Genomic DNA, 57,671 nt, shown 5'->3' on the forward strand with positions numbered 1-57,671 from the left:
AAGGGTCATGGGCAGGGAAGGGTCCCGCCCGGATCAGGCCCAAAACGGGGAGAGCGTATGGACCGTTTCGAGCAGACCGCCGCCACCGCTGCCTTCTGGGACAATATGTCGTTCTGGGACAAAGTATTGGAAACCGCGTCCAGCCTGCATTGGGTGGTGGCCATCTTTATCGGGTTTTTGGTGATTTTCCATGTGATTCTGGTGGGGCTGTTGCCGCTTAATACACGCCAGTGGAAACTGGTGGAATATGTCTGGGTGTCGCTGGCCTTCATTTCCTCGTTGGGTTTTGTGGACGAGGCCCGGCGATATCGGGCGGAACTGCATCTGAATGAGGTGCGCGGGCAACTGGAGACCAGCCGTCGTGACGTCACTGACTGGTTTGACAGTTACCAGATCTATGCCTGTGAAGAGGCGGGCGGGGATCTGGACCGGGAAGTGCTTGAGGCGGCCTGCGGCTGGTTCACCGATCGCCAGAAGGACCTCACCCTGTTGCAGATGGAAAACCGTATCGCGCCGGATCTGCGTCCGACCCTGCTGGCGGGGGCCGATCGGCTGACCCCGTTGCTCAGTCCGGAGAATGTGGCCATCATCACTGACCGTCTTGCCACCTATCAGGCCCATCGACAGCGGTATCTGGAACTGGTCGAGGCCAGCCGGCGGGGCACCTTGCAGAAAATCCTGATTATGCTGGCGCCCATTCTGTTCTCCGCGGCCCTGGCACTGAAAATGACCAAGGTGACCGGGGAATACCGGCGGATGCGATGAACAAGACAAGATGGCGTTTTCCGGTGGTGTTGAACTGTCGCCGCTCCGGTCTGTGGGCGGGGGTGTTGGGGGTGCTGCTGCTATGGGCCGCTCCAGCTTGGCCGGCGCCCCCTGATTTTCTGGAGGCGCTGGAAAAGGCGGAGCGTCGGCGGGTGAGCCATGTCATTGACGGTGACACACTGGTTTTGCAAGACGGACGGGAAGTGCGTCTGGTGGGGCTTCAGGCCCCGAAACTGCCGTTGGGACGCAAGGGGTTCCGGGAATGGCCCTTCGCTCGGGAAGCCAGGGAAACCCTGGAGATGTTGACCCGCGGAGCGTTTGTCACGCTGTATTACGGCGGGCGAAAGGTGGACCGTTACGGTCGGATCTTGGCGCACCTTGTGCGGGATGACGGTCTGTGGGTGCAGGGGGACATGCTCAGTCGCGGCATGGCCCGGGTCTACAGCTTCCCGGATAATCGTGCTCTGGTAGCGGAGATGCTGACCCGCGAACGTGCCGCGCGGGCGGCGCGCCGGGGGATCTGGCGGCTGACCTATTATGCCGTCAAGGACCATCTGGAAGCGGGACGGTTTCTCAACAGTTTTCAGATTGTTGAAGGCCGGGTGCGCGAGGTCGCTCGTCGGCGCAGCATCACTTATCTGAATTTTGGCGCGGACTGGCGGCAAGATTTCACGGTGGTGATCCGCGGCCGGGCCCGACGGCTTTTTGAAAAGACGGGCCTTGACCTGGACAATCTGAAAAATAAAAAAATCCGTATTCGCGGCTGGTTAAAATATTATAATGGCCCGATGATCGAGGCGACCCACCCGGAACAGATCGAAATTCTGTCCCGGTGAGGGGGCGGAAACTACAGACACAGGGGAATGTCATGTCACACGTATCCTTTTCTTTCCTGGCACAACCTCTCAGATCGGGGAAAAGGCTTCTGTTTGCCGGGGTGCTGGCGCTGGCCCTGCCGGCCTGTACCACCCTTAATCCGGCTACGGGCAAGTCCGAATTCACGCCCTTTATGAGCCCGGCCCAGGAAAAAAAGATCGGTGCGGAAAACCATCCGGCGGTGCTGGCGGAACATGGCGGCGTATATGATGATCCTGAGCTTGGCGGTTATGTGGCGAGTGTGGGCGGACGGTTAGTGGCGGCATCGGAAATGCCGGACGAACCGTTTACCTTTACCGTGCTGAACTCGCCGCTGGTGAACGCCTTTGCCTTGCCGGGCGGCTATATCTATGTGACCCGCGGCATTTTGGCGCTGTTTAATGACGAAGCGGAAATGGCGTCAGTGCTGGGCCATGAAATCGGCCATGTTACTGCCCGCCACACCGCCAAACGCTACAATCAGCAGATGTTTGCCGGCCTGCTCGGCGCCGGCATCGGCATTTTTGCCAAAAATGAGCAGGTGGGGCAATTGTTCAATTATGGCTCGCAGCTCTATTTGCTGAGTTATTCCCGGGACCAGGAATATCAGTCCGACGAATTGGGCGTGCGTTATACCAGCCGGGCCGGCATGAACCCGTATGGCGCGCCGGATATGCTGCGGGCGTTACAGGCGGAAACCGAATTGCAGGATCTGATTTCCAACCGCACGGGAGAAAGCCGGCCGCCGGAATTTTTCTCCACCCACCCTAATACCCAGGAGCGGGCCCAGCGGGCGCGGGCCGCCGCCCGGGCGACGGGCCTGGCTCCGCAATCCCGGCCTCGCCATCGGGACCGGTATTTGGCGGCTATTGACGGCATGATCTATGGTGATGACCCCAAACAGGGACTGATCCGGGGTCGGACCTTCTGGCATGGGGAACTGCGGTTCACGTTCGAGGCGCCGGAACATTACCGTCTGATCAACAGCTCCGAAGCAGTGCTGATTCAGGGCACCGGTCCGGCCCAGGGCAGTGTGGCCCTGTTTGCCGGCGGGCCGCTGAAAAACCGCTCTCTCAGCAGCTATCTGGCCGCGCTGTGGAAGGATCTGGGTGCTGATCAGCCACTGCAGGGATTGCAGGAAACCCGAGTGGGCGGGATGCCGGCGCTTACCGGCTGGGCCCGGGGCAGCATGCAAAATACGCCGGTCATTGTGCGCCTGATGGCCATTCGCTATTCCACCGAACAGGCCTATCATTTCCTGATGATCATTCCGGAAAACCTGTATGAGGCGCAGGAACAGGGACTACGGCGCATGACCTACAGTTTCCGCAAACTCAGTGCTACGGAGGCCGGAAAATACAAACCCCGGCGCATCAAGATCGTCACCGTACAGCAAGGCGACACGGCGCACAGCCTGTCCCGGCGCATGGCGTTTGAGGACTATCGGCTGGAACGATTCCTGGTGCTCAACGGGTTGGACAGGACTACGAAACTCAGGGCGGGTCAGAAGGTCAAACTGATTGTGGAGGAGTAACGTTTTTCCGGATTTCTGATCTTGTGTGAGTCCGATTGCTTCTTCCCGGCTTTTCTTGGCTTCCTTGCGGCGTGAAGTGTCCTGATTTCGGGAGAACTTCATGCCGGCAGGGAAAAAATCGTGAAAAATTGCACTTCATTATTTTCAAACAGGTCATTTTAGCGTATAGCTCCTGTTAAGAATGATTATGAAAACTATTTGTAAGCCGTTATGAAAAAATACCTGAGCGAACTTTCCATAGGGGATATGGCAAAAATCAGCGGCTTTGATGCCGATCGTTGCAGCGACCGGGATTTTGCCCGTGACCTGGAAGACCGTCTTCTGGAAATCGGTTTTGAGGAAGGTCTGAAGGTGGAAGTGTTGCATGAGGGTCCTGTCGGCCGGGATCCCATGGCCGTGCGGGTTGGGAACATGACTGTGGGTCTTAGGCGTATCGAAGCCGATGCCGTGTGTATTCACGAAGAGGACCAGCAGGAAAGTCACGGGAATGAAGCCGCCGCGGCGGAATGAGAGTTTTTGATGAGTGATCTGCATATCGCGTTGGTGGGGACCCCCAATTGTGGGAAAAGTTCGCTGTTCAACATGCTGACTGGCAGTCGCCAGAAAGTGGCCAATTACCCTGGTGTGACGGTGGAACGCCGCAGCGGACACTATCAGACCAGCACCGGTCGGCAGGTGCATCTGGTCGATTTGCCAGGGATATACAGCCTCAAGGATCGCACCCTTGATGAACGGATCACCCGTCAGGTCGTCACTGGGGCACATCCCCATGAACCACGCCCGGACATTCTGTTGTGTGTGGCGGATTCAACCAATCTGCGGGTTCATCTCAGGCTTGTCCTGGAACTCAGGGCGCTGGGGCTGCCGCTTATTCTGGCGCTTAATATGGCGGATCTTGCGGAACGGGACGGGATTCGTATCGACCTGGACAGGCTTTCCCGGGAGCTGGGCGTGCCGGTCATTTCCACCGTAGCCGTTCGCCAATCCGGTATGACCGGTCTGAAGAAATTGCTGGATCGGGATCTTCACGACCTGACACGAAAGCAGGCACCTGCGGGAGAAGGTATCCGCAAGGAACAGCATCTATCCACCCGCGACCTTCAAAAAATGGCCCGCAAACTGGCCAACAGGATTCTGATCGCCGAAGGGCATCAGCACCGAATCACCCGGCAGCTTGACCAGGTTATTCTGCATCCCGTGGTCGGCCCGTTTGTACTGTTTGGTTTGTTGTTTGTCATGTTCCAGGCTGTTTTCAGTTGGGCCGAGGCGCCGATGGCGTGGATTGACGGTTCCATCGTCTGGTTGCAGGACCGCCTGGTGGCATTCCTCCCGGAAAGCTGGTTTCTCAGCCTGCTTAATGACGGTATTCTCGCCGGAGTGGGCAGCGTCATTGTGTTTCTGCCGCAGATTCTGATTCTGTTTACCTTCATTTTGATTATGGAGGCAACGGGGTATATGGCCCGGGCCGCTTTTCTCATGGACCGCCTAATGGCCAAGGTCGGCCTTAACGGGCGCGCTTTCATCCCGCTGATCAGCAGTTTTGCCTGCGCCATCCCGGGGGTCATGGCGACCCGCACCATTGAAAACGCCCGGGACCGGATGACCACCATCATGATTGCCCCGTTGATGACCTGTTCCGCCCGGTTGCCGGTCTATACCCTGATCATTGCCGCTTTCATTCCCAATAAAACGGTCTGGGGGGGTATGGGCTTGCAAGGGCTTGTAATGTTCGGGCTTTATCTTTCCGGGGTGGTGAGCGCGCTAATTGTTGCCGCCGTTATGAAAATGACTCTCACCAAAGGCGTGGCTCAGCCATTTCTGATGGAATTGCCGAAATATCAGTTGCCCAGGCTGAAAAATTTGTTGATCGACCTGATGGAACGGGCCCGGATTTTTCTGCGCCGGGCCGGCACTATTATTTTGAGCACCACCATTATTCTCTGGGGTCTGGCAAGCTATCCCAAAGCTCCCAAAGACGCTACTGATCCGGAAATCTATTACAGTTTTGCCGGCATGCTGGGCAAAATATTGCAGCATATTTTTGCCCCGTTGGGATTTAACTGGGAAATCACCGTTGCGCTGATCCCGGGCATGGCCGCGCGGGAAGTGGCGGTGGCGGCGCTGGGCACCGTTTATTCCCTCAGCGGGGATGAAGACAAGGTGGCCGATAGTTTGGTGAATGTGTTGCAGGGTAGCTGGCCGTTGCCTACGGCGCTGGCGTTTCTGGCCTGGTATGTTTTTGCGCCGCAATGCTTGTCTACCATCGCTGTGGTGCGTCGGGAAACCAACAGCTGGCGCTGGACTGGTTTTATGGTCGCTTATCTGTTTGCTCTGGCTTACCTTGCCGCCTGGGCCGTCAACAGCATTGCCCGTGCGGTTATAGGCTGATGGCCCGGAAGCTGTGGTGAAGCCCCAGCGCCACCAGAAAAGTGCCGCCGCCCAGGACCAGGAAAATTTCGGGGATGGAAAGGCCCCAATGCAGCAGGGTCATGACCAACAGGGCGGACAGCACCATCAGAAATGCATTCATAATGTTGTTTGCAGCCACCATGCGGGCGCGCCGGGCCGGATCGCTTCTTTCCTGCAATAAGGCATAAAGCGGCACGATATAAAGGCCGCCGAAAATGGCGATCAGGCTGCAATCCAGCAAGATGCGCCAGTTCCGGCCTTCCCGCACAAATGTTTCAAGTGATTGGGGAATGGCGCCTGCGGCGGCGGGGCCTGGGGGGCTGGCCAGATACAAATCGGCGCAGAAGACCGCCATGCCCATAGCGGCGGCGGCCACATAACGGGGGGAAATATTCCCTTTCAGCAGCTTGTTGCATAACAGCGATCCCAGCGCAATGCCGATGGAAAAGGCGCACAGCAGCAGGGTGACCGCCTGTTCGTCACCATTCAAGATGTTTTTGGTATAGGCCGGAAACTGGGACAGGAATGTCGCGCCCAGAAACCAGAACCAGGAAATGCCCAGAATTGACAGAAAAACCGGTCGATTATAGCTGGCGCTGCGGACAATCGCATAACTTTCTGAAAAGATATTCGGATTGATCCGCAAGTGCGGTGCTGCTGCCCGGGCCCGGGGCATGGCCAGGCTGCTAAGGAAGCCGCCGGCGGCCACCGCAATACTCATTACGGAGACAAGGGGTCGGCCGCTTTCCCCAAGAATTAAAAGCCCCCCGGCGATGGTTCCCAGAAGAATGGCCAGAAAAGTACTGCCTTCCACCAGGCCGTTCCCGGCAATCAGTTCATCCTCTGCCAGATGATCGGGCAGGATGCCGTATTTCAAGGGACCGAAAAAGGCGGACTGGCTGCCCATCAGAAAAAGAGTGGCCATCAGCAGATAAAAACTTTCCAGCCAGAAGCCCAGCCCCGCCAGGATCATCAGCAGGATTTCCACAAACTTGATACGCCGGATCAGTCCGGTTTTTTCATATTTGTCGGCCAGTTGCCCAGCAAAGGCGGAAAACAGGAAAAATGGCAGGATGAACACGCCCGCCGCCGCTGTGACCACCAGGCGCACATCACTGCCCACCTTGTCCGCCAAATCATAGGTGAGCAGAATGACAAGGGCGTTCTTGAAGACATTATCGTTAAACGCCCCCATGAACTGGGTCAGAAACAGGGGAAGAAAACGGCGGCGTTTGAGCAAATAAAACTGATCTTCCGACATGCCGTTCCCTTTTTCCCTGTTTTTACCGTATTTCGGTCTGATGTTTTCTTTAAGGATGAAGTGTTATGAGAGGGAGGCGAAGCAGTCTGGCCCGCGTTCCCGGCTATATATGGCTTTGCATTATATGCATGATCCAGCCGGTAGCGTAAAATAAATAAAAAGAATCACCCTGCCGGGATATGCCGGCAGACCTCTGAATAGCCGAGAATGGCTTATGTCGGGACGGTTTTGCGCCGAGAAAGGCATTGTCGTTTTTTTTCTTTACCTGATACGGCGTTAGGGCTATAAGCAGGCAAATAATTTTATATATTAAATAATTTCCATTCAAACAGTCGTTTGAATTTGGCGTAGGGATCATATATAAAGGCTCAGTTTCGATTGACAGCTCTGATGATCGCAGGTTACCTTCCAGTAACTTTTGCCTGTTTTTGCATTGCAAAAGATTTTTCGGATCACACATTGCGCAGATCAGAAGATCATAGTAGTTTCATTTTTGGAATGATTGAGGGAGAGCAAATTCGATGAAGATCCTTGTCCCCGTAAAAAGGGTAATTGATTACAATGTGAAGGTTCGCGTAAAGGCGGACGAAAGCGGCGTCGAACTGGCGAATGTGAAAATGTCCATGAACCCGTTTGACGAGATCGCGGTGGAAGAAGCCATTCGTCTGAAAGAAGCGGGCAAAGCGGAAGAGATTGTGGCCGTATCCATCGGCCCCGCTCAGGCCCAGGAAACGCTGCGCACAGCGCTTGCCATGGGGGCGGATCGAGCTATTCTGGTTAAAACCGATGAGGTGGTGGAGCCGCTGGCCGTGGCAAAAATCCTTAAAGGCGTTGTGGCCGAAGAAAACCCGGATCTGGTCATTATGGGCAAACAGGCCATTGACGATGACTGTAACCAGACCGGCCAGATGCTGGCGGCGCTGCTGGGCTGGCCGCAGGGCACCTTCGCCTCCAAGGTGGATCTGGGCGAAGGCACCGTAGACGTGACCCGGGAAATTGACGGCGGTCTTGAAACCGTCAAACTCAACATGCCGGCCGTGATTACCACCGATCTGCGCCTCAATGAACCCCGTTATGCCTCCCTGCCCAATATCATGAAGGCGAAACGCAAACCTCTTGATGAAAAAAGCCCCGCGGATTACGGGGTGGAGACCGCCCCGCGTCTGGTCACGCTGAAGGTTGCGGAGCCGCCCAAGCGTCAGGCCGGAATCAAGGTGGAAAGCGTCGAGGAACTGGTCGACAAACTGCGTAATGAAGCGGGAGTACTCTGAACATGACAGCCTTAGTAATAGCCGATCACGATAACACCGTACTTAAGGACAGCACGCTGAATACAATCACCGCCGCTGCCAAACTGGGCGGTGATGTTCATGTCCTTGTCGCCGGATCCAACTGTGCTGCCGTGGCCGAGGCTGCTGCCAAGGTTGAGGGCGTGACCAAGGTGCTGGTGGCGGATGCTCCCGATTATGAACATCCGCTGGCCGAGGTTTTGGCGCCGCTGGTGGTCAGGTTGGCGGACGGTTATGACGCCATTCTGGCGGCGGCCACCACCACCGGCAAGAACTTCATGCCGCGGGTGGCTGCGCTGCTGGATGTGGCTCAGATTTCTGACATTATCGCGGTGGAAAGCCCGGACACGTTCCAGCGGCCCATCTATGCCGGTAACGCCATTGCCACGGTGCAGAGCAAGGACGCCAAGAAGGTGATCACCGTTCGGACCACCGCCTTTCCGGCAGCTCCCGCCGAAGGCGGTTCCGCCTCCATTGAAAATGTGGAACCGGCTGAGAATCCGGGACTGTCCAGCTTTGTCGGGCAGGAACTGAGCAAATCCGAGCGGCCCGAACTGACCAGCGCCAAAATCATTATTTCCGGTGGGCGCGGCATGGGCAGCGGGGAGAACTTCGCCCTGATTGAAGCCGTGGCAGACAAGTTGGGTGCGGCCATTGGCGCGTCACGTGCGGCTGTGGATGCGGGGTTTGTACCCAATGATTACCAGGTGGGCCAGACCGGCAAGATTGTGGCGCCGGAACTGTATATCGCCGTGGGAATTTCCGGGGCCATTCAGCATTTGGCTGGCATGAAAGACTCGAAAGTGATTGTGGCCATCAACAAGGATGAGGAAGCGCCGATTTTCCAGGTAGCTGATTATGGCTTGGTCGCAGATCTGTTCCAGGCTCTGCCGGAACTGGAAAAAGCCCTTTCTTAGAGCTTTTTTTAAGGCTCCCCTCTTTACAGGGGGGGAGGGGAGTCTTAAACATAAAATATTAGCTATAGCTATTGCCTTCTTAAAATAAGGGATAGCCAGTAACAGTAACTAACCGCCACAAAATAAGTGAGAAACCGGAAATGGTTCAAAAAGTAGGTATCATCGGCGCAGGACAGATGGGGAATGGCATCGCGCATGTTTTTGCGCTGGCCGGATATGATGTGGTGATGAGCGACATCAGTCAGGAAAATCTGGACCAGGCAATGGAAACGATCCGGACCAATATCGCCCGTCAGACCGCCAAGGGGCGCGTCTCAGAAGAAGACGCCGCGGCGGCGCTTGCCCGGATCAAGCCGGTGATCGGACTTGACGGATTTTCGGAAGTGGATCTGGCTATTGAGGCGGCGACGGAAAATGAGGAAATCAAGAAAAAGATTTTTCAGGACCTGTGCCCCAAGCTGAAACCCGAAGCGCTTCTTGCCACCAATACCTCCTCCATCTCCATTACCCGGCTGGCGTCAACTACGGATCGGCCGGAAAAATTCATTGGCCTGCATTTTATGAATCCGGTGCCGGTGATGAAGCTGGTGGAGCTGATCCGGGGCATCGCCACCAGTGATGAAACCTATAAAACCGCCAAGGAAGTGGTCAAGAGCCTGGGCAAAACCACGGCCAGTTCTGAGGACTTCCCGGCCTTTATCGTTAACCGCATTCTGCTGCCCATGATTAACGAGGCGATTTATACGCTGTATGAAGGGGTGGGATCAGTGGAAGCCATTGACAAGGCCATGCGGCTTGGCGCCAATCATCCCATGGGGCCGCTGCAACTGGCGGACTTTATCGGGTTGGATACCTGCCTGTCCATTATGCAGGTGCTGTATGAAGGGCTTGCCGATAGCAAATACCGGCCCTGTCCGTTGTTGGTGAAATATGTGGAGGCCGGTTGGGTCGGCCAGAAAGTTGGGCGCGGCTTTTATGACTATCGTGGGGAAAAACCCGTTCCCACGCGATAGTTCTTTTGCGCGATAGTTTTCTTTATTAAATGAAAATCAAATTATCCTGCCGGCAGACATGGCCCCTGCGCCAGCAGAAGAGTTCCCTCCTGTTGCGTATCATTCCCCGGATAAGGTCTAGGCGCGGGCATTGACGCGCATCAATGCGGAACCGGCTCCTGCGGGGTAAGTTCGGCTGAAGGCGCCGTCATGTCATGCTGGCGCTGTTTCCCAATTTGAATATGAGTCCATAGGAGATTGTCATGCGACGCGCTGCTTTTGGTTTTGTGATCGCCGCCTTTTCGTGCCTTTTGGCCCCGATGGCCGGTCAGGCCGAGCCGACCGAGATCACCGTAAGAGTGATCAGCAAGGACGCCAAGTTTATCGGCAGCAGTATGGGCGGCATGCGGGTGACACTTCGTGATGGGCACACCGGGGAGGTTCTCGCTACCGGAATCACCAGCGGCGGGACCGGCAATACCGGGCTTGTCATGCACAAGGAGGGCGGGCGTCGAGCGCGGCTGGCCGATGAGACCGCCGCAGGTTTTAAGACGGTTCTTGATCTTGAAGAACCGCGACTGATTGAGGTCGAAGCCTACGGCCCACTGGCCCAGCCGCAGGCGGCGCATCGGGTCAGTTCCAGCCAATGGGTGGTGCCGGGCCGGCATCTTTCTGCTGGGGATGGCTGGGTGCTGGAACTGCCTGGTTTTGTGGTTGATGTGCTGACCCCGCCGGCCGCGATCAAGCTTTCTGCCGCCACCCGCCAGCTTGAACTGCGGGCCAATGTGATCATGATGTGTGGCTGCCCCATAAAACCGGAAGGGCTGTGGGATGCCAACGGGTATGAAGTGAAGGCGATCGTGCGCCGCAATGGCGAACTGGTCCGCCGTCTTGATCTCTCTTATGCGGGCGAGACCAGCCAGTTTGCCGGCAGCCTGCCCATTGAGGCGCCAGGCACGTATGATGTTGTTGTTTATGCTTATGATCCGGCGAATGGCAATACCGGCCTGGACCGCACCACTTTCACCGTGACAAAATAAAACCGACGCCCCCGTCCTATGACGATCAGGGCGGGGGCAGAAGTTTGGATCAGGCGAGCCTCAGACCGTGCTGAACGATGAGGACGGCCAGGGCCATAAAGCAGACAATCTGGGTCAAAAAGAAAATAAAACGTACAAGCGCCACGCGGTTTGTTTGCGTAAAACAGATATGGGTGACGGATTGGGCAACACGGGCTACAAGAACAATGACGGACAGGATGTCTGCAAGTGGGGTGGAGATGCCGCTGACATAGAGGGCAAAAACGATCACGGCAAAGACCGGCAGATTTTCCACACAATTGGCATGAGCCCGCATGGACCGCAGATAGAAGTCCTGGCCTTCAACCTGGTCGGCCCGGAACTCCTTGATTTCTACCCGTCCCGTCAGAATCCGGCTCCAGCGGTAAATCCCGACACTGAGAAACAGCACGAGAACGGTCCAGACCGCAAAACCCAGCAGCATCCATAGGGGTAATGTCATTTCATCTCTCCTGTTCAGGCAGTTTGTCGTAAAATGTTATGAAAGAGGGGCTGTCTCGCTTGTTGCCCGAGGGGAGATCCCGCCGAACAGATAGGACAGCGGTCTGCTGCCCGTGGACGTTGCTCTGTCAGACGGTGGTCTCATCCCTGAGGGACATGTGGACGGCCCGCACGCCTACAGGGCATTTAAGGGGATTTTCAGGTAGGAGATGCCGTTGTCCTCTTGCGGCGGAAATTCACCGGCCCGGATATTGACCTGCACGGAAGGCAGGATCAAGGTTGGCATGTCAAGGGTGGCGTCCCGCGCCGTGCGCATGGCGACAAAGTCCTCTTCCGTAATGCCGTCATGGACATGGACATTGTGGCGGCGCTCCGCTTCGACCGTGCTTTCCCAGACATACTCGTCCCGCCCCGGAGCCTTGTAATCATGGCACATGAACAGCCGCGTTTCAGGCGGCAAAGAAAATATTTTCTGGATGGAATGGTACAGGGTCCGGGCATTGCCGCCCGGGAAATCGGCCCGTGCCGTGCCGTAATCCGGCATGAACAGCGTATCCCCGACAAAGGCGGCATCCCCAATCACATAAGTGAGGCAGGCCGGCGTATGGCCTGGCGTATGCATCACCCGCCCTTCGAGCGTGCCGATCCGGAAGGTTTCGCCATCCCGGAACAGGTGATCGAACTGGGAACCGTCTATGGCAAAGCCGGCCTCCAGATTAAAGACACCCTTGAAAATCTTTTGAACCTCACGAATATGTTCGCCAATGGCAATGCGCCCACCAAGTTTTTCTTTCAGATAAGGGGCGGCGCTCAGATGGTCGGCATGGGCATGGGTTTCCAGAATCCATTCCACTTCCAGGCCGTATTCCGAAATATGGGCAATGATGGCATCGGCGGAATGGGTATCGGTGCGCCCCGATTTAGGGTCATAATCGAGAACGGAGTCGATGATGGCGCATTTGCGGCTGTTGGGGTCTGTGACCACATAGGAAACCGTGTTGGTGGTTTCGTCAAAAAATGAGTTTACAGTCGGGCTCATCGGTTGCACCTCGGATGTGTTGGGTTTGTCCTGTGCAGAAAGGATCTGCTTCACAATTTACTTGACAATATATGCATAGTTATGAATATATGCAAGTATGAAGATTGAAAAGATTCAGAACTCGGCAGAAAAAGCCGCCGATCTGATGCGTTCCCTCTCCCATGAGAAACGCCTGATGCTTCTGTGTCAGCTGGTGGAGGGGGAAAAGAGCGTCGGTGCCCTTGCGACGGCTCTGGGCATTACCCAGGCCAATGCCTCGCAGCAGCTGGCGCTGTTGCGCAAGGATGGTCTGGTGCAGACCCGGCGCGAGGGGCAGACCATCTATTATTCCCTGGCCGGCCATGAGGCCCGGCGGGTGATCGAAGTTCTGTATGAACTTTACTGTGAACCGGTGTCACCTGAAAAACAGACAGCAGGTACAGGAGAAGATGATGAATAACGACATCAGGAACGAAACCGCCGCAGGATTGCAGGAGATTCAGCCCGACGAACTGAAACGGCGGATGGAGGCGCGGGACGTGCTGCTGATTGATGTGCGCGAACCTGGAGAATTTGAGGCCGAGCGTATTCCCGGTGCCGTGTTATACCCCCTGTCCGAATTTGACCCGCGCTGCCTGCCGGCCGAAGTCTTTCCTTCGGTGGTGTTGATGTGCGGGTCAGGGAAACGTTCAGCGACGGCGGCCTGCAGGGTTCTGGACAGTGGCGTTGGGCGGACAACACATCTGGCGGGCGGTATCATGGCCTGGAAAAAGGCGAACCTGCCGACCATCAGCTTTGATCCGGCGACCGGTGGTTGGCGTCGGGGTCCGGCTGCTTGATCCCGTGTCTAATTTCGTGCCAGATCCTGTGTCTGATCCCGTGCCAGATTCCATAACCGACAACAATCCGGACGTGAAACAGGCTCGTCCCCGCCCTGTGTGGGAAAAACTTATCCCGGCCAGCCAGTGGCTGAAGGGATATGGGCGCAAGGACGTGGCGGCTGATCTGCTGGCGGCTGTGATTGTCACTATTATGCTAATCCCCCAGAGCCTGGCCTATGCCCTGCTGGCGGGATTACCGCCGGAAGTCGGCCTTTATGCCAGTATGAGTCCGCTGTTGCTTTATGCCTTGTTCGGGTCAAGCCGCACTCTGGCGGTGGGGCCTGTGGCGGTAGTCTCCCTCATGACGGCGTCCGCCGTGGGGAATGTGGCGGTCCCCGGCACCACCGAATATGTCGGGGCGGCGCTGGTTCTGGCTTTTCTCTCTGGTCTGTTTCTGGTGCTGATGGGAATCCTGCGATTGGGGTTCCTTGCTAATCTGCTCAGTCATCCTGTCATTTCCGGATTCATTACCGCCTCGGGCATTTTGATTGCCGCCAGCCAGATCAAACATGTGTTGGGTGTGGATGCAGGTGGTGCGACGCTGGGGGAGATTGCCCTTTCCCTGATGACCCGCTTCGGCCAGATCAATATGCCGACAGCGGCGATTGGGGGGAGCGCTATTCTGTTTTTGTTTTGGGTCCGCAATAACCTGAAACCCTTCCTCCTGCGCATGGGAATAAGCGACTATGCCGCCGCCATGATTGCCCGGGCCGGCCCGGTGGCAGCGGTCCTCGCTTCGATCCTTCTAGTGCCGGCCCTGGGGCTTGCGGACAGAGGAGTAAGCATTGTCGGCGCCATCCCCGGGGGATTGCCGTCCTTGACATTGCCCCCTTTCGAAATGGCCCTGTGGCAGGAATTGCTGCCGGCGGCGGTTCTGATCAGTATTATCGGTTTTGTGGAATCTGTTTCCGTCGCCCATACCCTGGCGGCCAAACGCCGTCAACGGATTGACCCCAATCAGGAGCTGATCGGGCTTGGCGCCGCCAATCTGGCCGCCGGGGTCAGCGGGGGATATCCGGTCACCGGCGGTTTTGCCCGTTCGGTAATCAATTTCGATGCCGGGGCGGTGACCCCCATGGCGGGAGTTTTTACAGCAGCAGGTATTGCCCTGACGGCGTTGTTTTTGACATCTTTCTTTTATTATTTGCCCAAGGCGGTGCTGGCGGCCACCATCATTGTTGCCGTTTTGGCGCTGGTGGACCTGAAGACCATCAGGCGGACCTGGATTTATTCCAAAATTGATTTTTCCGCCATGCTGGCCACGATTCTTGTGACCCTGCTGGCGGGAGTGGAGCCCGGCATTCTTGCGGGGGTCGTCCTGTCACTGGCGCTGCATATTTGGCGCACAGGCCGCCCTCATCTGGCGGTGGTCGGCCGCATTCCCGGTACCGAACATTTCCGCAATGTGTTGCGGCACAAGGTGCGCACCAACCCGCAGATCCTAATGATCCGGATTGATGAAAGCCTGTATTTTGCCAATGCTGCCTTTCTGGAGGATACCCTGCTGAACGCGGTGGCCGAACAGCCGCGCCTGAAACATATTGTCCTGCTTTGCGGGGCCGTGAATGTGATTGACGCCAGTGCGCTCGAAACACTGGAGCGTTGTGTGGAAAGTCTGCACGACAGCGGGGTTCATCTTCATCTGGCAGAAGTCAAGGGGCCGGTCATGGACCGACTTGAGCGAACGAGTTTCCTGTCGGCGCTGGCGCCCGGGCGCGTTTTCTTGAGCGCCCATGAAGCCATGAGCCGGCTGGAACAGGAACTGGAGGCGCCGCAGCATTACGGCGCCGGAATTTAGATCTGATAGAATTTAGGGGCGCATCTTGTCGGATGATGGGTCAACCTATTTACAATTCGCTCTAGACATTATCCACTGGACACTTACGCAGATATAGATGGGGAACCCGTAACCCGGGGGTTAAGGCTGAGCGTGCAGCCTGATGGTGGCCACATATTTAAAATCGTCCCGCGACGAGGCCTTGCCAGTAACGGTTTTTATATAAAGGTCGATCTTGTCCTGGTCGATCCGCACCCGGGCCACGGGTTTAAGGTTGTCCAGGATCTGTTTTTTATACTGCCCCTTCATATATTTCTTGTATTTCTCATAATCCGGGTGGTTTTCTGGTTGCAGGCCGATGACATCGGTGATGGTAAAGCGATAATGCCCATAAAGGTAATACATCCCGTTAAACTGCTGATCGAGCTTTTCCGCCTGCTCAGCCGGCATGGAAATCCAGTGGGTTTTGGCAGGGCCCATATTGCTGATCTTGTGGCTCACGGGGCCCCGGCCATAGGCGTATATCCAGGGTAGGCGGATTTTGTCTCCTGCGGGAAGATAAATGGGCCAGGCCGCGCGGTCGAAATCATACCGCCCCACTTTGACCGAAAGATTATTATCAATATTCTTGTCTACCGCCGACAGGGACGAGCGGTTGTCCAGCCACGGCGCCACCTCGAAGGAGGCCGGGGCGTTTGCGCTCTCGGCAAGAATCCTGTTCTTGAAATCGCTCTTGTGTTTGCGCCATGTAAATTCGTTGGCCAGGGTTTTGTTTTCATCGGGATAGAACACGCGCACCAGTTCTTTCAGTTGATGGTCGGGCCGGCTTTCCCATATTTCCGGCGCCAAGTTGAGAATTGCTCGGGCGACTTTGCGGCCCGAGGTGGGCAGGGTGTCCGGGACAGCGGTTTTATCCGGCTTGGCGGGGGAGGCCGGAGAGGAAGGGGAAGAGGCACCGGAAGGGATTCCCTGAGGTTTTTCCTTGGTTTTGGTGAATTGTTCGCTGGCCGTCTTTTCGATCTCATCGGCCTTTTTCTTCAGTTTGTCAAAAAAACTCTGCGCCGCCGATGAGGAGGCCATGGGCAGGCAAAGCCCAGGCAGGATCATGCCGTAAATAATAAGAGACCGTTTCATGTTATTCTCCTTTAGAGTAATTCACTTTAATCCAGTCTGTTGGTACCTGATCCGGCGCCGCCTGGATGCAATATGGCGACCGGTTGCGGACTGAAGAAAAGGGTAAGGGATTCGGGGCTTTGGCACATCTAACGGAAACCGTCGTTATCCGCCGTTATCGCCACTTAACATGTTTTTTTTGACCGGCTTGCACTGGAACGCCACAATCGGTAAGCTTCCAAAAGGGGGATTGTTGCGCAGAATCTCTGTACAAAATTATTATACAAAAACTGTTGTGCAGGCTGGGAGAGGGGTGATGATATGGAAGAGGGTGAAAGGGAGCGTCAAAACAGCCGCGTAAGAAACAGGGGTATACGGGCCTCACGTGTGCTTCTGGAAAAAGCCCTTTCCCAAAGCGACCTTGAAAAGAAAACCCAGATCGCACTGGCCAACCGCATCGCCGACCTGGAGGGGCTTGAGGCCGCCCCCAAGGATTTGGTGAACAAGGTTTTTCGCGAGCGTCCCGTGGACCCCCAGACCCTGGAGCGCATAGCACGCGCTTTGGGTGTGGAGGCCCGCGATCTTTATCTTGAAAAAGACGTTCCGGTATTCTCACCCGCTTTCAGGCCCGCAGAAAGAAGAGAGCACCCCGCCCCGAAACAGCCTGCTGCACGACGTCAGAGAACAGGGTGGCCCTTCATCTTTGTCGCTGTGGCGCTGCTGTTGGGAACGGCTGTTGTCTGGGGTCTCTCAGGCAACCGGGACGTGGCGTGCCGGATCAACGAATTTTTTCATCCTCTGAAGACGCCGGACGGGCGATTGGGGATTATTATTGCCCGGTTTGCGGGGGATCCCGGAAATGTGGCGCAGGCCAGTCTGGTGTCTGGGTTTTTGAATGACCCGAAACTTGGCCCCTATGTCAGTGTGCTCAGGTCCTGTGACAGGCCCTCTCTGGCCGGTCCCGGCGACATTAGCTCGCGGCTGGAAATGATTAGGAAAGAGGGGCGCGAAAGGTTACATCGCGCTGGCGCTCATATCCTGTTATGGGGGCATTTTGACGGGGAAAGAATACGGGTTCGTTTCATTTCTGGGACGACAGATCTCAGTCCGGTGTCGCTGGATGTGGGGGGGAGGCCTGCCCAGCTTTCGGAAACCCGGCTGGAAGTCCCGGTTTCCTTCAGCGATCCGGGAGCCGCTTTTGCGGATATCAAAAAACTGACCCTTGATTTGATGAAGCTTGAAACCCCGGAACTGCGGCACCGCCGGCAGGAAGCCGTACGGTCCTACCGAACCTCCATGGACTGGCTTCGGGCATCCATTCTGGGAGACCGTAATGTCCGGCGCCAGATAGATGCGAAGAAGGACCCACAACTCTGGGCGCTGATCAATGGTCAGCTGTGTTATAAACAGCGCCTTCTGGGAGATTATGACGCGGACATCACGCAATATCTGGAAGCGCAGGAAAGCTGCCGCAATGCTCTGGCGGTGCGTGACCGCGCGCAATATCCCCGGGACTGGGCAACGCTCAAAATCAATCTGGCCAGTGTGCTGATCCGGTTGCATCTATATGCGGACAGCCCGGCCAAAAGCCTTGAAGCCCTGCGCCAGGCCGAGGCTCTTATGGCCGAAGCCGGTCAAGTTCTGGACAGAGCGGCCATGCCGCAACTCTGGGCTCTGCAAAGACGCAATATGGGGGTGGTTTTCATGCGGTTGGGAGAACTTTCCACCGGGGCGCAGGCAGAAAGTTACTTTGAGCGCGGCCTGGAACTGATGGAGGCTTCCTTAACGGTGTTGGATCCCGAGTTTCAGCCGGTGGACTGGGCCATGACCCAGCAGAACATGTGTGCCTCCCTCTATCGCAAAGGCTATAACCAGGGGGCTGGAGGGGTGCCTCTGGTCGTGTTGGCGGAAGAACATTGCCGAGAGGCCCTACGCTGGCTTGATCCGGAAAACACGGCGCTTACCTGGGCCATGGTGCAAAACAATCTTGCGGTCAGTCAGGCTATTCTTGCGCAACTGGAACAGGACCCGGATCGTCTGGCCCAGGCTATCGACGAGTTTCGCAAGGCGCAGCGTGTTTACACCCGGGATGCATTTCCGTCCAACTGGGCGGAAGTGGAAATCAATCTGGGCGAATTGCACTGTAATCTGGCGGTGCTGCGTGGGGATCCGTCTTATCTTGAGACGGCGATTGCCCATTCCGAGCAGGCATTGGAAATATTGATGTATAAAAAAATGGCCCGCTATCAGCGTTATCTGCAGGGACTGCTTACGACCTACAGAAACTGTCAGCGGGACGATATTTCCCGCTGTGTTTGTGCCCCTGGGTAAATGGGCACCAGCCTGGGATCTTTTCTGCGCCGGGCAGCTTTGTTTTATTCCCCATTGCACTGATTGAAAATACATCTTACATATAGGATGAGCGGGTACTGCCTTGTGCGAGGTTTTTTTTATTCCCTGGGGCTATAAAATTCTCTGAGGGAGCTGTCCCTGTGAAGATCGTGGTCTTCATATAACGGCGCCCACCTGTTTCTGCAGGCACCGGAGGATTAAACAGAAATCACGGCAAGGTGGTCCCGCCATTGTTTAATCCGCCCGTTGATTATACCGGTTAATCTGCAAGGGCGGAAAACGTATGATCAGAGATTCATGAACAGCAAGAGCGAGCTACGCAAAAAACTGCTTGAGGAGCGGCGGTATTTGTCACAGACCCAGGGCGTTGCGGCGGCACGGGATGTGGCGGCACGGCTGCTGTTGCTGCCGGAAATGAAAAATGTCGAGTTTGTGGCCGGATACGCCCCGCTGAACAGCGAACTGGATTGTCTGGTAGCGCTCAAAGTGTTGCATGCGGCCTATTATCGGGTGGCTTTGCCGGTTGTGGTGCGAAAGGACAGCCCACTCATGTTCCGGGAATGGGACTTTGAGCGGCCACTCATCAACGGCCCTTATCAGACCCGCCACCCCGACGAAAACTACCATGAAGTCATCCCCGATATGATGCTGGTGCCGTTGCTGGCGTTTGACAAGGTGGGGCATCGGTTGGGCTATGGTGGCGGATATTATGACCGCACGCTGGCGGCCTATCGGGCCCAGCGGCCGGCGTTTCTGGCTGTGGGGTTGGCTTTTGAGGGGCAACGCCATGACGAACTGTTCCGGGATGCCCATGACGAGCCCCTGGATATGGTGATTACCGAAAAAAATGTATACAGGTTTACTCAGTGAGATTTCTTTATTTAGGTGATATCGTGGGCCGGTCCGGTCGGAAACTGGCCCTCGAACAGGTTCCGCTGTTGCGGGACCAGCTCAGGCTGGATTTTGTGGTAGCCAACGGGGAAAATGCCGCGGCCGGCTTTGGGATTACGGAAAAAATCGCGCAGGAGCTTTTCGCCGCGGGGGTGGATGTGATTACCACCGGCAATCATGTCTGGGACCAGAAGGAAACCCTGGGATATATAAATTCTGAAAAACGTCTGATCCGGCCGATCAACTTTCCCAAAGGAACGCCCGGCATGGGCGCGGGGGTGTTTGAGCTCAGCCGCGGCAGAAAGGCGCTCATCATCAATGCCATGGGACGCATTTTCATGGATCCGCTGGACGATCCCTTTGCTTGTGTCGAGGCGGAACTCAGCAAACACCGGCTGGGGGTGACGGTGCAATTCATCCTGGTGGATATCCACGGCGAGGCCACATCGGAAAAAATGGCGATGGGACATTTCTGTGATGGCCGGGTGTCGCTGGTGGTGGGATCGCACAGTCATGTGCCGACGGCAGATGCCCAGATCCTGGATGGTGGCACGGCCTATCAGACCGATGCTGGCATGTGCGGCGACTATAATTCGGTGATCGGTATGGATAAGGCGGAACCTTTACAACGATTTACCCGCAAGATTGCCACCGCCCGGTTCACGCCGGCTCTGGGGCCGGCCACGCTGTGCGGGGTTTTTGTGGAAACCGACGACAAAACGGGCCTCGCCAGACGCATCGAGCCGTTGCGGCTCGGCGCCCGGTTGCACGAACACCTGCCGACAGGGTAGATTTTTTCCGCGCCCTCCTGGAAAGAACGGAATTCCCTGTTCACAAATGCGGCGGAGTGCATTATCTCTAGGACATCTGGTATTATTAATTAGCTATAGAAAACGGGTCCGTTCGCCCTTATGCAACGGGACCCGGCAGGATATGGAGACATGGCAGGACATTCCAAGTTCAAAAACATCATGCACCGCAAGGGTGCGCAGGACAAGAAAAGGTCATCCCTGTTCAGCAAGCTCAGCAAGGAGATTACCGTTGCGGCGAAACTGGGCGGGCCGGATATTGACGCCAATCCACGCCTGCGTCTGGCGGTCAATAACGCCCGTGCCAACAGCATGCCCAAGGAGAATATTCAGCGGGCCATCAACAAGTCCCAGGGGGGCGACAGCGAGAATTACGAGGAAATCCGCTATGAGGGATTCGGGCCGGGCGGCGTGGCGCTGATCGTGGAAAGTCTGACCGACAATCGCAATCGGGCGGCCACAGAAATCCGTACCGCTTTCGCCAAGAACGGCGGCAATATGGGCGAGACCGGCAGCGTGTCCTATCAGTTCGATAAGAAGGGCGAAATCATCTATGAAGCCAGCGTCATGGATGCCGACAGCATGTTTGAAGCGGCCTTGGAGGCGGGGGCGGAAGACGTCATTTCTGACGACGAAACCCACGAAATCTATTGTGCGATGGAAGATCTGCATGCTGTGACTACGGCATTGACCGAGGCGGTAGGTCAGGAGCCGAAAAGCTCCCGTCTGATCTGGAAACCCCAGACTCTGGTCCAGGTCAATGAAGAGGACGCCCGCAAGTTGCTGAAAATGCTGGATGTCATGGATGATCTTGACGATGTTCAGAACGTCTATGGCAATTATGAAATTCCTGACGAGATCTTGGAGAAGCTGGGCGCGTGAACACACGGCAACGTCTGATCGGGCTGGACCCCGGATTACGCAAGACAGGCTGGGGCATTATTGATGTGGAAGGCACCCGGCTTCGTCATGTCGCCAACGGCGTTGTCCATTCCGATGATCGTTGCCCGCTTGGCGAGCGGCTGGTGCAGCTTTATGACGGCCTGACAGAAGTCATCGCTACCTGGGAGCCGCATTCGGCCGCTGTCGAGGAAACCTTTGTTAACAAAAACCCCACCACAACCCTGAAACTGGGGCAGGCGCGGGGTGTGGTTTTGCTGGTGCCGGCCCTGGCAGGCATTCCGGTGGCGGAATATACCCCCAACCACATCAAAAAATCGGTGGTGGGGTCCGGCCATGCGGCCAAGCGGCAGATCCGCGCCATGCTGTCGGTTTTGCTGCCTGGGGTGGAAATTCACGGGGAGGATGCCGGGGATGCGTTGTCCGTGGCCATATGCCATGCTCATCATGGCGGCGCCACTCCAAAGACGGCGACTGTTTCCAAATTCAGCCCTGCGGAGCTGGCCTTGAAACAGGGGCCGGGAGCGCAGATTATTATGCCCAAACCCCGGAACGGGGCCGAAGGGGGGGAAGGAAACAAATGATTGCCAAATTACGGGGCCTTCTGGACAGCAGCGGCGAAGACTGGTGTATCGTGGATGTCAACGGGGTCGGCTACCAGGTGTTCTGTTCTGCCCGTACGCTGAGCCGGATGGGCGGCGTGGGGGAGACGGTGACCCTGATGATTGAAACCCATGTGCGCGAAGATCATATTCACCTGTATGGTTTCGCCAGCGAACTGGAACGGGACTGGTTCCGTTTGCTGCAGACGGTACAGGGGGTGGGGGCAAAAGTGGCGCTGGGTATTCTGTCGGTGGCAGGGCCCGACGAGCTCAGCAGTTCCATTGCCGCAGGAGACAAAACCACCGTAGGGCGCGCCAGCGGTATCGGTCCCAAACTGGCGACCCGTATTGTCACGGAACTTAAGGATAAGGTAGCCAAGTTTGCGTTTCTGCCAACCCAGGCGGGCGGCGGGAAAGCCGCCCCGACCGGTACCGGGGCGGTCCCGGTTGGCGACAATGGCGAAATCGTTCAGGATGCGGTGTCGGCATTGGTAAATCTGGGCTATCGGCAGGCGGAAGCTTATATGGCGGTCAATGCTGCGGCCCGCAGTCTGGACGGCGAGGTGACCGTGCAGACCCTGATCCGTCTGGGTCTTAAGGAGCTGAATAAATGAGTGGTATGGAGGAAGACGGCGGCCGGCTGATGAGTGCGCAACCAAGAACCGAGGACGAGTTTGAGGCCAGCATCCGCCCCACGCGCCTCAGCGAGTTTATTGGCCAGAACAAGGCCCGGGAGAATCTGAGTGTGTTCATCAAGGCGGCACGGGCGCGCGGGGATGCGCTGGATCATGTGCTGTTTTACGGGCCGCCGGGGTTGGGCAAAACCACGCTGGCCCAGATCATGGCCCGCGAACTGGGCGTGAATTTCCGCGCCACTTCAGGACCGGTGATCTCCAAGGCCGGGGACCTGGCGGCGCTGCTGACCAATCTTGAGGAAAACGATATTCTGTTTATTGATGAGATCCACCGGCTCAATGCGGCGGTGGAGGAAATTCTTTATCCTGCCATGGAGGATTACCATCTGGACCTGATCATTGGCGAGGGACCGGCGGCGCGTTCCGTGCGCATTGATCTGCCGCCCTTTACTCTGGTGGGGGCCACAACCCGGTCGGGATTGTTGACCACGCCACTTAGGGATCGTTTCGGTATTCCCACCCGGCTGGAATTTTACGGTCCTGAGGATCTGGAAAAAATTGTCAGTCGGGGGGCGCGGGTGCTGGGGGTGGAGATCACCCGGGAAGGAGCGTACGAGATTGCCCGACGGGCGCGCGGCACGCCGCGTATTGCCGGGCGGCTGTTACGACGGGTACGGGATTTTGCCCTGGTGGCCGGGGATGGCGTGGTGGACGAGAAAATCGCCGATCAGGCCCTGAACCGGATGGAGGTGGATGCCGTGGGACTGGATGCCATGGATCACCGCTATCTGAATTGTATTGGGGTCAATTACGGTGGCGGGCCAGTGGGGGTGGAGACCCTGGCGGCGGCCTTGTCGGAACCACGGGATGCAATTGAAGAGATCATCGAACCGTATCTCATCCAGATCGGTTTTGTCCAGCGCACGCCGCGCGGGCGCATGCTTTCCGCCGCCGGTTTCCGTCATATCGGTCTTGAGGCGCCCCAGGTGCCGACGCCGGAACAGATGAATTTTCTGGAAAACGGGCCGGGAAACGGAAATGACTGAAATTTTGCCACATTCAGGAACTATGCCTAATGCTGGGCAGATTAAGGATGGTGAACATATTCTGCCGGTAAGGGTTTATTATGAGGATACGGATGCAGGTGGAATCGTCTATTACGCCAATTACTTACGGTTTCTGGAGCGGGGACGGTCAGATATGTTGCGGCTTCTGGGGGTGGACCAGGTAAGGATGCTGGATTTCCGGGAGCCGGACGATATCATGTTTGTGGTTCGTCGGGCAGAAGTGGATTATCTGCGGCCGGCGCGGCTGGATGATGCGCTGACGGTGCATACGAAGCTTGCGAAACTGGGGGCGGTGAGCCTGACCATGACGCAGGAAATCCGCCGCCAGACGGAAGGACAGGAAGAACCCCTGGTCAGGGCCGTGATCAAGGCGGGGATCCTGGGTCAGGATGGGAAGCCGAAACGGCTTTCCGGACGGATCAGGACGATGCTGGAAATGGCAGACCGGCTAGGGACAGAGCAGGATTCTGGAAGAACGACAGGCATTTAACAATGGGGATGTAAGGTAGAGCATGGCAGAAAATACAGTTGAGGCCGTCAATCTGGGCGGCGAAGTTCCCGATTTTTCCTTGTGGGGCATGTTTGCCCAGGCCGATATCGTGGTCCAGCTGGTGATGGTGTTATTATTGTTGGCCTCTGTATGGTGCTGGGCCATCATTTTCGATAAAATTCGGCGTATCCGGCGGATTTCGGCCCAGGCTGACCAGTTTGATGCGGAATTCTGGTCCGGCAATTCGCTGGAAGACCTGTATGAACGGGTCCGCCGCAATCCGGATCATCCCATGGCCATGCTGTTTGTGGCGGCGATGAAGGAGTGGCAGCGTTCGGTGTCCAGCACGGGACGTATTGCGATGGGGGTTCAGGACCGCCTGTTCCGGGTGATGCGGGTCACTGTCAGCCGGGAAATGGAAAATCTGGAAAATTATCTGAGTTTCCTGGCCACGGTGGGGTCAACAGCGCCGTTTATCGGCCTGTTTGGCACCGTCTGGGGCATTATGAACAGTTTCCAGTCGATCGCCATCACCCATAATTCTTCCCTTGCGGTGGTGGCCCCGGGCATTGCCGAGGCGTTGTTTGCCACGGCAATGGGGCTGGTGGCGGCGATACCGGCGGTGATGGCCTATAACAAGATTTCCAACGACCTGGCGCGTTACGCCAATCGGCTGGACAGTTTTGCCGATGAGTTTGGCACCATCCTGTCCCGTCAGTTAGATGAGGAGCAGCACTGATGGGGGCCTCCTTCGATCCGCGGCCACATTATCATCGTAGCGGGTTTTCCCGCCGTCACCGGGCCATGAGCGAGATTAACGTTACTCCCTTTGTGGATGTGATGCTGGTGCTGCTGGTGGTGTTTATGGTCGCGGCGCCGCTGCTGACCGTAGGGGTGCCCATTGACCTGCCGCGCTCGGACGCAAGACCGCTGCCGGAAAACACCAAACCGCTGAATATCACCATTGACAAAAACGGCAGGATCTATCTGCAGGATGAAGAGATCGCCCTGGACAGCCTGGTGCCGCGGCTCAAGGTTATTTTTGAAAACCGTCAAGATGACCGCATCTATGTACATGGCGACAAGGCGGTGGATTATGGCACCGTCATCAAGGTCATGGGGGTTATGAATGCCGCCGGCTTTTCAAGGGTAGCCCTGGTAACGGATACGGAACATTAAGGCAGGAGTAACGTGCGTAACGCCCTTATCATTTCCCTGGTTCTGCATATTTCCGTCATTGCTGTGGCAGTGGTGGGACTGCCGTCATTGCGCGATGATCGGGCGGAAACGGAAATGACGGTTATTCCGGTGGAAGTGGTGCGCGTAGCGGACAAAACCCGCCTGAAACCCAAGCCTGTCAAAGTGGATGAAGCTAAAGACAAACCCAAAGAAGACGCGAAAAAACCGGAGCGTAAAACAGCGCCGCCACCGCCCGAACCGCCAAAACTGGCTTCCAGCATGCCGCTTCCGGACATGAAACCCAAACCCAAGCCTGAAAAGAAGAAACCCGAGCCAAAACCGCAGATTGCCCGGGCCAGCACCCCCAATGTGACGCCGCGGGCCAAACCCCGTCCGCCCAGCCGGTTTTCCAGCAGCCGGATTGCCGCCCTGCTGGATAAACGGCGGGAAGAACAGAAAACCCTGGGCGAAATGCTGAAGGAAAAGGGGTATTATGATCAGCCGCAACAGATCAGTGATCTGGACCTTCAGCAGCAGACGCTCAGTCTGGCCGATGCGATCCGTCGGCAGGTTCATAACTGTTGGAGCATTCCGGCGGGGGCCAAAAATGCGGAGGATCTTCAGGTGGTGATCCGTATCAATCTGACGCCGGACGGTAAACTTGCCCGTCCGCCAAAGGTGAAGGACCAGGACCGTATGCATCAACCGGGGCAGGAATTTTTCCGGACCGCCGCAGAAAGTGCCCTTCGGGCGGTACGCAAATGCGAACCTTATGAACTGCCCCGGGACAAATACGAACTTTGGCGTGAAATCGAATTGATTTTCGATCCCAAGGAAGTATTGACAGGATAATTCAGGCTGATCATCCGGGTTGGGGAAATAAGGCAGATAACTGAGCCGGATAACTGAGAATAAAATGGAGAAGACAGAGTGAGGCTTGTACAACTTTTTGTAATGACGTTTGTCGCCGGGGTGTTGTCCCTTTCAGCCGCCCATGCGGTTATTCGGGTGGACATCACCAAGGGGCAGGTGGATCCGCTGCCTATCGCCGTAACGGACCTGAAAGGGGATGAGCGTCAGACCATCTCTGGCGGAACCATCAACGATATTGGCAAGCGGATTTCCCAGGTGGTCAGTGCCGATCTCGATCGTTCGGGCCTGTTTCGTTTGATTGACCCTCGGGCCTTTTTCCGGGATTCTGCCGGCAGCAGCCCCAAATTTGCCAACTGGCGGGCTGTGGGCGCGCAGGCGCTGGTCACTGGCACGCTCACCCTTCAGGAAGACGGGCGTATCCGGGTGGAATTCCGTCTATGGGATGTTCTGGCCAAAAGCCAGATGATCGGCCTGCGCTATTATACCACGCCGCAGAACTGGCGGCGCATTGCCCATATGATTGCCGATGCGATTTATGAACGGCTGACTGGTGAAAAAGGGTATTTTGATACACGGATCGTGTATATTTCCGAAAGCGGTCCGGCGACTAACCGTATCAAACGTCTGGCCATTATGGATCAGGACGGCCACAATCATAAATTCCTGACGGATGGCCGTCACCTGGTGCTCACGCCGCGGTTTTCTCCGACAGCCCAGGAAATTACCTATCTTTCCTATATCAACGATAACCCGCGGGTTTATCTTTATAACATTGACACTGGAAAGCAGGAGCTTCTGGGCGATTTTCCGGGCATGACCTTTGCGCCGCGCTTCTCCCCGGACGGCAATAAGGTGATCATGTCTCAGGCCCAAGATGGTAATTCGGACATTTATGTCATGGAGCTGAGAACCCGCAAGGTAACGCGTTTGACGACCCATTCCGCCATTGACACGTCGCCCAGCTATTCGCCGGATGGCCGGTATATCACCTTTAACTCCGACCGGGGCGGCAGCCAGCAGATTTATGTCATGGATGCCGATGGCAAGAATGTGCGGCGGATCAGTTTTGGTAAGGGGCGCTACGCGACCCCGGTTTGGTCTCCTCGGGGTGATTTGATTGCGTTTACGAAAATCTATCAGGGGCGGTTTTATATCGGGGTGATGCGCCCCGACGGATCAGGGGAACGGCTATTGACCGAGAGTTATCTGGACGAGGGACCGACCTGGTCGCCCAACGGCCGGGTGCTGATGTTTTTCCGCCAGCAACCCTATAATAGTAATGGAAAAGGGGGGGAGACTCAGATATGGTCAATCGACCTGACCGGGTACAATGAAAGGCAGATCATAACACCTTTGGAGGCGTCGGACCCTGCATGGTCCCCCTTGATTAGATAATCTTGTCTGCTATAGTTGCTTTAGCCTGTCGAATGGTTAAAGATTGTCAAGAAATGTAGATCGCCAGTTCATATAACGGGGGTCGAAATATTTGGTTGGTGAAAAATTCTAATAATATGTGGAAGGACCACTAGATGCTGGAAAAAATATTTGGCGCAAAATATTTGGTATTGGCTGGGGCTGTGCTTTTTGTGAGTGCATGTGCAAATACCGACAAGTCGGCTCTTGACAGGGCGCCGCAGGAAACGACCACGCCGGAAGAGGAAATTGAAACCGCCCCGCGTGAAGAAGTGATTGTTGAGCCCGAGGATGTGGGCCCGCCGGCGGGTTCTCAGGAAGATCTTGATGTGACGGCCGGGTCACGGGTTTATTTCGGCTTTGACCGGTATGATCTGACACCCGAAGCCCGTGATACGCTGCAGGCTCAGGCAAAATGGCTGATGGACAACCCTTCTGTCACGGTGACCATCGAAGGACATGCAGACGAGCGGGGGACCCGTGAATACAACCTGGCGCTTGGTGATCGTCGCGCCAATGCCGTGAAAAACTATCTGGTGGCTCTCGGCGTCAGCCCGTCCCGGATCCGTACTGTCAGCTACGGCAAGGAACGTCCGGCTGTTCTTGGCTCCGGGGAAAGCGTCTGGGCCCAGAACCGTCGCGCCTTTACCCGGGTAGATTGATCACCTAGTCGAGAGATCTGCCATTTGGTCATTTACCCGCGCGGCCAGGGTGACTGCGCGGGTATTTGTGTATTTATGGGGGAAACCCCGCGTGCCGTTTCTGAAAAGCGCTGCCTGGAGTGAATTGTGTATAGGTTGAACCATTCTGCTGGGCCAGACCGGCCCGGCCCTTTGGGTTGGCGGCTTGAGGCCGCTCACTTTATCAGACGCCTGGGTCAGACGCCTGGCCCGATGCCCCGCATCGCCCGGCGCCGTCTTTCGCGTGAGGCGGGCCGCAATCCGTCAACAGAATTGAGTCAACCTATGCACAATTCACTCTAGAGTGATCGGTGATGAGAGGAGCGCCATTTTGTTTCATGAAGCTTCGCTCTACTATTCACTCTAAAAGATGTTCCGGGAGAAGTGATGTCATGTCTATCGGTGAACGCCTGATTAAACTCGTTCGGGCTAATGTCAGACCCCCTGTCAAATCCTCTGTCAAACCCAGTATCAGTCTCCGTCTCGGGGCCGCTCTCACAATCGGCGGTCTTGCCGGGCTGATGGTGCTGGTTTCGACCGGCGGGACGATGGCGGCGCCATCTCTGGAAAAGCGGATTGATATTCTTGAAAAGCAGCTCAGGGCGGTTCAGCGCAAGGTTTTTACGCCCGGCAGCATGTTTGAGGATCAACAGGGGGCTCCCCAAAGCCCCGCCGCGGCGCCGGTTGCTTCTCAGGGGCGGGCGGTTGTGGCGAACCTGGAGGCGCGGGTGGCGCAGATGGAAACCCAGCTCCGTCAGCTTACAGGGCAGGTTGAGGAAACCAACCACCGGCTGAACAAGCTGATCCAGAGGCTGGACCTGTTGTCTGATGATTACGAGTTCCGCCTTTCCGAACTGGAAAAAGGTAAGGGACAGGGCGCTGCGTCCGGATCTGCTGCCGGAACTGGGGGGGCTGCCTCTTCTCCAAATTTGGCGGCAGTGCCGTCTGGGGGAACACAGCCCCTTTTGCCCGGGGGCACGGTGCGGGAACAATATGACTATGCCTACGGGCTGGTCACTAGGGGGGATTATATCCGCGCCGAAGCGGCACTTCAGGAGTTTTTGCGGTTATATCCCCAGGACGAACTGGCTGGCAATGCCAAATACTGGCTGGGACAGACCTATTATGCCCGCGGCATGTTTACGGAAGCCACCCGGACCTTTCTGGAAGGTTATGACCAGTATCCCAAAAGCCAGAAAGCCCCGGCTTTTCTCTTGAAAATCGGTATGTCGCTTTATGCCTTGGGAGAAAAGAAAGACGCTTGTGAGGCGTATCGGGAGCTGGAAATGCGGTTCCCGGACAGCGTGGAAAACAAAAACCGCCGCCCGGCCGAGGCCCGGAAAGCCGGGTGCCAGTGACAAGGGCCAGAATGAAGTGACAGGGTCCTGTGTGCATGGTGTCAATCTTATCACAGTTCATTCTAGTGTGGTGAATTTGAAGTTCCTGTTATTGATTATGTCATACGACTTAGGAACTTCAAATTCAGAAACCACACTAGAGTCAAATAATTAACTAGTCTTCTTGTTGACTCTGAAATTCGAATAGCCTGCTACAAATATGATACGAACTTCAGAGTCAGAAGACTAGCCGACAGATTTCTGAGAGGTCCATAACATGGATCATGACAAGTCCAGCACTACACCACTTTCCCATGACGAATTCTCAGCCCTGATGGCGGAGGCGCTGGAGGGGGTGAGGCTGCCAGAGGGGGCATTGGTGGCGGCTGGCGTGTCTGGTGGAGCCGACAGCATGGCGCTGACGTTATTGTTGGACAGGTGGTGCCGCGCGAAGGGATATAACCTGGTGGCGCTGACCGTGGATCATGGCTTGCGAGCGGCTTCTTCTCAGGAAACGAGGCAGGTTTCTTCCTGGCTTGGTGGTCGGAAGATCCGTCATAAAATCCTGTCCTGGCAGGGCCGAAAACCATCAGCTTCACTCCAGGAAAACGCTCGTCGTGCCCGCTATCAGCTGATGGGAGAGTGGGCGGCGGGGCAAGGCGTTTCCCTGCTGTGTCTGGCGCATCATCAGGAAGACCAGGCGGAAACCTTTCTGCTGCGTCTGGCCCGGGGCAGCGGGGTGGACGGTCTGTCGGCCATGAAACCGCTCATGGAATATCCGCTGATCGGGGCCTATCCGGATCCGCACCGTTTGCCCAGACTGTGCCGGCCCCTGCTGGATATTCCCCGGGAGCGGCTCCGGGCCACCCTTCGGGTTCAGCATCAGGACTGGATTGAGGATCCCAGCAATGAGGACCGCCGCCATGCCCGGGTTCGGGTCCGACAGTTTCTGCAACACCCGGAAATTGATGGCCTGACACCCCGCCGCCTGGCAGATACCGCCCGACGCATGGGGCAGGTTCAGAAACTTCTGAATGAGTTGATGCATGAGGTCATGACAACGGCTGTGCGCATTGACCCGCTGGGGTATGTAACGGTGGATCGGGAAGCGATACGGGCGGCGCATCGGGAAATTGTGGTGCGGCTTCTGGCCGTTCTGGTTCGTGAAGTCGGTGGCAAGGATTATGGACCGCGTTTCGAAAAAATCGAAAAACTGTATGAGGCGCTGCACGATCCGGATTTCAAGGGGCAGACCATCGGAGGATGTGTGGTCCGTCCTGGCCAGGGCAGCGCGCGAAAACACAAGCCTGTGGTGGTGTGCCGGGAAGTGGCAGCCGTCAATGACGTCGCGGAACTGCAGCCGGGGCAAGCGCTTCTCTGGGATGGGCGGTTCAGGATCTATTCCCCCCGGATTGGGGGGCAGGTGGTCGTTATGGGTGTGGCGCGCTGGCATGAATTGTGCCATAAAACGCCAGATCTGAAGACGCGCTGGATGGCCCCGCCCGAAGCCGTAGTGAGCCTGCCCTGCCTGATTGATCGTGATGGCGTGGAGCGGGTGCCACACTTGGCGACACAGGCCACAGGGCAGGATGTGCAGATGGAATTTGTGCGGTTTTGGAACAAAACATGATAAAATGGTTGCCAAGAGGGCTTATTCTGGAAAAAACTGTGCCGAGTGGCTTGTTTGTCGCGGCCAAGCCCCTATTTTAATAGATGAAGTAATCCGGGTCATTTATCAATGCCCCGCCCCTTTTAACTTAGTGACACGTGGATAAATATGGGACGCAATCTTGCTTTTTGGGCGATAATCTTAATTCTGCTTTTGCTGTTGTATAATGTCTTTCAGGGGTCTGCGACCCAGGGACCGCGCAGTGAGCTGGCGTTTTCTGATTTCCTGGACAGGGTGGAAACTGGCCAGGTTCAGGAGGTCACCATTCAGGGGCACAGAATCAGGGGGCGGATGAATGACGGCAGCGGCAGCATGATGTTCCGCACATATGCTCCGGACGATCCGGAACTGGTCAAGCGGCTTCGGGAAAAAGGGGTGCGCATCATGGCAGAGCCGGTTGAGGACGGTTCGCTGCTGAATATTTTCCTGAGCTGGTTGCCGATGATCATCCTGATTGGCGTGTGGATTTTCTTCATGCGCCAGATGCAGGGCAGCAGCGGCAAGGCCATGGGTTTTGGCAAATCGAAAGCCAAGTTGCTGACAGAGCGGCAGGGTCGTGTCACCTTTGACGATGTGGCCGGCATTGACGAAGCCAAGGAAGAACTTGAAGAAATTGTCGAGTTCCTGAAAGATCCCCAGAAGTTTCAACGCCTGGGCGGTACTATCCCCAAAGGCGCGCTGTTGGTGGGACCGCCGGGTACTGGGAAAACCCTGCTGGCGCGGGCCATCGCCGGCGAAGCCAATGTGCCCTTCTTTACCATTTCGGGGTCTGATTTTGTGGAAATGTTTGTGGGCGTCGGCGCGAGCCGGGTGCGCGACATGTTCGATCAGGCCAAGAAAAATGCCCCCTGTATCATCTTCATCGACGAGATTGACGCGGTGGGCCGGCATCGTGGCGCGGGCCTGGGCGGCGGTAATGACGAGCGGGAACAGACCCTCAACCAGCTTTTGGTGGAAATGGACGGGTTCGAGGCCAATGAAGGCATTATTCTGGTGGCCGCGACCAACCGCCCCGATGTTCTGGACCCGGCGTTGTTGCGGCCGGGCCGGTTTGACCGCCAGGTGGTTGTGCCGCGTCCCGACGTTCTGGGCCGGGAGAAAATCCTTAAAGTGCATATGAAAAAGGTGCCGCTGGCGGCTGATGTGGACACTCGGGTGATTGCCCGGGGCACGCCGGGCTTTTCCGGAGCGGATCTTGCGAATCTGGTTAACGAGGCGGCTTTGCTGGCGGCGCGTAAAGGCAAACGGGTCGTCTCCATGGAGGATTTTGAATCCGCCAAGGACAAGGTGATGATGGGGGCGGAACGCCGCTCCATGGTCATGAGCGAAGAGGAAAAGAAACTCACCGCCTATCATGAAGCCGGTCATGCGCTGGTGGCGTTGCATTGTCCGGCATCAGACCCCGTGCATAAGGCAACCATTATTCCGCGCGGTCGGGCGCTCGGCATGGTCATGCGTCTGCCGGAACGGGATCAGTTGTCCATGAGTCGGGAAAAAATGCATGCGGATCTTGCGGTGGCCATGGGGGGACGCGTGGCTGAGGAAATCATTTTCGGTTATGACAAGGTCACCTCCGGCGCGGCATCGGATATTTCCCATGCTACGAAAATTGCGCGTGCCATGGTGACCAAATGGGGGATGAGCGACAAGCTCGGGCCCTTGGAATATGGGGAAAATCAGGAAGAGGTCTTCCTTGGGCATTCCGTAACCCGCAATCAGAATATTTCCGATGAAACGGCCAAACTGATTGATGAGGAAATCAAGCGGATCGTAGAGGAAGCCTATGAGAGGGCCCGCAAAATCCTGACGGAAAATATTGACGATCTGCATAAGCTGGCCAAGGCGCTGCTGGAATATGAAACCCTTACCGGAAGTGAAATCAAGGAACTGCTGGCCGGGAAAACGATTCAGCGGGGAGAATCCTATAAAGATTCCGATCAGAACCGTCCACGCCCGGGATCCGTTCCTTCCACGGAAACACCTCCTAAAGGAGATGATGGTCCCAAAGGCGTGGGATCCGATCCCGTTCCGGAAAGTTGAGGGCGTGTGATAGGGGAAGGCTGTCGGCCTGTCCTGAAGACTATGCATGAAGCGGCGCTGAGCGGGGAGCCGAGATGACGGCAAAACTTTATCTGCAACCTCTGGGGTTTCTCAGAGGTGCGCTCGCGCGTTCTGCCGAAGCTGCCGGACAGGCCCGGCGGCTGGCTGGACTGGATCTGTCTTTTACCCAGTTGCGTCTTATACGGCGGGCAGGCCCCCGGGAGGTGACGGAACAAATAGTTCCCGTTGGCGCCTTTGCAGATCATATGGCCGCGTATCCTGTCGAACAGAAAACCCAAATAAAGGATCTTTTTGCGCATCTTATCCGTCCGCGTCCCCCTTTGTGTCTGCCGGACGGAACGCGGCTTGATCTGCAAACTCCCCGGATCCAGGGCATCCTGAATGTCACGCCGGACAGTTTTTCCGACGGCGGGCGTTTTGATAAGGCTGCTGCTGCCCTCCGGCATGCCCGCTTCATGCATCAGGCCGGGGCCGATTTTATTGACATCGGTGGAGAATCCACCCGTCCTGGTGCGGAGCCGGTCTCCCTTGAAGAGGAGCTGGGTCGGGTCATTCCCCTGGTTGAAGAACTGGCGGGGGAAGGCATCCCGCTGTCTGTGGACACCCGGAATGCGCCCGTCATGGCGCAGGCGCTGGAAAAAGGGGCGCATATCATCAATGATGTAAGTGCGTTAACCCATGATCGGGATAGCCTGTCCGTGGTTGCCGCTTCGACGGCGCCTGTGATCCTGATGCATGCGCAGGGCTCCCCGCAAACCATGCAGCAGGATCCGCGCTATGATGATGTGGTGCTGGACGTGTTTGACTATTTAGAGGAACGCATAGGCTGCTGCCTCGAAGCCGGTATTTCCCGGGATCGCCTTATCGCGGATCCAGGCATCGGCTTTGGCAAGACGGTGGAACACAATCTGGCTCTGCTGCGGCATATTTCCCTGTTCCACGGCCTTGGCGTACCGCTTCTTTTGGGGGCGTCGCGCAAGAGTTTCATCGGCGCATTGAGCGGGGCGCAGACGGCAACGGACCGGTTGCCCGGTTCACTTGCCGCAGCACAGGCTTTCTGGGATCAGGGGGGGCAGATCGTCCGCGTTCATGATGTGGCCCAGACGCGCCAGGCGCTCACAATTTGGTCACATATCCATATTATTTAGACTGGGTACAACATGACTTTCTGTAAAAAGATTGTAGGAAAAGATGAGAGTCTGAGGAGGCGAACGCTGCTGAGCGGAGACTGTTGTCCAATGGTTTGTCCAATAATATTGTCTTAATCTTTTTGTCGTATTTGCAAGTTGCGTTTTATGGTTCATAAGGAACCGTTGAACATGTATTAAGAACTTTATGTTATGACCTTATGATAAGGTATCGTAAAGGAGGCGTGCGCAGAAATCTGGCGCGGAGTGAATCACAAGGTATAAGAAAAATGTCACGGAAATATTTCGGTACGGACGGTATTCGCGGCAGAGCGAATGAGGGGCATATGACAGCGGAAGTCGCCATGCGTGTGGGCATGGCGGCGGGTAAACATTTCACGCGCGGGGATCACAAACACCGGGTGGTGATCGGTAAGGATACACGGCTTTCGGGCTATATGCTGGAACCGGCGCTAGCGTCGGGATTTTTGTCCATGGGTATGGATGTGATCATGGTGGGACCGATGCCAACCCCGGCGGTGGCGATGATGACTCGTTCGCTCAGAGCCGATCTCGGGGTGATGATTTCCGCCTCTCACAACCCGTTTCAGGATAACGGTATCAAGCTGTTCGGGCCGGACGGTTATAAACTTTCGGACGAGATTGAAAAGGTTATTGAGGATCGGATGGACAACGGATATGCCGACCATCTGGCGCCGTCCGAAAAACTGGGCCGGGCACAGCGGTTGGAAAACGCCGTGGGCCGGTATATTGAGTTTGCCAAGAATACTTTTCCCAAAAATCTGCGCCTGGATGGCATGAAAATCGTGGTGGACTGCGCCAATGGTGCGGCCTACAAATCCGCCCCCAGTGTACTGTGGGAACTGGGGGCCGAGGTGGTGGCCGTAGGCGTATCCCCTAACGGCACCAATATCAACAAGGATTGCGGCTCGACCGCGCCGCAGCTGATGTGCGAACAGGTGGTGACCCACGGCGCCGATATTGGTATCGCCCTTGATGGGGATGCCGACCGGCTGATTATTTGTGATGAGAATGGCCGGATTATCGACGGGGACCAGTTGATGGCGACCATCGCCCAGTACTGGCAGGTGGCGGACAAATTGCGCGGTGGCGCGATCGCGGCCACGGTGATGTCTAATCTGGGGCTTGAGAAATATCTGGAACGGATCGGGCTGGATCTGATCCGCACTCAGGTGGGGGACCGGTATGTGGTTGAGGTAATGCGCGAGAAAAACCTGAACCTTGGCGGGGAACAGTCCGGTCATATTGTGCTTGGGGATTTCTGCACCACCGGTGATGGGCTGATTGCCGCGTTGCAAATTTTGGCGGTTCTGGTGAAAAACGGCCGGCCGGTGAGCGAGATCTGCCATCTGTTTGACCCTTATCCGCAGCTTCTGAAAAACGCCCGCTATAGCCCCGGGGCGGAGCCTCTTGAAAGCGATATTGTGAAAGAGGCCATTCGCGAAGGCGAAGAACGGCTCAACGGGGTGGGCCGGATCGTGATCCGCAAGTCCGGCACCGAACCCGTGATCCGGGTCATGGCGGAAGGGGAAGACGAAAAACTTGTCTCTTCGGTGGTGAATGATATTGTTTCTGTTGTAGAACAGACAACAGCAGCCTAAGACAACCCGTGCCTGACGATACAAAGCTTCATGGAAAGGTTCTGAGCATCGCCGGGTCTGACCCCAGCGGTGGGGCCGGCATTCAGGCCGATATTAAAACCATCACGGCGCTTGGCGGATATGCCATGACCGCCATTACCTCGCTGACGGTGCAGAACACCCGTGGGGTCACCGCGGCCGAGGCGGCCGCGCCTGATCTTGTGCGGGATCAGATGCTGGCCTGTATCGAGGATATCGGCGTTGACTGCTTCAAGAGCGGCATGCTGCATCATGCCGGCATTATCCGACGCGTGGCCGAAGTGCTGACGCAAAAGCGGGGGCAGACGCCCTATGTGCTGGACCCGGTTATGGTGTCCACCAGCGGCCATCAGCTTCTCGACCCCGAAGCCCGGGATTGCCTGGTGCGTGATTTGTTGCCGCTGGCAACCCTGGTCACCCCGAACCGTCCCGAAGCCGTTGCCTTAAGCGGCCTGGAGCGGATCGAAACCCTGGACGACATGCGCCGGGCGGGTCAAAAAATCCTCTCTCTAGGGGCAGGGGCGGTGCTAATCAAAGGCGGGCATATGCCGGGGGAGCGGCTTGTGGATCTGTTGCTGACGAGGGGGGAAGAACATCTCTATGAGAGCGCGCGACTGGAAACCCGTCATACCCATGGCACGGGGTGCACCCTGGCCTCGGCCATTGCCACGGGGCTGGCGCAGGGCCTGTCCCTGCCCAAGGCTGTCGGGCGGGGCCATCTTTATGTGGCCCGGGCCATTGCCACGGCCCCGGGGTTCGGTGGCGGCCATGGCCCGCTCAATCACCTTGTATCTGCTGACTGATCTCTTTATAACAGAGTCCTGAGTGTAAAAATGAAGCCGGAGACGCGGGGAGGTTCAGCGTGTCCGCACCATATGATTTGGAGTGATGAATGTTTAAAAACGGTATCTGTGGGATTGTTGCCGCTTTAGTTTTTTCATTGTTCAGCCTGTCTCAGGCGAATTTTTCCCAAGCTCAGACCATGGAGCAGCTCAACGACAAATTCCGTCAGTTGGATGAGGTTCTGCCGACGCCGAACAATTATCGCACGGCCTCCGGCGCACCGGGGCATGCTTATTGGCAACAACAGGTAGATTACAAGATCGACGTCACTCTTGATGATGAAAAACAACGCCTCAGAGGGCGTGAAGTCATCAAATATCACAATAATTCCCCCGATCCGTTACGTTACCTCTGGCTGCAGCTGGACCAGAACCGGTTTTCCAGGGATTCCCTGGACCGTCAGACCCGGACCATGAGCCGGCCTAACAAAATGAGTTTTGATGCTTTTGGACAGGCAGTCCATGAAACGGAATTTTCCGGCGGGCACCAGATTCTTTCGGTCAAGGATAGCGGCGGGGCGGATCTGCCCTATACCATTGTCCAAACCATGATGCGGGTGGACCTGCCGGCGCCGTTGCGTCCGGGCCAGAGCATGGAATTTTCCGTGGAATGGGCCTATCAGATCGTGGACGGCACTAAAATCCGTTCCCGCGGGGGGTATGAATATTTCAAGGAAGACGGCAACTATATTTACGAGATTTCCCGCTGGTTCCCGCGCCTGGCTGCCTATTCCGATTATGAAGGCTGGCACAATAAACAATTTATCGGCCGTGGTGAATTTACCCTGGAATTTGGCGATTACGAGGTGGCCATTACGGTACCGGCCGATCATATCGTGGCGGCCACCGGGGTGTTGCAGAACGCCGATGAAGTCTTGAGCCGGGAACAGCTTAAACGTCTGAAAAAAGCGCGTACTTCGGACAAGGTGGTGGAAATCGTAACCCAGGAAGAAGCTCTGGAAAATCAGAAAACCAAGGCCACCACAACAAAAACCTGGCGTTTCAGGGCGCAGAATGTGCGGGATTTCGCCTTTGCTTCTTCGCGCCGGTTTATCTGGGACGCAATGGGCTATAAACAAAAGGAAAACGGCCAGACCGTCATGGCCATGTCATTCTATCCGGAAGAGGCCAACCCCTTGTGGGGGCAGTATTCCACCCATGCGGTGATACACACTCTTGAAGTGTATAACAAATATGCCCTGACCTATCCTTATCCGGTGGCGATTTCCGTGCACGGGCCGGTCACCGGCGGCATGGAATATCCTATGATCAGCTTCAACGGCTACCGGCCCACCCAACATAAGGACGGTACCCGCACGTATGAACGGCGCACCAAATATGGCCTGATCAGCGTGGTCATTCACGAGGTGGGGCACAATTATTTCCCGATGATCGTCAATTCCGATGAACGGCAATGGACTTGGATGGATGAAGGGCTGAACACCTTTTTACAGTATCTGGCCGAACAGGAATGGGAAGACGATTACCCCTCCCGCCGGGGCGAACCCTATAAAATTGTGGATTATATGAAAAGCAAATCCCAGGTGCCGATCATGACCAACTCGGAATCCCTGCTGCAATTCGGCAACAATGCCTATGCCAAGCCGGCCACGGCGCTGAACATTTTGCGGGAATCCATCATGGGGCGGGAACTGTTTGATTTTGCCTTCCGGGAGTATGCCCGGCGCTGGCAGTTCAAACGGCCGACCCCGGCAGATTTCTTCCGCACCATGGAAGATGCCTCGGGCGTGGATCTGGACTGGTTCTGGCGGGGCTGGTTCTATACCACCGACCATGTGGATATTTCCCTCGACAAGGTGGAACTGGTGCATCTGGACAGCAAGGATCCGGACAAGGAGGAACCCTGGCGCAAGCAACAGGACGAGGCGCGCCCGGAAACCCTGTCGGAGCAACGCAACAAGGCCCTGCCGAAACGGCTTGACGCCTATCCTGAACTCAAGGATTTTTACAACAAATATGACGAATATACCGTTACCGACAAACAGCGCGAGGATTACAAGGCGTTTCTTGAGAGCCTGAAGGAAGAGGAACGGCAGTTGTTGCAGGAAGACGCCCATATCTACATGCTGGATTTCAGCAACAAGGGCGGTTTGGTGATGCCGATTTACCTTGAAGTGACCTATGAGGATGGTTCCACCGAGGAAATCCGCTGGGCGGCCGAGGTCTGGAAACAGAACACGAAACATATCCGCAAGATGCTGTTAAGCGACAAGAAAATTCGTTCCGTCACGCTGGATCCGCATCTGGAAACGGCGGATACGGATCTGTCTAACAACCATTATCCGCGCCGGATCGAAGAAAAAACCCGCTTTGAGCTTTATAAAACCAAAAAGAAACGGGACATGATGCGTGAGATGATGGAAAAGAAAAACAATAAGGCCAAGAAAAAGGATTAAAGACGGTTCCGATGAGGCGTGTCTTTGCAGCTTTCTGTAGTCTTGTCATGATGGTAGGCGTCGCTGAAATCAGCGGCGCTCACCGTTTCTATGCGGCCTTTACCCAGATTGATCTGCATCCGGAGCGAGGGGTTATACAGATTACGCACCGGTTGTTTACCCATGATGTGGAGGATCTGATCCGCCAGCGTCTCGACCGGGAAAAGGGGCCGGGGGCGGAACTTCTTGATCAGGATATTGATGATTTCCTGCGCCAATATATCGGCGGCAGTTTTGCGCTTTATGACGAGACGGGTGTGGCGGTCCCGCTTACCTGGGTCGGACATGAATTCAACATTGATGATATCTATGTCTATCAGGAAGCCCCTTTGCCGGATGGGCTGTCACGGCTGGGTGTCATCCACAAACTGTTTATGGATGTCTTTGCCGATCAAAAAAATACCGTTAATATAGAACGGGCTGGCGAAGTGCAGACCCGAATATTCCGCAAGGGTGACGGCGTGCAGTTTGTGGCGTTCCCGCAAGACTGATGTTGAACAAGACTGATGTCGAAAGAAACGGAATAGACGGTCGGAAAGAACTGAAAAAGCAAGGGGCGAGGGTTTGAAATACAGGCTCATGCACAGAGCGGGAATCGGGCTCTGTCTTTTTTTGCTGGGGGTTGCGGTCAGCGGGTATTGGCGGCCGTCCAAGGGCCATGATGTGCCATCTCCCGAGGATCAGGCCCTTGAGCAGGACGCCCTAGACCATGTTGCAGCAGAGACAAATGCCGCGCTGGCGGCGGCCAGTCCCGCCGCAGGAGAACAACAGTCGGCGTTGAAGCCACTGGTATTCCGGCCCTGGTTGCCGTTGCCGGATGGTTTTTCCTTATCAGAGTTTGCGTTATCCTTTGATGCCTATTTTCGCGAACAGCTTACCCGGGCCGGTGTGCCGGGCGGTGCCTATGCCATTGTCGAAGGGGGGCGGGTGGTGAAAATGGGCAGTTATGGCGTGCGCCGGTTGGGCGGGACGGCCCCTGTGGACGAACACACAGTGTTTCGCCTGGCTTCCGTCTCCAAGACCTTTGCCGCGGGACTCAGCGCCCGGCTGGTGGAAGAACGGAAATTTTCCTGGGAAGATCGCATCAACCAGTATGTTCCGGATTTTCGGTTCAGAACACCGGAATATTCCCGCGACCTTCAGGTGCAGCACATTCTCTCGCAAAGTTCCGGTCTGATCCCCAATGCCTATGACAATCTGCTGGAAGCCAATGTGCCGCTGCCGAAAATTATTTCCAAATTTTCAGACCTGGACCCTTATTGTGCGCCGGGAGAATGTTATGGGTATCAGAATGTGCTCTATAGCCTCATTCAGCCTGTGATGGAACAGGCCACGGCATCCAGTTATGAGCAGCTGATGCAGGAGGAAATCTTTGCCCCGCTGGGCATGGAGGATGCATCGGTGGGGCTGGAAGGGTTTCTGTCCAGCCCCAACCGCGCTACACCGCATATCAAAACCCGTTCCGGCTGGAAAGTCGGGCGGGTTGATCCCAGTTATTATTCCGTCTTGCCAGCGGCGGGCGTGAATGCCAGTGTTGTGGATCTGGCCAAATGGCTGTCGGCGCAATTGGGATATGAACCGGAAGTGTTAACGCCCGAAATGCTGGCGACCCTGACCGAACCGCGGGTGCGAACCCAAAGGGAATTGCGCCGGCGGGGCTGGCGTAATTATATTGAAGACGCCTATTATGGTCTGGGCTGGCGGATCTATCATTTTGGTACCGAGGAACTGGTTTATCACAGTGGCTGGGTGTCGGGGTTTCGTGCTGATGTGGCCTATTCCCGTCGCCATAATATTGGCCTTGTCATCCTCTTGAATGCGGAATCCAATGTGATCAGCGACCTCAGCACCCATTTTTGGTCCGCCATCCTGCAGCCGGCGGAATAACCGGTTACGGCCACAGGGCCAGGACAATCCCATAAACGGCAAACTGGACCGTGTGATAACCGCCGTCAATCATCAGCAGCCGGGTGGATTTGTCGGCAAACTGGTAATTGATGCCGAAACTGGTGGCGGCAAAAGCAATGCCGACAACCAGACCCCGGCGCAGTCCTTCAAGCCATGTTGGGTTGGCAAGGTCGCCCATGATATAATAGGCAAAGCCTGCTGCGGCGATCAGCGAAAATATAAAACTCAGGCCATAAACCTTGGCTGGATGTCCGTGCTGGGCGTTCGGGTCATAATTGTTGTCTTCCATCCAGGCGGTCCCAAACACCTTGGGTGAATACCACACGGCGCCGAGCGCATAGGAAATGATGGTGGCAATCAGAACGGCCAGAAGATTGATTTGTTCCATTGTTGTCTCCTCTCCCTTTTTGGAATGGGAAATATAGCACAATGGCGTAAAATCTCATAGGAATCAGAATTTTACGTAGGACAATATCTGACATCCGCCAGTCTTTTGACCCGGAGAATCGGGGCATCTGAAAAAAGTCAGGAATTTGAAGATTTCACAACCCGGAAACATTATGCCGGAGAACATCACCTGGCGGTGCTGATCAATGGAAAACCTTTTAAAACTGCGCAGTTCTGGGTGGAGTGCTGAATATTCTTCGATCCCTATTTTTATTTGTCGCATAATCTTCACTTGACGGATGGCGCCGGATCTTTATAGTCCGCTGTGGGCTATCCCTCCCCAACGAGGGACGCCTATTCTGGAAGGAATAGGAGATACAGATATGAAACCAGAAGTGAAGCCAGCGAATCCGCTGTTTTCGTCAGGCCCGTGCGCCAAACGCCCGGGTTGGACGCTCGAAGTTCTCAAAAATGCCCCTCTCGGCCGGTCCCATCGCGCCAAAGTGGGGAAATCCAGACTTAAAGAAGCTATTGACCGGACCGCCGCCCTTCTTGGGGTGCCGGAAGGGTATCGGGTGGGCATTGTGCCGGGCTCGGATACGGGAGCTGTGGAAATGGCCCTGTGGTCGCTCCTGGGCGCGCGCGGTGTGGACGTGCTGGCCTGGGAAAGTTTTGGCAAGGGCTGGGTGACCGATGTGGTCAAGCAGCTCAAATTGGACGATGTGCGGGTCATGGAAGCCGATTATGGCGAATTGCCGGATCTTTCCAAGGTTGACCCGGCCCGTGACGTGGTTTTCACCTGGAATGGAACAACTTCAGGGGTCAAGGTGCCAAACGGAGACTGGATTGCCAGCGACCGGGCGGGCCTGACCATCTGTGACGCGACGTCTGCGGCTTTCGCCATGGACCTGCCGTTTGACAAGCTGGATGTGGTAACCTTCAGCTGGCAGAAGGTGCTGGGCGGGGAAGCTGCGCACGGGGTGATCATCCTTTCGCCCCGGGCCGTGGAGCGTTTGGAAAGCTATACACCGAAATGGCCGCTGCCAAAGATTTTCCGCCTGACCAAGGGCGGCAAGCTGATTGACGGTATTTTCAGCGGTGCTACCATCAATACCCCGTCCATGCTGTGTGTGGAGGATTATCTGGATGCGCTCAGCTGGGCGGAAATCGTCGGGGGCCTGGAAGGTCTGATCAAACGCTCCGAAGCCAATCTGGCCGTATTGAGGGCCTGGGTGGAAAAATCTCCCAATGTGGCTTTCTTGGCCAAGGACCCGGCCACAGTATCTAATACCTCCGTCTGTCTGAATATCACGGCCCCGTGGTTTACGGCCCTTGGACAAGAGGACCAGGCCGCTGCCGCCAAAAAGGTGGTGGCCCTGTTGGAAGAAGAAGGGGCTGCCTATGACATCGGCGCCTATCGGGATGCGCCGGCGGGATTGCGCATCTGGGCCGGCTCTACGGTCGAAACCGCGGATCTTGAAAAGCTAATTCCGTGGATTGAATGGGCGCTTGACGAGGTAAAAACCTCTTACGCCTGAGCGATAAAAGCCGGTCGCATTCTGCGGCCGGTCCGTGGTGGACTTCCCCGAAACAATCTTTCGGGTGAAAATCAAGACAAAAGAGCGAAAGGTAAAAGTGATGGTTAAGGTCCTGATTTCGGACAAACTGAGCCCCCTGGCCAAGGAAATTTTTGAAAGACGCGGCATCATTGCCGATCAGATTGTTGGCATGACGCCGGAAGAATTGATTGCGAAAATTCCCGAATATGACGGGTTGGCGATCCGCTCCGCCACCAAGGTTACGGCCGAGGTGCTGGATGCCGCCGAAAACCTGAAAGTGGTGGGCCGCGCCGGCATCGGTGTGGACAATGTGGATATCAAGGCGGCCACAGCCCGGGGTGTGGTGGTGATGAATACGCCGTTCGGCAACAGCATTACAACAGCGGAACACGCCATTGCTATGATGTTTGCCCTGGCCCGGCAGATTCCCCAGGCCAACGCCTCCACCCATGCCGGAAAATGGGAAAAATCCAAATTCATGGGGGTTGAACTGACCTCCAAAACCCTGGGCGTCATCGGCTGCGGCAATATTGGCTCCATAGCCGCCGAACGGGCGTTGGGTCTGAAAATGAAGGTGGTGGCCTATGATCCGTTCCTGTCGGCCGAGCGGGCCGAGGAACTGGGCGTGGAAAAGGTGGAACTGGATGAACTGTTTGCCCGGGCTGATTTTATCACCCTGCATACCCCGCTGACCGACAGCACCCGCGGCATCATCGGCCGTGATGCCTTTGCCAAGATGAAGGATGGGGTTCGCATCATCAACTGCGCCCGTGGGGGGCTGGTGGATGAGCTGGCCCTGCTGGATGCCCTTAACAGTGGGAAGGTCGCCGGGGCGGCGCTGGATGTGTTTTCGGAAGAACCAGCCCGTGAAAACCCGCTGTTTGGTCATGAAAAAGTGGTGGCTACTCCCCATCTTGGCGCGTCCACAACGGAAGCCCAGGTCAATGTGGCGGTGCAGGTGGCTGAGCAGATGGCCGACTACCTGTTGGATGGGGCCGTAACCAATGCACTCAACATGCCGTCTGTGACGGCAGAGGAAGCCACGCGCCTCAACCCCTATATGAAACTTGCTGGAGAATTGGGCAGTTTTGCCGGACAGTTGACGGAAAATGCCCTGCAAAGCATCCATATTGAATATCAGGGGGATGTGACGGAACTTAATATCCGTCCGCTGACAGCCATTGTTGTGGAAGGGGTGCTTCAGCCGCTAATGGATAGTGTGAATATGGTTAACGCCATGGCCATTGCCAAGGAGCGCGATATTGACATTATTGAAAGTAAAAATGAGGGCGAGGGCGATTATCACACCCTGATCCGGGTCACCGTTACCACCGACAAACAAACCCGAACCGTCGCTGGCACGTTGTTCGCCGACCGGCGCCCGCGGATTGTGGAAGTCAAAGGCATTCGTCTTGAGGCCGAACTGACCAAACATATGCTGTATGTTACCAATGAAGACCTGCCAGGCTTCATCGGGGCGCTGGGCACGACCCTGGGCGATGCCGGTTTGAACATTGCCACGTTCAGCCTGGGGCGCAAGGATGCCGGAGGGGAAGCAATTGCTCTTGTAGCTATTGACCAACCGGCGTCGGAGGAGGTGCTGGCCAAGGTGCAGAACCTGCCGCATGTGCGTCAGGTTAAGGCCCTGAATTTCTGAGAATAGGAATTTTTAGCGGGTAATATACCTGTATCCATCAACTGGGAGGCATTTTGCCTCCCTTTTTTATGGGGGCTGGGGAACGGATCCGTTCCAGGGTAGAGCCAATCTCATCACAATTCACTCTAATTATACTTATTCTTTATTAATTCATAAGATCTTATTATGATTGGAAGTATTGCACCGGGAAAGCCGGAAGTGAATCTCTAGAAGGCCGGGGATAGATGCGAAAGCTTATCATATTCTGGATCATGATGTCTGTCTCGACGGCCTGTTATGGCGGGGAAGAGCAACCGAACCCGGTTTTCAGTATTTTCGATACCTTCCCTTATTACTGGCTTGAGGGCGATCCGGAAAACCCTAGGCGCAAAGGGTTATATACAGAACTTGTCAATCTGATCGCGCATGAAGCAGGGCAGGACTTTACACTCAGAACCCATCCTTTCGCCCGGGTGTTGTATTCACTGAAAACGGGAAATACCGATTTTTCCATGATTGCCCTGATTGATAATAAAGGACGCGGGGTCAATGTTGTGGCGCCGCTGGTTTGCTCCTCGATGATTCTGATACCACGCAAAGGGTCCGGTATTCGGACCCTCAAAGATATCAAGGGCAAAAGAATTGCTTTTACCGGGCGCAGTGTTTTTGAAAAAAGCGGTTATACAAAGCAGGATATCATACCGGTTCGCCTGTCCCAGCCGCGGCTGTATTTTTCCATGATGGTCACGGGACGGCTGGATGCTTTTGTCATGAACGAGGTCATGTATTACGCCTATTTGCAGCACCTGACGCAGGCATCGGATTTTCCGGAAGATTTTCTGTCTTATGTTGGGGACCCGGTCCGTGTGACCGGGTATCAGCTAGGGCTTGTGGTTTCACAAAAATCCGCTTATGCCCATCTTGTCCCCCGCCTAACAGAAAGTGTGAGACGTCTTCATGAAAGAGGCGCCATTCAGGAAACGTTTCGCCGTTACGGATCGGATTTACCTGTCACATGTTCCGGGGAGGCCCAAGAATGACCGCGCGGCGCTTTGACACTCAAGTCACGGACAGCCTGTCTTTTAAACTTGCCAAAACAGCGGTGCTTTTGGCGTTGGCCATCGGGGTAACATTGTCTTTAGTGCAGGTCTATCTGGATTTTGTGGAAGAGGAAAGGTCCCTTGAGGCAAAAATTCAGGAGATCCTCTATGTGGTGGAAAAGCCTGCGGCGCGCGCGGTCTATATTCTTGATGAACAATTGGCCCAGCATGTGCTGGAAGGGCTTATGGTTTATGACTTCGTGGATTACGCCGCGCTGACAGATGATATGGGGCAAAAGCTGGCTTCTGTTTCCCGTGCCCCGACGGAAAGCGTAACGCACTGGTTAAGTGACAGGCTTTTGGCAGGGGAAACGGAATTCTCCATACCCTTACCGCTTCCGGGGGAAGCGATGGGCGTAACGGGACGGCTTGACATCCGGATAAACCGGGATGCGGCCCTCGCTGGATTTTATGACCGGGCGGTGACGGTTTTTTTTACCGGGGTTGTGCGCAATATGCTGCTGGTACTGCTGCTGTATCTGGCTTTTTATTATATTGTTGCTCGCCCTCTCAAAGGTCTGTCCCGTAAAATTAGCGCCGTGGACCCGGCTGCCCCTGACCGCCGGCCAGTGGAGGTTCCTGCCGGACATGAGGAGGACGAATTTGGTCTTCTGGCCCGCTCCTTCAATGATTTTGCGGCGGCCATCAACCGGCAATATGACAAATTGAAACACACCCAGCAGGAATTGGCTTTTGCCCGTGACGAACTGATCCAGGAACTGCAAGCGCATAAGGAGACCGGCGCACATCTGGTGGAGATGAAACTCAAGGCAGACAAGGCCAATCAGGCCAAGTCCTATTTTCTGGCCAATATGAGCCATGAGCTTCGCACCCCACTGAATGCCATTATCGGTTTTGCGTCTTTGATTTCAGGGGAAACCCTGGGCCCGGTTGGTCATGAGACCTATAAGGAATATTTACGTGAAATTGAGCTGGCGGGCCGCAATCTGACGAATCTCTTGGGACAGATACTGGACCTGGCGCGTATTGAATCCGGAGGCTTTGAATTGCAGGAAACCACGTTTTCCGTGTCCGATCTCATCGAGAACTGCCTGTTGTCCTATCAGACATTTCTGGATGAAAAACGTCTGATTCTGGTCAAGAATCTGGATGAGAATCTGGGGCAAATCCAGGGGGACCGTCTGCGCCTGCGTCAGGTTTTGGCGAATATTCTTTCCAATGCTGTCAAATTCTCGCCGGAAGGCGGCAAAATTACGGTGTCAGCACATTATCAAGAAGACAGGTCGTTTCTGATCTCTGTTGCCGATGAAGGGGTTGGCATTCCCCAGGACAAACTTGAACATGTTCTGGAACCTTTTGTGCAGGCGGATGTCAATTATAATAAGGTTTATCAGGGAGCTGGGCTTGGCCTGTCCCTGTCCAGCTCGCTGGTGAAGTTGCATGGCGGTAAAATCTGGATTGAAAGCCGGGAGAAAAAAGGCACGACGGTATATATCGAAATACCGGAAAAGCGGGTGATGGATCAGCCGGAAGTAAAATAGGGTATTCCGGAAGCCAGGTGGCTGTGTTTCCCAACTTTTCTGATTTCCCTTTGGATTCTTCCGGCTCTGGTGATATAAGCACGGCGGCGCCCGATGACTTGTTTCGTGAGGTAGCATCATAAAGATAATGACCCATGCTGATGGGGTCATGGAAAATATGGATCACCTATGCTCGAACCCGATGAAAAAGCCCTCCTGCCGGAAGGACTGCATGATACACTGGCCCGTGATGCGGAATATGAGGCCGAGGTCATTGGCCGGCTTTTGACCTGTTTTGCCCGTCAGGGATATGATCTGGTTTTACCGCCACTGGTGGAATTTGAGGAAAGCCTGTTGGCTGGTCCCGGGAAGGCCCAGTCCCGCCACATGTTCCGGGTAATGGATCCGGCTTCACAACGCATGATGGGGGTGCGGACCGACCTCACCGGGCAGGTGGCCCGGATTGCCCGGACCCGTCTAGGCAATGCGCCGCGGCCGCTGCGGCTGGCCTATGCCGGGGACGTATTGCGGGTCAAGGGGACCCAGTTGCGCCCGGAACGGCAGTTTATTCAGTGCGGGGTGGAACTATTGGGCTCGGATTCACCTCAGGCCTATGTGGAAATTATTCTGCTGGCTCATGAGGCGCTGACTTCGGTGGGGATAAAGGAATTGAGTCTGGATCTCACATTGCCCAGTCTTGTGCCGGCCATTTGCCGCGGCATGGACATCACCGAAGACCACGCCCGGGCGGTCCGGCATGCGCTGGATGCCAAGGATATCGGGGAGCTGGAAGCGATTGAGGGGGATATCGGGGAGATTTCCCGTCAACTCCTCAAGGCCGCTGGCGGCGCAGAGACGGCGCTTGATATTCTGGGCCAGCTGACCTTGCCGGCCCCAGCAGAGGCTATGATAGATGAACTGGGGCAGGTGGTCTCCCGTCTGCGCGAGATTGCTCCCGGCTTGCAAATTACCATTGATCCCGGGGAATATCAGGGCTTTGAATACCATACCGGCCTCGGCTTTACCTTGTTTGCACCGGGTGTGCGCGGGGAACTGGGCCGGGGCGGTCGGTATGAGGCCAATGCCGAACTGAAAAGCAAACGCGAACCGGCCACTGGTTTTTCCCTGTATCTGGACAGCCTGATGCGTGCATTGCCGGCGCCTGTACCGGTAAATCGGTTGTATGTTCCCTTTGGCACCGATCCGGCGGAACTCCCCCCGCTCCGGGATCAAAATTACAGAACCGTGCAGGGGCTGGAGCCGTGTGCGGACCCCGTCAAGGAGGCTCGCCGGCTGGGATGTAGTCATGTGCTGAAAGAAGGCACTGTGCTAACGCTCTGACCACCGGGCGGGCGGCGGACTGGCCGGGGGAAATTTAAGTGAATTCGAAGTGGTGAAGTGAAAGGTCTGAAACGTGGCGAATGTTGTTGTGATTGGCTCCCAATGGGGCGATGAGGGCAAAGGCAAGATTGTGGACTGGCTGTCCGAACGGGCCGATGTGGTGGTGCGTTTTCAGGGCGGTCATAACGCGGGTCATACGCTGGTGATTGATGGCACGGTCTACAAACTCAGCCTGTTGCCGTCCGGCATTGTGCGTGGCGGTAAGCTGTCCATCATCGGCAATGGGGTGGTGGTGGACCCTTGGGCACTGATCAGCGAAATTGACCGCTTGAAGGAACAGGGGGTCAACGTGAGCCCCGACAATCTGATTATTGCCGAAAACTGTGCGCTTATTCTGCCGCTGCATGGTGAACTGGACGGGGTGCGGGAGGATGCCGCTAATGTCAGCACCAAGGGCGGGCCAAAAATCGGCACCACCCGTCGCGGCATCGGGCCGGCCTATGAAGACAAGGTGGCGCGCCGGGCGCTCAGGGCCTGTGACCTGTTTTCCGATACGGCTATTGAAAATCGTGTGGATGTGCTGCTCAGCCATCACAATCCTCTGCGTCGGGGGCTTGGGGTGGCGGAAATTAACCGGGACGACCTGATTGCACGGATCAAGGAAATTGCTCCCCGCATCACGCCTTACGTCAAGGCCAGCTGGCGGGTATTGGATGCGGCCAAACATGATCGTCGCCGCATTCTGTTTGAAGGGGCGCAGGGCACCATGCTGGACGTGGACCATGGCACCTATCCCTTTGTTACTTCCTCCAACACCATCTCTTCCCAGGCCGCCGGCGGCAGCGGTACGGGTCCTGGCAATCTGGACTATGTTCTGGGCATCACCAAGGCCTATACCACCCGGGTGGGCGAGGGGCCGTTTCCCACGGAACTGAATGACGAGGTGGGCCGGGGACTCGGGGAGCGCGGCCATGAGTTCGGGACCGTCACCGGACGCAGCCGTCGCTGCGGCTGGTTTGATGCGGTGATGGTGCGCCAGGCAACCAAGATTGGCGGCATTGACGGCATTGCGCTGACCAAACTGGATGTGCTGGATGGCATGGAGGAACTGAAAGTCTGTATCGCCTATGAACTGGATGGCGAGCGGATCGACTATTTCCCCGCCTCGACTGAGGCCCAGGCTCGCGTCAAACCGGTTTACGAGACGCTGGAAGGCTGGTCCGAGAGCACCTTCGGCGCCAGAAGCTGGAAGGACCTGCCGGCCACGGCCATCAAATATATCCGCCGGATCGAGGAACTGATCGAAACCCCGGTGGCGATGCTGTCCACCAGTCCCGAACGCGAAGACACCATCCTGGTGCATGACCCGTTCGAAGATTGAGCGCTCTGACACCTGCTGTCTGAGACATCCGCCGTGATTTTTCGAGGTGATCGCTTACGGGGTCACAAAACGGCCACTTGCCGCCGCATGGGGCAAGGACCACCCGAAATACACCTCGACATCAAGGACCTGTCCCCGCTGAATGGTCAAGACTTCGGTATTTCGAAGTCTTGAGCCGTTTTTCCAGCGCATTTCATAGGTCACGATCACCACATCGTCTTGATGGAGAAACCGGATAAAATTATATCCCGCAACGTCGTTGTGGGAGGGCCAGCAGCGTTCCAGATAAGTTTGCCGGTCAATCCGGTTGTCGTAGGGACTGGTGAAATGAAATTCATCTGCAAGCAATGCTTCAATTTCTGCACGGTCCGAATTGACATAGGCGAGAAAAACCCTTTGGGCCGTGTCCACAGGATCACTCATCGACAAGCACCTCGAATCCTCCCCAGATCAGACGTTTGCCGTCAAAGGGCATCGGGTTGACGGCAGGGTCGACACGAGGGTCATTCATAATTTTTTCCATGCCTGCATCCCGCACCGCGCGCGAGGGCCAGATGACCCAGGAAAAAGTAACTGTCTCCTCCTCTCTGCAGTGAACCGCCTTCGGAAATGACGTTACCTCACCGTCAGGAATGTTGGTGCCCCAACATTCAACAACCTTCAGGGCGCCGTGTTCCTTAAAGACGGCAGCCGCTTCCGTCGCATGTTTGCGAAATGCTTCGCGGTTGGCCGTTGGTACCGCCGCGACGAAACCTTCAATATATTGCATGTTCTGTCTCCCAATCTGATTGCATATTGAAACCAGTTGATTTATAGCTTATCTGATTGTAAATTGCAACTGGTTTGAGAGGAGTAAGAAAATTGGGTCAACGTTCGGGCTGTCCGATTAATTTATCAGTGGAAATTCTGGGGGATCGTTGGAGCCTTGTCATCCTGCGCGACATGATGTTTGGGGGCTATCGCAGCTTTCGTGAAATTCTGACCCATTCGCGTGAAGGGATTGCCAGCAATATCCTTGCCAGTCGCTTGAAGATGTTGCTCAGGGAAGGCCTGGTTACGAAGGCCGGCGACCCGCACCACAAACAGAAATCAATTTACAGTTTGACCGAAAAATCCATTGCCCTTGTGCCGGTCATGGTACAGCTCGGCGCCTGGGGCCGGCGGTTCCTGCCGGTCTCGGAAGAACTTACCATCCGTGCCCAACTCTTGGAGGAGGGGGGGCCGCAGATGTGGGAAGAGTTTATGGAGGAGTTGAGGCATATCCATCTTGGCGCCCCGGTGACGAAGGCGGGCCCGACCGTATCCGACCGCCTGCAAGCGGCCTATGAGGAAGTTGTTGCAAAAAAGGGCCCGTAACCAGGTCAAGTGCACCCCGTGTTGCGGGGGCCAGATTTTGTGATCACGAAACGACTCAAGAAAGTTCTGAATTGTTTTGCAATATCAATGACATAATTAACTCCTGATCGGCCGGAGAACGGGAACGCCTAAGGGCTTGTTTTTGGCCGTTTTTTGGTGAAGCCGTTTCTTGTGGTGCAAATATATTTGACAAAAGGGATCTGTTGACCTTACACAATGCGCCTCTTGCCGAATCGGGCCTTCGCAACGTCGGCAACCGGGAGTGACAGACGCTCCGACTGATCTTAATTGACTGGTTTTGGTTTTGTTGTGGAGGTCCCATGAATGGACTACTTTACTAGCGTAGATGGACTGCTGGCAGAGCGTCTGCCGACCGATCCCGTTTTCTGCTTTCGCCCCCATGCTGCCCGGCGTGCCGCTGAATGGTTCCTCAACCATTTCCAGGGGGATGTGCTCTATGCGGTCAAGGCCAATCCGGAACCGGTGGTCCTGGAGGCGCTTTATGCGGCCGGCATTCGTCATTTTGACGTGGCTTCACCCAAGGAACTGGCCTTGGTGGCCCGGTTCAGGGATGCGCGGTTCTACAACATGAATCCGGTCAAACACCCCCGCCATATTGCGGAAAGTTATTTTGAGTATGGTGTGCGGGATTTTGCCGTGGATTGTCTCGACGAACTGGAAAAAATCAAGCGCATGACTGGGAATGCCCGGGACCTGAACATCTATGTGCGTCTGGCCCTTGCCAATCACAGCAGCATGCTGCCGCTGGAGCATAAATTTGGGGTGCCGATGGACCAGGCGGCGGAACTTCTGGTGGCGGCACGGTTGGCATCAGCCAAGCTTGGCGTGTGTTTCCATGTGGGATCGCAGACCATGGATCCGGAAGCCTATCGGGCTGCCATTCATCAGGCCAATCAGGCGATTATTCAGGCCGGGGTGGTGGTCGATTATCTGGATGTGGGGGGTGGTTTCCCGTCTGCCTATCCGGGTATGGAGGCCCCCCCGCTTGAACAGTATATGGCGACCATCCACCACGCGTTTGAAGAGTCCATGACCTCGGAAAATGCCCGGCTGCTGTGTGAGCCGGGTCGGGCGCTGTGTGCGGAAGCGGCGTCGCTGCTGGTGAGCGTCACGCTGCGCAAAGACAACCGGTTGTATATTACCGAAGGGGCGTATGGGGCGCTGTTTGATGCGGCGCATCTGCGTTTTCCGTTTCCGGTGCGGATGATCCGCCCGACTGGCGAAGCGTCCCGGCGCATGACGGCCTTCATGTTTTACGGGCCGACCTGTGACAGCATTGATACCATTTCAGGTCCCTTCCTTTTGCCCGAAGATATCGGCGAAGGAGATTATATTGAAATTGGCATGCTGGGCGCATATGGCAAGAATCTGCGTACTGCCTTTAACGGATTTCATGACGGGGAAGATGTGATTGTCGGCGATGAACCTTTACAAAGCATGTATCGGCCTGCGGCGGTCTGTTTGCCCGAAATGCCGCGACCTGCTGCCGCGTCGGGCGAAAGCGGGCAGAGACCGGAAAACATCATCGCCCTGGATATGTAACCCAGAGTGAATTGTGTCGATCTCGTCAGAATTTACTCTAAACCAACAGGATTGAGCCATGACTGAAAGAAGCAACGAAAAAGCCGCCCTGCTTAACAAGGTGGTCGAACATATTGACATTACCTCGTTTGACGCCCGCCCCATTATCGACAGCATGGGGAAAATGTCCTTTACGTCGCGGGATCTGGCCCGGGCCACTGGCATTTTTAACGAGATGCTGGCGGATAAGGACTGTTCCGTGATCCTGACCATTGCAGGGTCCACATCCGCCGGGGGGTGCATGCAGCTTTATGCGGATCTGGTGAAATACAACATGGTGGATGCGGTTGTCGCCACCGGGGCCAGCATTGTGGACATGGATTTTTTTGAGGCGCTGGGCTTCAGGCATTACCAGGCCGAGGGCGAGGTTGATGATCGGAAGCTGCGGGACCTGTATATCGACCGCATCTATGACACCTATATCGACGAGGAAGAGTTACAGCATTGCGATCACACCATTAAGGAAATTGCCGACGGGCTGGAAAAGCGGCCTTATTCGTCCCGCGAATTTATCCGGGAAATGGGGCGCTGGCTGACCACAAACGCCAAAAAACAGGGCAGCTTGATTCAGACCGCTTACGAGAATGATGTGCCGATTTTCTGCCCGGCCTTTACCGATTCCAGCGCCGGGTTCGGTCTGGTTCTGCATCAGGTGGAAAATCCAGGAAATCATATGACGCTTGACAGTATTGCCGATTTTCGGGAGCTGACCGAAATCAAGATTGCGGCGGGCCAGACCGGGCTGTTGATGATCGGCGGCGGGGTGCCGAAAAACTTCACCCAGGACACGGTGGTCTGTGCCGAAATTCTGGGCAAGGAAGTGGATATGCACAAATACGCCATCCAGATTACCGTGGCCGATGTGCGGGATGGGGCCTGTTCCTCTTCGACGTTGAAAGAAGCCTGTAGCTGGGGCAAGGTGGATATTGTCAAGGAACAGATGGTCTATGCCGAAGCCGGGTCCGTGCTACCGCTGCTGGCCAGTGACGCCTATCATCGCGGCCTGTGGAAAGATCGTGAGCCGCGCCGTTTCGCCAAACTGTTTGACAAGTAGGTTGGTGCCATGAATTTTGACTATCTTTCCCCCGAGGACGGGTTTCTCGGGCTTCAAGCGGAACAGGCCGCGGCCCCGGAAGAGGCCCGGGCGGTGATCATTCCGTTCGGGCTTGAGGGGTCCGTCTCCTATGAAGGCGGGACCCGCCGGGGGCCGCAGGCCATGATCGCGGCGAGCCATCAGGTGGAGCTGTTTGATGAAGAACTGTGGTGTGAACCGTTTTCCCAATATGGGGTGGCAACGCTGAAGGAGCCTACCATTGGGGAGACGATCGCCGAAGAACTGGACCGGCTGGAGGCCATTGTCGAGCAGGTGCTTGCCGAAGGCCGTTTCCCCATGACCTTTGGCGGGGAACATTCCATCACTGCCGGCACGATCCGTCCCTTTGCCCGACGCTATGATGATCTGGCAATGCTGCATTTCGATGCCCATGCGGACCTGCGCGACGGGTATGAAGGGGAGCATTATTCCCATGCTGCCGCCATTCGTCGCTGCCTTGATTTTGAACATATTGAAATCGTGTCCGTGGGCATTCGCAATATTTCCGCGGAGGAAATCCCGTTTCTGGACCAAAACCGCCACCGTATCCATATTCATTGGGGCAAGGATCGTGCTCGCTGGAATGTGGAGGAGATTGTGGCGCCGCTTAAGGGTCGGCCGATTTACCTTACTTTTGACGTGGACGGGTTTGACGCAAGCCTTATGCCCGCCACCGGCACGCCGGAACCGGGCGGGCTGTTCTGGCAGGACGCTATGGAAATCATCAAAGCCGCCAGCGAGGTGGGCACCATTATTGGTGCCGATATCAATGAGCTGGCCCCGCGGGAGGGGTTGCATGGCTGCGATTTTCTGGCCGCCAAGCTGGCCTACAAGATCCTCAATTACGCCCTGACCAGCAGAATGGGTCAATCTATGCACGATTTACTCTAGGGATCGTATTGCTGGCGCTTACGATGCAACACGGAACAGAACGTCACCGCAAACCCGATAGGGCGTGGCGATACCAGGCGGATATCATGGGTCGCTACAGCCAGCGGCGGACCCGGGATTTATAGGTGCGGTATCGCTCGCCGAATTTTTCTTCCAGATAAGCTTCTTCGCGCAGAATGACGCCGTAATGCATCACCACTAGGACCGGCAGCAGAAGCAGAAAAATCCACACGTTGTCAAACAGAAACCCAAAGGCGGCCATGATCAGGGTAAATCCCACATACATGGGATTGCGGCTAAAGGCGTAAAGGCCGGTCTCATAAATGTCCGGGGTGGGCTCCAGCGGATCGGGATTCTGTTGCCCCCGCAAAAAAGGCAAGACGCTGAGCAGCAGTAACAGCAGTCCTGAACCCAGCAGCAGGCCCCCCGTAATGTCGCCGGCCAGTTCCAGCCCAAGGGATAATGGCAGCACATATTGAAGCCCCACGGCAATGCCGATGCCAAGGGCATAAATCACCGGCGGGCGGGTAACGACCCGGGCGTGGTCGCTCTGTTTGACCTGGTTGGTTTCAGGCATGACGATACTCCCCAAGGATGTCGGTGGGGGATGAGAGTCCCACTCTGGAGGCAACAGATTTATTCCTGACGTGTGCCGAGTGTATCCTGTTCCATTCAGCGGGGCCACTGGAAATATTGCCATAGACGGTATGCATCAATTTTGGGGCTGCTCACCTTGTCAGACGCCTGGGTCAGACGCCTGGCCCGATGTCCCGCATCGCCCGGCACGTCTTCTGCGGGAGGCGGGCCGCAATCCGTCAACAGGATTGAGTCAAGCTATCCACAACTCACTCTAGGACACGCGGATTTTGTGTTTCGGCATTTTCGTTCTATACTTACTCTTTTATAACAAAATAACAGTCTGAATATCAGAGGATTGGCAGGCGGGAGTGGAAAGGGATGTCATGAATGGAGATCTATTGGTGAAGGCCGCAATCTGGGTGTTCAGCCTGATTATGGCGCTGGTGTTCATTGCCACCGGCATTGGTAAACTGGCCGGAATCGAAGCCCATCTCGTCAACTATTCCGCCTGGAACTTCCCGCAATGGGGCTTGTTGGCCTTGGGCGGGGTGGAGATTGTGGGCGGTATTTTCCTGCTGGTGCCCCGCTGGGCGTTCCTCAGTGCCGGGTTGTTGTGTTTGGATCTTCTGGTGAGCGGTGCCCTGCATTTTGCCCATGATGAGCCGTCCCTGGTGCTGCGGGCCTTGATTTTGGGCTTTATCCTGTTGGCGCTATGTTATCTGCGTTTGAAACAACGCTATACGCTCTCCTTTGAGGCAATCGGGACCAGAGGGCAGGAAAACCGTCCGGACGAAGCCGCGGACAAAATGACGGATTCCTTTTGCCCGACAAACAATAATTCATGACAGAATAACAGATAAGTGAGCCGGAAGGCCAAGGCCGGGCGCGCCGGCCCGGGCCTAGAGTGAATTGAGTCAACCGATGTACAATTCACTCTAGCCGCGCACTTCCTGTACCACTTCATTGGTGAGTGGATTAATGCTTTTCAGCACCACATTGTAGCCCCATAGCCGCCGCATATGCGCCAGCACCTTTTCGGCGCTGCTCTTGTCCAACGGGATGTGGTTGTTCATGCTGTGGGTGAGGGTGAGCGTCCGGTCCCCGGCCATATCCACATGACTGACCTGAATGTCCAGATCCTGATTGGCCACGGAATATTGTGCCGAAAGCGCCTCGCGCAGGGCCCGGTACCCGCTCTGGTTATGGATGTGGCTGACTTCGATATAAGGGCTGCCCATATCGTCGTGAATATTGAACAGACGCATTTCCCGCATCAGATGAGGGCTGAGAAACTGCAGGATGAAACTTTCATCCCGGTAATTGGCCCAAGCGTCTTTCAGCGTTTCTATGGCGTTGTTGTTGCCGGCGATGTCGGGAAACCAGGCGCGGTCCTCATCCGTGGGGTTTTCACAGATCCGTTGGATGTCCATCATCATGTTAAACCCCAGCGCATAGGGGTTGATGCCGGAAAAATATTTACTGTCAAAGTCAGGCTGGGCCACGACGCGGGTGTGAAAATCCAGAAATTCCAGCATTGCGCCTTCGGTGATCAGGCCCTTGTCATACAGCTGGTTCATCAGCGTATAATGCACGTAACAGGCACAGCCTTCATTCATCATCTTGGTCTGGCGCTGGGGATAGAAATACTGCGCTACAGATCGCACAATGCGCAGGATTTCACATTGCCAGCGTTCCAGAACCGGGCTGTTCTTTTCCAGAAAATACAACAGATTGGATTCCGGGATGCCCAGCTTCTGCGCCAGCTGGCTGTCCATGACATTATTTTCGCCGTTTTTGCTTTTTTTGGCCGGCGGCAGGGTGCGCCACAGTTCATTATACTGTTTTTCCTCATATTCCAGGCGCTCCATCTGCCGTTTCCAGATCTTGGCGTCATCCAGTTTGGTCGGCCGGGTATATCGGTCCACGCCCTGATCCCTGAGCGCATGTGCGGAATCGAGAATTTTTTCTACTTCCTTGAAGCC

The 57,671-nt window shown here is 55.8% G+C and carries 54 protein-coding genes and 1 other RNA gene (1 of these 55 running past the window's edge); 46 read left to right on the forward strand and 9 right to left on the reverse strand.

Annotation, left to right across the window (positions count from 1 at the left end; all coding sequences use genetic code 11):
• Positions 1–57 precede the first annotated feature (57 nt).
• The 5 genes from FE788_RS01890 (at position 58) to feoB (ending at position 5,542) form a co-directional block, all read left to right on the forward strand.
• Positions 58–765, forward strand: a complete 708-nt coding sequence (locus tag FE788_RS01890; protein WP_138379045.1) for a hypothetical protein — start codon at positions 58–60, stop codon at positions 763–765.
• Positions 762–1,601 (forward strand): thermonuclease family protein, encoded by an 840-nt coding sequence (locus tag FE788_RS01895; RefSeq protein ID WP_138379046.1) that lies wholly within the window; start codon positions 762–764, stop codon positions 1,599–1,601. The genes FE788_RS01890 and FE788_RS01895 overlap by 4 nt, the downstream gene beginning before the upstream one ends.
• Before the next feature lie 32 nt (positions 1,602–1,633).
• Positions 1,634–3,154 (forward strand): M48 family metalloprotease, encoded by a 1,521-nt coding sequence (locus FE788_RS01900; RefSeq protein ID WP_138379047.1) that lies wholly within the window; start codon positions 1,634–1,636, stop codon positions 3,152–3,154.
• 210 nt (positions 3,155–3,364) lie between these two features.
• A complete protein-coding gene (locus FE788_RS01905) occupies positions 3,365–3,664 on the forward strand; it encodes a FeoA family protein (protein WP_138379048.1) in 300 nt (99 codons plus the stop codon).
• A 9-nt stretch (positions 3,665–3,673) separates the two neighbouring features.
• Positions 3,674–5,542, forward strand: coding sequence for a ferrous iron transport protein B (gene feoB / locus FE788_RS01910; RefSeq protein ID WP_138379049.1), 1,869 nt, complete (start codon positions 3,674–3,676; stop codon positions 5,540–5,542).
• Here the strand turns inward: feoB and FE788_RS01915 are convergent.
• On the reverse strand, positions 5,532–6,824 hold the full coding sequence (locus tag FE788_RS01915) for an MFS transporter (RefSeq protein ID WP_138379050.1): 1,293 nt from the start codon (positions 6,822–6,824) through the stop codon (positions 5,532–5,534). The two genes, feoB and FE788_RS01915, sit on opposite strands and share 11 nt — an antisense overlap.
• 521 nt (positions 6,825–7,345) lie before the next feature.
• On the opposite strand from FE788_RS01915, the gene FE788_RS01920 reads away from it, so the two are divergent.
• The 4 genes from FE788_RS01920 to FE788_RS01935 all read left to right on the forward strand — a co-directional run bounded on the left by FE788_RS01920 (position 7,346) and on the right by FE788_RS01935 (position 11,062).
• The gene (locus FE788_RS01920) at positions 7,346–8,095 is read left to right on the forward strand and encodes an electron transfer flavoprotein subunit beta/FixA family protein (RefSeq protein WP_138379051.1); all 750 of its coding nucleotides are present in this window, start codon (positions 7,346–7,348) and stop codon (positions 8,093–8,095) included.
• Between the two features lie 2 nt (positions 8,096–8,097).
• On the forward strand, positions 8,098–9,030 hold the full coding sequence (locus tag FE788_RS01925) for an electron transfer flavoprotein subunit alpha/FixB family protein (RefSeq protein WP_138379052.1): 933 nt from the start codon (positions 8,098–8,100) through the stop codon (positions 9,028–9,030).
• A 140-nt stretch (positions 9,031–9,170) separates the two neighbouring features.
• Complete coding sequence (locus FE788_RS01930; RefSeq protein WP_138379053.1) at positions 9,171–10,043, forward strand: 3-hydroxybutyryl-CoA dehydrogenase; 873 nt, start codon at positions 9,171–9,173, stop codon at positions 10,041–10,043.
• A gap of 242 nt (positions 10,044–10,285) precedes the next feature.
• Positions 10,286–11,062 (forward strand): hypothetical protein, encoded by a 777-nt coding sequence (locus tag FE788_RS01935; protein WP_210414092.1) that lies wholly within the window; start codon positions 10,286–10,288, stop codon positions 11,060–11,062.
• A gap of 49 nt (positions 11,063–11,111) precedes the next feature.
• Here FE788_RS01935 and FE788_RS01940 read toward each other — a convergent pair whose 3' ends face one another.
• Positions 11,112–11,543 (reverse strand): MAPEG family protein, encoded by a 432-nt coding sequence (locus FE788_RS01940; RefSeq protein WP_138379054.1) that lies wholly within the window; start codon positions 11,541–11,543, stop codon positions 11,112–11,114.
• Between the two features lie 174 nt (positions 11,544–11,717).
• Positions 11,718–12,581 carry an MBL fold metallo-hydrolase gene (locus tag FE788_RS01945; protein ID WP_138379055.1) on the reverse strand — a complete coding sequence of 288 codons (864 nt, stop codon included), beginning with the start codon at positions 12,579–12,581 and terminating at the stop codon, positions 11,718–11,720.
• 97 nt (positions 12,582–12,678) lie between these two features.
• Between FE788_RS01945 and FE788_RS01950 the strand changes: the two genes are divergently transcribed.
• From FE788_RS01950 to FE788_RS01960, 3 genes are all read left to right on the forward strand, one after another.
• Positions 12,679–13,020, forward strand: a complete 342-nt coding sequence (locus FE788_RS01950; RefSeq protein ID WP_138379056.1) for an ArsR/SmtB family transcription factor — start codon at positions 12,679–12,681, stop codon at positions 13,018–13,020.
• Positions 13,010–13,399: a rhodanese-like domain-containing protein gene (locus FE788_RS01955; RefSeq protein ID WP_210414093.1), complete on the forward strand. Its 390-nt coding sequence runs from the start codon at positions 13,010–13,012 to the stop codon at positions 13,397–13,399. Before FE788_RS01950 ends, FE788_RS01955 begins: the two co-directional genes overlap by 11 nt.
• Before the next feature lie 97 nt (positions 13,400–13,496).
• On the forward strand, positions 13,497–15,239 hold the full coding sequence (locus tag FE788_RS01960) for a SulP family inorganic anion transporter (protein ID WP_138381253.1): 1,743 nt from the start codon (positions 13,497–13,499) through the stop codon (positions 15,237–15,239).
• Positions 15,240–15,359: 120 nt separating this feature from the next.
• Here FE788_RS01960 and FE788_RS01965 read toward each other — a convergent pair whose 3' ends face one another.
• Complete coding sequence (locus FE788_RS01965) at positions 15,360–16,352, reverse strand: hypothetical protein (protein ID WP_138379057.1); 993 nt, start codon at positions 16,350–16,352, stop codon at positions 15,360–15,362.
• A gap of 300 nt (positions 16,353–16,652) precedes the next feature.
• Between FE788_RS01965 and FE788_RS01970 the strand changes: the two genes are divergently transcribed.
• The 23 genes from FE788_RS01970 to FE788_RS02080 all read left to right on the forward strand — a co-directional run bounded on the left by FE788_RS01970 (position 16,653) and on the right by FE788_RS02080 (position 41,262).
• Positions 16,653–18,662: a tetratricopeptide repeat protein gene (locus FE788_RS01970; RefSeq protein WP_138379058.1), complete on the forward strand. Its 2,010-nt coding sequence runs from the start codon at positions 16,653–16,655 to the stop codon at positions 18,660–18,662.
• 92 nt (positions 18,663–18,754) lie between these two features.
• Positions 18,755–18,912: non-coding RNA, 6S RNA (gene ssrS / locus FE788_RS01975), on the forward strand.
• 68 nt (positions 18,913–18,980) lie between these two features.
• Entirely contained in the window at positions 18,981–19,553 is a 573-nt protein-coding gene (locus FE788_RS01980; protein ID WP_138379059.1) for a 5-formyltetrahydrofolate cyclo-ligase, read from the forward strand.
• Positions 19,550–20,365: a TIGR00282 family metallophosphoesterase gene (locus tag FE788_RS01985; protein WP_138379060.1), complete on the forward strand. Its 816-nt coding sequence runs from the start codon at positions 19,550–19,552 to the stop codon at positions 20,363–20,365. The genes FE788_RS01980 and FE788_RS01985 overlap by 4 nt, the downstream gene beginning before the upstream one ends.
• 150 nt (positions 20,366–20,515) lie before the next feature.
• On the forward strand, positions 20,516–21,265 hold the full coding sequence (locus FE788_RS01990) for a YebC/PmpR family DNA-binding transcriptional regulator (RefSeq protein WP_138379061.1): 750 nt from the start codon (positions 20,516–20,518) through the stop codon (positions 21,263–21,265).
• Positions 21,262–21,867: a crossover junction endodeoxyribonuclease RuvC gene (gene ruvC / locus FE788_RS01995; RefSeq protein ID WP_210414095.1), complete on the forward strand. Its 606-nt coding sequence runs from the start codon at positions 21,262–21,264 to the stop codon at positions 21,865–21,867. Before FE788_RS01990 ends, ruvC begins: the two co-directional genes overlap by 4 nt.
• Positions 21,864–22,499, forward strand: coding sequence for a Holliday junction branch migration protein RuvA (ruvA, locus tag FE788_RS02000; protein WP_138379062.1), 636 nt, complete (start codon positions 21,864–21,866; stop codon positions 22,497–22,499). Before ruvC ends, ruvA begins: the two co-directional genes overlap by 4 nt.
• A 5-nt stretch (positions 22,500–22,504) precedes the next feature.
• Complete coding sequence (gene ruvB / locus FE788_RS02005) at positions 22,505–23,566, forward strand: Holliday junction branch migration DNA helicase RuvB (protein ID WP_138381255.1); 1,062 nt, start codon at positions 22,505–22,507, stop codon at positions 23,564–23,566.
• Entirely contained in the window at positions 23,559–24,077 is a 519-nt protein-coding gene (ybgC, locus tag FE788_RS02010) for a tol-pal system-associated acyl-CoA thioesterase (RefSeq protein WP_210414096.1), read from the forward strand. The genes ruvB and ybgC overlap by 8 nt, the downstream gene beginning before the upstream one ends.
• A gap of 22 nt (positions 24,078–24,099) precedes the next feature.
• Positions 24,100–24,816 (forward strand): protein TolQ, encoded by a 717-nt coding sequence (gene tolQ / locus FE788_RS02015; protein ID WP_138379063.1) that lies wholly within the window; start codon positions 24,100–24,102, stop codon positions 24,814–24,816.
• Positions 24,816–25,256, forward strand: coding sequence for a protein TolR (tolR, locus tag FE788_RS02020; RefSeq protein WP_138379064.1), 441 nt, complete (start codon positions 24,816–24,818; stop codon positions 25,254–25,256). The genes tolQ and tolR overlap by 1 nt, the downstream gene beginning before the upstream one ends.
• 12 nt (positions 25,257–25,268) lie before the next feature.
• Entirely contained in the window at positions 25,269–26,108 is an 840-nt protein-coding gene (locus tag FE788_RS02025; RefSeq protein ID WP_138379065.1) for a cell envelope integrity TolA family protein, read from the forward strand.
• 102 nt (positions 26,109–26,210) lie between these two features.
• Positions 26,211–27,524 carry a Tol-Pal system beta propeller repeat protein TolB gene (gene tolB, locus FE788_RS02030; protein WP_138381257.1) on the forward strand — a complete coding sequence of 438 codons (1,314 nt, stop codon included), beginning with the start codon at positions 26,211–26,213 and terminating at the stop codon, positions 27,522–27,524.
• A gap of 134 nt (positions 27,525–27,658) precedes the next feature.
• A complete protein-coding gene (gene pal, locus FE788_RS02035) occupies positions 27,659–28,204 on the forward strand; it encodes a peptidoglycan-associated lipoprotein Pal (protein ID WP_138379066.1) in 546 nt (181 codons plus the stop codon).
• Positions 28,205–28,614: 410 nt separating this feature from the next.
• Positions 28,615–29,580: a tol-pal system protein YbgF gene (gene ybgF, locus FE788_RS02040; RefSeq protein ID WP_138379067.1), complete on the forward strand. Its 966-nt coding sequence runs from the start codon at positions 28,615–28,617 to the stop codon at positions 29,578–29,580.
• Positions 29,581–29,836: 256 nt separating this feature from the next.
• Positions 29,837–31,189 (forward strand): tRNA lysidine(34) synthetase TilS, encoded by a 1,353-nt coding sequence (gene tilS, locus FE788_RS02045; protein WP_138379068.1) that lies wholly within the window; start codon positions 29,837–29,839, stop codon positions 31,187–31,189.
• Positions 31,190–31,336: 147 nt separating this feature from the next.
• Positions 31,337–33,268, forward strand: coding sequence for an ATP-dependent zinc metalloprotease FtsH (gene ftsH / locus FE788_RS02050; RefSeq protein ID WP_138379069.1), 1,932 nt, complete (start codon positions 31,337–31,339; stop codon positions 33,266–33,268).
• 74 nt (positions 33,269–33,342) lie between these two features.
• Positions 33,343–34,437 (forward strand): dihydropteroate synthase, encoded by a 1,095-nt coding sequence (gene folP, locus FE788_RS02055; RefSeq protein ID WP_138379070.1) that lies wholly within the window; start codon positions 33,343–33,345, stop codon positions 34,435–34,437.
• 269 nt (positions 34,438–34,706) lie between these two features.
• Complete coding sequence (glmM, locus tag FE788_RS02060) at positions 34,707–36,059, forward strand: phosphoglucosamine mutase (protein ID WP_138379071.1); 1,353 nt, start codon at positions 34,707–34,709, stop codon at positions 36,057–36,059.
• A gap of 8 nt (positions 36,060–36,067) precedes the next feature.
• Complete coding sequence (thiD, locus tag FE788_RS02065) at positions 36,068–36,880, forward strand: bifunctional hydroxymethylpyrimidine kinase/phosphomethylpyrimidine kinase (protein ID WP_138379072.1); 813 nt, start codon at positions 36,068–36,070, stop codon at positions 36,878–36,880.
• Between the two features lie 89 nt (positions 36,881–36,969).
• Positions 36,970–39,336 carry a M1 family metallopeptidase gene (locus tag FE788_RS02070; protein WP_138379073.1) on the forward strand — a complete coding sequence of 789 codons (2,367 nt, stop codon included), beginning with the start codon at positions 36,970–36,972 and terminating at the stop codon, positions 39,334–39,336.
• A gap of 11 nt (positions 39,337–39,347) precedes the next feature.
• Complete coding sequence (locus tag FE788_RS02075) at positions 39,348–39,866, forward strand: DUF6702 family protein (protein WP_138379074.1); 519 nt, start codon at positions 39,348–39,350, stop codon at positions 39,864–39,866.
• A gap of 73 nt (positions 39,867–39,939) precedes the next feature.
• The gene (locus FE788_RS02080) at positions 39,940–41,262 is read left to right on the forward strand and encodes a serine hydrolase domain-containing protein (RefSeq protein WP_210414098.1); all 1,323 of its coding nucleotides are present in this window, start codon (positions 39,940–39,942) and stop codon (positions 41,260–41,262) included.
• 4 nt (positions 41,263–41,266) lie between these two features.
• On the opposite strand, the gene FE788_RS02085 is transcribed toward FE788_RS02080, so the two are convergent.
• The gene (locus FE788_RS02085) at positions 41,267–41,671 is read right to left on the reverse strand and encodes a DUF1761 domain-containing protein (RefSeq protein ID WP_138379075.1); all 405 of its coding nucleotides are present in this window, start codon (positions 41,669–41,671) and stop codon (positions 41,267–41,269) included.
• A 382-nt stretch (positions 41,672–42,053) separates the two neighbouring features.
• On the opposite strand from FE788_RS02085, the gene FE788_RS02090 reads away from it, so the two are divergent.
• From FE788_RS02090 to FE788_RS02115, 6 genes are all read left to right on the forward strand, one after another.
• Positions 42,054–43,208 carry a phosphoserine transaminase gene (locus FE788_RS02090; protein ID WP_138379076.1) on the forward strand — a complete coding sequence of 385 codons (1,155 nt, stop codon included), beginning with the start codon at positions 42,054–42,056 and terminating at the stop codon, positions 43,206–43,208.
• Between the two features lie 100 nt (positions 43,209–43,308).
• The gene (gene serA / locus FE788_RS02095; protein WP_138379077.1) at positions 43,309–44,886 is read left to right on the forward strand and encodes a phosphoglycerate dehydrogenase; all 1,578 of its coding nucleotides are present in this window, start codon (positions 43,309–43,311) and stop codon (positions 44,884–44,886) included.
• Positions 44,887–45,110: 224 nt separating this feature from the next.
• Positions 45,111–45,905 carry a substrate-binding periplasmic protein gene (locus tag FE788_RS02100; protein ID WP_138379078.1) on the forward strand — a complete coding sequence of 265 codons (795 nt, stop codon included), beginning with the start codon at positions 45,111–45,113 and terminating at the stop codon, positions 45,903–45,905.
• Positions 45,902–47,467 carry a sensor histidine kinase gene (locus tag FE788_RS02105; RefSeq protein ID WP_168190225.1) on the forward strand — a complete coding sequence of 522 codons (1,566 nt, stop codon included), beginning with the start codon at positions 45,902–45,904 and terminating at the stop codon, positions 47,465–47,467. The genes FE788_RS02100 and FE788_RS02105 overlap by 4 nt, the downstream gene beginning before the upstream one ends.
• A gap of 168 nt (positions 47,468–47,635) precedes the next feature.
• Positions 47,636–48,787 carry an ATP phosphoribosyltransferase regulatory subunit gene (locus tag FE788_RS02110; protein ID WP_138379080.1) on the forward strand — a complete coding sequence of 384 codons (1,152 nt, stop codon included), beginning with the start codon at positions 47,636–47,638 and terminating at the stop codon, positions 48,785–48,787.
• A gap of 73 nt (positions 48,788–48,860) precedes the next feature.
• Complete coding sequence (locus FE788_RS02115; RefSeq protein ID WP_138379081.1) at positions 48,861–50,168, forward strand: adenylosuccinate synthase; 1,308 nt, start codon at positions 48,861–48,863, stop codon at positions 50,166–50,168.
• A gap of 54 nt (positions 50,169–50,222) precedes the next feature.
• Here the strand turns inward: FE788_RS02115 and FE788_RS02120 are convergent, their stop codons facing one another.
• Positions 50,223–50,591: a nuclear transport factor 2 family protein gene (locus tag FE788_RS02120; RefSeq protein ID WP_138379082.1), complete on the reverse strand. Its 369-nt coding sequence runs from the start codon at positions 50,589–50,591 to the stop codon at positions 50,223–50,225.
• Positions 50,584–50,937, reverse strand: a complete 354-nt coding sequence (locus FE788_RS02125; RefSeq protein WP_138379083.1) for a DUF1428 domain-containing protein — start codon at positions 50,935–50,937, stop codon at positions 50,584–50,586. The genes FE788_RS02120 and FE788_RS02125 overlap by 8 nt, the downstream gene beginning before the upstream one ends.
• A gap of 92 nt (positions 50,938–51,029) precedes the next feature.
• Here FE788_RS02125 and FE788_RS02130 point away from each other — a divergent pair, with 92 nt between their 5' ends.
• From FE788_RS02130 to speB, 4 genes are all read left to right on the forward strand, one after another.
• Complete coding sequence (locus FE788_RS02130; RefSeq protein ID WP_210414099.1) at positions 51,030–51,524, forward strand: winged helix-turn-helix transcriptional regulator; 495 nt, start codon at positions 51,030–51,032, stop codon at positions 51,522–51,524.
• Positions 51,525–51,848: 324 nt separating this feature from the next.
• A complete protein-coding gene (locus FE788_RS02135; RefSeq protein WP_138379084.1) occupies positions 51,849–53,087 on the forward strand; it encodes a type III PLP-dependent enzyme in 1,239 nt (412 codons plus the stop codon).
• A gap of 58 nt (positions 53,088–53,145) precedes the next feature.
• Positions 53,146–54,180, forward strand: coding sequence for a 1,9-bis(guanidino)-5-aza-nonane synthase (locus FE788_RS02140; RefSeq protein WP_138379085.1), 1,035 nt, complete (start codon positions 53,146–53,148; stop codon positions 54,178–54,180).
• Between the two features lie 9 nt (positions 54,181–54,189).
• On the forward strand, positions 54,190–55,110 hold the full coding sequence (gene speB / locus FE788_RS02145; protein ID WP_138379086.1) for an agmatinase: 921 nt from the start codon (positions 54,190–54,192) through the stop codon (positions 55,108–55,110).
• A 94-nt stretch (positions 55,111–55,204) separates the two neighbouring features.
• Here speB and FE788_RS02150 read toward each other — a convergent pair whose 3' ends face one another.
• A complete protein-coding gene (locus tag FE788_RS02150; protein WP_168190226.1) occupies positions 55,205–55,687 on the reverse strand; it encodes a methyltransferase family protein in 483 nt (160 codons plus the stop codon).
• 385 nt (positions 55,688–56,072) lie between these two features.
• Here FE788_RS02150 and FE788_RS02155 point away from each other — a divergent pair, with 385 nt between their 5' ends.
• The gene (locus FE788_RS02155) at positions 56,073–56,534 is read left to right on the forward strand and encodes a DoxX family protein (protein WP_138379088.1); all 462 of its coding nucleotides are present in this window, start codon (positions 56,073–56,075) and stop codon (positions 56,532–56,534) included.
• 90 nt (positions 56,535–56,624) lie between these two features.
• On the opposite strand, the gene FE788_RS02160 is transcribed toward FE788_RS02155, so the two are convergent.
• Positions 56,625–57,671, reverse strand: partial view of a SpoVR family protein gene (locus tag FE788_RS02160; RefSeq protein WP_138379089.1) — the 3' portion only. It continues 498 nt past the right edge of the window; 1,047 of the gene's 1,545 nt are visible here — the last part of the coding sequence; the start codon falls outside the window, past its right edge — the gene reads right to left on this strand; it ends in the stop codon at positions 56,625–56,627.

The organism is Luteithermobacter gelatinilyticus, from assembly GCF_005849285.1.
In the GTDB taxonomy this organism is placed as follows: domain Bacteria; phylum Pseudomonadota; class Alphaproteobacteria; order Sphingomonadales; family Emcibacteraceae; genus Luteithermobacter; species Luteithermobacter gelatinilyticus.

Bases quoted from the DNA above. Each gene is read 5' to 3' on its own strand.
- FE788_RS02100 (WP_138379078.1), top strand. From the start codon at position 45,111: ATGCGAAAGCTTATCATATTCTGGATCATGATGTCTGTCTCGACGGCC.
- tolB (WP_138381257.1), top strand. From the start codon at position 26,211: ATGACGTTTGTCGCCGGGGTGTTGTCCCTTTCAGCCGCCCATGCGGTT.
- pal (WP_138379066.1), top strand. From the start codon at position 27,659: ATGCTGGAAAAAATATTTGGCGCAAAATATTTGGTATTGGCTGGGGCT.
- folP (WP_138379070.1), top strand. From the start codon at position 33,343: ATGACGGCAAAACTTTATCTGCAACCTCTGGGGTTTCTCAGAGGTGCG.
- FE788_RS01945 (WP_138379055.1), bottom strand. From the start codon at position 12,581: ATGAGCCCGACTGTAAACTCATTTTTTGACGAAACCACCAACACGGTT.
- tolQ (WP_138379063.1), top strand. From the start codon at position 24,100: ATGGCAGAAAATACAGTTGAGGCCGTCAATCTGGGCGGCGAAGTTCCC.
- FE788_RS01925 (WP_138379052.1), top strand. From the start codon at position 8,098: ATGACAGCCTTAGTAATAGCCGATCACGATAACACCGTACTTAAGGAC.
- FE788_RS01890 (WP_138379045.1), top strand. From the start codon at position 58: ATGGACCGTTTCGAGCAGACCGCCGCCACCGCTGCCTTCTGGGACAAT.
- ftsH (WP_138379069.1), top strand. From the start codon at position 31,337: ATGGGACGCAATCTTGCTTTTTGGGCGATAATCTTAATTCTGCTTTTG.
- FE788_RS01965 (WP_138379057.1), bottom strand. From the start codon at position 16,352: ATGAAACGGTCTCTTATTATTTACGGCATGATCCTGCCTGGGCTTTGC.
- FE788_RS02090 (WP_138379076.1), top strand. From the start codon at position 42,054: ATGAAACCAGAAGTGAAGCCAGCGAATCCGCTGTTTTCGTCAGGCCCG.
- FE788_RS02125 (WP_138379083.1), bottom strand. From the start codon at position 50,937: ATGCAATATATTGAAGGTTTCGTCGCGGCGGTACCAACGGCCAACCGC.
- FE788_RS01895 (WP_138379046.1), top strand. From the start codon at position 762: ATGAACAAGACAAGATGGCGTTTTCCGGTGGTGTTGAACTGTCGCCGC.
- tilS (WP_138379068.1), top strand. From the start codon at position 29,837: ATGGATCATGACAAGTCCAGCACTACACCACTTTCCCATGACGAATTC.
- FE788_RS01905 (WP_138379048.1), top strand. From the start codon at position 3,365: ATGAAAAAATACCTGAGCGAACTTTCCATAGGGGATATGGCAAAAATC.
- FE788_RS01930 (WP_138379053.1), top strand. From the start codon at position 9,171: ATGGTTCAAAAAGTAGGTATCATCGGCGCAGGACAGATGGGGAATGGC.
- FE788_RS02155 (WP_138379088.1), top strand. From the start codon at position 56,073: ATGAATGGAGATCTATTGGTGAAGGCCGCAATCTGGGTGTTCAGCCTG.
- ybgF (WP_138379067.1), top strand. From the start codon at position 28,615: ATGTCTATCGGTGAACGCCTGATTAAACTCGTTCGGGCTAATGTCAGA.
- FE788_RS02085 (WP_138379075.1), bottom strand. From the start codon at position 41,671: ATGGAACAAATCAATCTTCTGGCCGTTCTGATTGCCACCATCATTTCC.
- FE788_RS01915 (WP_138379050.1), bottom strand. From the start codon at position 6,824: ATGTCGGAAGATCAGTTTTATTTGCTCAAACGCCGCCGTTTTCTTCCC.
- FE788_RS01955 (WP_210414093.1), top strand. From the start codon at position 13,010: ATGATGAATAACGACATCAGGAACGAAACCGCCGCAGGATTGCAGGAG.
- FE788_RS02110 (WP_138379080.1), top strand. From the start codon at position 47,636: ATGCTCGAACCCGATGAAAAAGCCCTCCTGCCGGAAGGACTGCATGAT.
- speB (WP_138379086.1), top strand. From the start codon at position 54,190: ATGAATTTTGACTATCTTTCCCCCGAGGACGGGTTTCTCGGGCTTCAA.
- FE788_RS01900 (WP_138379047.1), top strand. From the start codon at position 1,634: ATGTCACACGTATCCTTTTCTTTCCTGGCACAACCTCTCAGATCGGGG.
- ruvB (WP_138381255.1), top strand. From the start codon at position 22,505: ATGGAGGAAGACGGCGGCCGGCTGATGAGTGCGCAACCAAGAACCGAG.
- FE788_RS02140 (WP_138379085.1), top strand. From the start codon at position 53,146: ATGACTGAAAGAAGCAACGAAAAAGCCGCCCTGCTTAACAAGGTGGTC.
- FE788_RS02070 (WP_138379073.1), top strand. From the start codon at position 36,970: ATGTTTAAAAACGGTATCTGTGGGATTGTTGCCGCTTTAGTTTTTTCA.
- ybgC (WP_210414096.1), top strand. From the start codon at position 23,559: ATGACTGAAATTTTGCCACATTCAGGAACTATGCCTAATGCTGGGCAG.
- FE788_RS02135 (WP_138379084.1), top strand. From the start codon at position 51,849: ATGGACTACTTTACTAGCGTAGATGGACTGCTGGCAGAGCGTCTGCCG.
- FE788_RS01990 (WP_138379061.1), top strand. From the start codon at position 20,516: ATGGCAGGACATTCCAAGTTCAAAAACATCATGCACCGCAAGGGTGCG.
- serA (WP_138379077.1), top strand. From the start codon at position 43,309: ATGGTTAAGGTCCTGATTTCGGACAAACTGAGCCCCCTGGCCAAGGAA.
- FE788_RS01940 (WP_138379054.1), bottom strand. From the start codon at position 11,543: ATGACATTACCCCTATGGATGCTGCTGGGTTTTGCGGTCTGGACCGTT.
- FE788_RS01950 (WP_138379056.1), top strand. From the start codon at position 12,679: ATGAAGATTGAAAAGATTCAGAACTCGGCAGAAAAAGCCGCCGATCTG.
- feoB (WP_138379049.1), top strand. From the start codon at position 3,674: ATGAGTGATCTGCATATCGCGTTGGTGGGGACCCCCAATTGTGGGAAA.
- FE788_RS02120 (WP_138379082.1), bottom strand. From the start codon at position 50,591: ATGAGTGATCCTGTGGACACGGCCCAAAGGGTTTTTCTCGCCTATGTC.
- FE788_RS01935 (WP_210414092.1), top strand. From the start codon at position 10,286: ATGCGACGCGCTGCTTTTGGTTTTGTGATCGCCGCCTTTTCGTGCCTT.
- FE788_RS02075 (WP_138379074.1), top strand. From the start codon at position 39,348: ATGAGGCGTGTCTTTGCAGCTTTCTGTAGTCTTGTCATGATGGTAGGC.
- FE788_RS01980 (WP_138379059.1), top strand. From the start codon at position 18,981: ATGAACAGCAAGAGCGAGCTACGCAAAAAACTGCTTGAGGAGCGGCGG.
- ruvA (WP_138379062.1), top strand. From the start codon at position 21,864: ATGATTGCCAAATTACGGGGCCTTCTGGACAGCAGCGGCGAAGACTGG.
- FE788_RS01920 (WP_138379051.1), top strand. From the start codon at position 7,346: ATGAAGATCCTTGTCCCCGTAAAAAGGGTAATTGATTACAATGTGAAG.
- FE788_RS01970 (WP_138379058.1), top strand. From the start codon at position 16,653: ATGGAAGAGGGTGAAAGGGAGCGTCAAAACAGCCGCGTAAGAAACAGG.
- tolR (WP_138379064.1), top strand. From the start codon at position 24,816: ATGGGGGCCTCCTTCGATCCGCGGCCACATTATCATCGTAGCGGGTTT.
- FE788_RS02105 (WP_168190225.1), top strand. From the start codon at position 45,902: ATGACCGCGCGGCGCTTTGACACTCAAGTCACGGACAGCCTGTCTTTT.
- FE788_RS02150 (WP_168190226.1), bottom strand. From the start codon at position 55,687: ATGCCTGAAACCAACCAGGTCAAACAGAGCGACCACGCCCGGGTCGTT.
- glmM (WP_138379071.1), top strand. From the start codon at position 34,707: ATGTCACGGAAATATTTCGGTACGGACGGTATTCGCGGCAGAGCGAAT.